Raw genomic sequence first — 57,671 nt, forward strand, 5'->3', positions numbered from 1 at the left:
TATTTAACTATTCCAAGAAATTATGGCTTAGAAAAACCTAATATTAAACCTTGAAAATTTTGCCCTACTGTCAGATCTAGTCTAAACTTTTACACATAATATCAGCAGGGTTTTTGTTTATAAGAGTCTGTATTTAAGTTGGGTTTACCGTTTAGCCTTACCCTCTATCTTTATATTCTTAGTTTCGGCTTGTGATTGTACCGCTTTGAATACTACATTGTCAAAGGAATTTTCTACTTGTTCCGAATCCATTTTTTGCAGTTCCGAATCTATATGAGCCTGGCGTTGCTTGCCTAGTTCCAATATCTCTTTCTCCAGCGCTTTACGCTTGCTTATCTGATCTGCGACATACTTCTCTCTTTCGGCCTGTGACATCTTTTTAAGGTTGTCAGGCAGTTCCTTTTCAGGTATATCAGATAACTTCTTTCCTCCTATTACATCATTAATCAGCTCATTGCTTCCGTAATAGCTCTTGTATCCTGCTGCGGAGAGGTTATATTCAGCCCGACGTGCATTCACTGCCGCATCACCTTTGCTCATCTTGCTGCTTTGTACTTCTTTCACTTCCATCTGAGCTGATGATTCTCCGTAGTATATACGGGTTTTATCAAGCTCGCGCTGACGTTCGTTTATCCTGTCGTCGTACGGGGTACGGACAACAATGTTATTAACGTTCATATCCGTTTTGATGTACTCACCATTCGTCTTAGATGCTATTTCTTTCCATATCTGATCGGCAGTCGGGTCATTACCCATTAATATGGTATTCACTATAATACCTTTCTTTTTCGCTTCGGAGCAGCTCTCAGGATATTTTACATCATCTCTGTAATCCATATGAGGAGGGCAATCGCCGACAAGAAAGAGTGTTTTGTAGGTGTTTTCGCTATCATCCCATCGCATATCGTTCACTCCTTCATAAAGAGCCTGATTCACACTCTCCGGCGCATCTCCTCCACCATCGGCGCGAATTGCCATCAGCTGTTCATACAGGTTATCGAGGTCAGAGCCCAGAGGTATTTTCTTTGTGATGAATTCATCGCCCCTGTCGCGATAGAAAATCATACCTACTTCTATATCCGGTGCTGGATCGGTTTGTGTAAGGCTACTGGTTATCGACCATATTTTATCCTTGGCAGCACTTATCAGTCCCGACATGCTGCCTGTGGCGTCGAGCAGGAAAACCACCTGCATTTTAGGCTTCTGGGTCACAGGCCGGATTGTTTTCTTTTGGAGAATGTTTTGAGGTATCTCCTTTGTGTTATTCGCTGCATTCAGGGAACAGATTGCACCTATGGATATGAGACATAATAGAAAATAATATCGCTTTTTCATAACTTCAGAGGTTTGTGATTGGTTAGTATTTCTGAAGCAAATATAAGCGACTCTATTTTATAAAGTGAGGAAGAACGGGTGAACTGCTTTTTTCAGTTGGTAAAAATTATAGATGACTTTATTTTTCCAGTTTTACTTCAACTTTAAATACTCCTGCCCACGGGTCGCCTGCCATCATATTCTCGTGCACCGATATTTTATAAGTTCCATCCATCGGCAGATCATATTCCATATCTCTGCCCCATGGACCGTCCATTTTACCGTCGGGCATAAATATCTGCGAAAACCTGATATTAGCCAATGAATCGGGAGAAGACAAATGGGCTGATAATTTTTTTGAACCTTTGGATGAGAATTCTATGTAAACGGTCTGGTTTTCATTCTTCTGAATAGTTGCCGATGCTTGCCCGTCGGTTAAATCGATTTTTATCAGATCGTTATTCGAGGGTATCAGGATTTCCGACTTTTGTATATCGAAAACGGTAGAATTAGTGTCGGATTTTTCTTTCCAGTTTTTTGAACAATAAGTGAACAACAAAGCTAGTATAACCGGCAAAAGTACTGTTTTATTCATCTCATTCAATTATATATTATTATATACAATTGAAAGTGGTATTATGTTCAATAATATTTACTTCTTTGCCAGATACATAGAACATGTACCCATCGTATATGTTTTATATGAAGCCTCTTGAAAGCCGTTTTTCAGCAATGTGTTTACCATATCCTTCCCTTGTATAAAAGCTTCGATGGATTTAGGCAGGTAAGAGTAGGCTGTTTTGTCTTTCGATATCAGCCGTCCTATTGTTGGAATATATACTTTGGAGTATAACCAGAACCCCTGCTTTAACGGGAAATGACGGGGAGTGGATAATTCCAGTATCATCAGTTCTCCACCGGGTTTCAATACACGGAGTATTTCTTTCAGGCCTTTATCGAGGTCTTCAAAGTTGCGGACACCAAAAGCGACCATTGCCGCATCGAACGAATCGTCAGGTAACTGTAGGTTCATGCAGTCCTGTTTTTCAAAACTTATTTTATCGCCTAATCCTGCTTTTGCTACTTTTTGTCGTCCCACATCCATCATCCCTTCCGAAATGTCGATACCCAGAATAGATTGCGGCTGCAGTATATCAAAAGCCTGAATAGCAAGGTCTCCGGTTCCGGTGGCGATGTCAAGTATAGTTTGCGGGTTTTGCTTTTTTAGCATCGACAGGCCTTTTTTGCGCCAGCCAATGTCCAGCCGCATCGACATGGTACGGTTCAATGTATCATAATTTTCAGCGATGGAATCAAACATTTTCTCAACCTGCGCGCCTTTGTTTTCTCCACTTGAATATGGAACTATTTTTTCAGCTTCGTATGTCATTTCGAATGCGGATATGGAATTTTTATATCAACAGTATTCAGATCTCTGGCCTTTATTCCCACAACCCTTCCGTTATGTGAGAAATACAGTTCCTCGTTTTCCTGCTGTCTTTTTCTGACCAGTTCGTTATAAGAAACCTGTATCCCTGTGAGCAATTTGTTGCGTATGGCTATTTCTTCCGGTGTCATACGTCTCTCAGATACAGGAACCTGTCTTCGTCATATATATCTATGATCTTTGTTTTATTCCCTTCGGCGATCATCCTGAAAGGATCGGTAGAATTGTCCACCAGTAACCAGTAATCGGAGATAGGGATGAAGATAGAAAACAAATTCCTCATTCCTGCAAAGTAACGCCTTACAACCACGTCATCCGGCACATTATGCCCTCCAAAACGAACCCGCTGTTCTACCCTTTTTATCGCCAGTTCGGGCGATTCGAGCCAGAAGTAGATCAGGGTAACGAAGTAACCCTCCTTCTGTGCTCTTTTTATAAAGTTGGCATAGGAACGGGTGGCCAGGGTTGTCTCTATGGCAAAATCCTCCTGCATGCGCATCATTTCGTTCATACGCATCAGCATAATACGGCCTGCATCGATAGCTACCGATTCCGGTTGGAAAGGGGATAGGCCTTTAGCTATTTCGTCTGCATTGATAAACTCTTTACAGTCGAGCATTTCGGGAAACATAGCATACGATGCGGTTGTTTTTCCCGCACCGTTACACCCTGATATAATATAGAGATTTGGCATCCGGTTGTAAATATTGATTTACTGATATTTTTTTAACACGGAGTAAAAGGAGTTAAAAATAGATTTTATATAGTACTCCTGATACTCTTTTTACTTTGTGTTTATAAATTGTAAGGTTCTCTTAACCTCTTTTACTTAAATACTCGTTTATATTCTTTTCCAGGCGTTCGGCAACACTGCTGATATCGGCCTTTACAAACTTTTCGCCTACAATCTTTTCATATAGTTCGATGTAACGTTCCGATACGCTGTTGCAATACTCCTCGGTCATTTCAGGTACCAACTGCCCTTCTTTTCCTTGGAATCCGTTGTCCATAAGCCATTTACGGACAAACTCCTTTGACAACTGGCGCTGTTCTTCTCCTTTGTCGAACAATTCCTGATAGGTGTCGGCATAGAAATAACGGGAAGAATCGGGTGTATGTATTTCATCGATAAGATAGATTTTACCGTCTTTTTTCCCGAATTCGTATTTTGTATCGACAAGGATCAGTCCTTTTTGAGCCGCCATTTCTGTTCCCCGTTGGAACAGGGCATAGGTATATTTTTCCAATTGCTCGTATTCTTCCTTACTCACAAGCCCTTGTGCTATGATTTCTTCTTTCGATATATTTTCGTCATGTCCTACGTCTTCTTTCGTGGTAGGAGTGATGATCGGTTTCGGAAATTTCTGGTTTTCTTTCATGCCTTCGGGTAATGGTACTCCGCAAAGACTTCTTGCTCCTGCTTTGTATTCGCGCCATGCACTTCCTGTAAGGTATCCGCGGATCACCATTTCCACTTTGTACTGTTCGCAACGTAATCCTACGGTCACCATCGGATCGGGAGTCGCCTGTTTCCAGTTAGGGACGATGTCGGCTGTCGCGTCAAGGAATTTGGCGGCGATCTGGTTTAGTACCTGCCCTTTATATGGTATACCTTGTGGTAATACAACATCAAACGCTGATATTCGATCAGTCGCTACCATCACCAAAAGGTCGTTGTTTATAGAATATACATCTCTTACTTTACCGTGGTATACGTGGGTTTGTCCCGGGAAATTGAAATCTGTTCTGACTAAAGTATTCTTCATTCTGTTTTATTTTCTAATTGTTCTTCCTTATAACAAAATACTTGCTTCAAAGTTACTGAAAGTTGGGCAAAAATCAATAATATATCTGAGCCACTTGTTAAAAGTTGACAATTATCAATCGCCGAAGCGTAGGCGAGGCAAAGTTGACACATATTTACAGTTAACAGTCAACAGTTATCAGTTAACAAAAAAGTTACAAAAGTTACACTTTTGTCTCTTTTTCAACCAATGCCTGACAAACAACGTTCGGCAGAGCAAAGCGGAGCCAATTGAAAATTGCCGAAGCGTAGGCGAGGCAAACCTGACATATTTTATTATTCCCCAATTTGTTCATTTTTCAAATTTTCATTGGCACACCGGCATATTATATAATCAGTACATTGATATACCATAGATAAAGTTCCTGAAATAAAATACAATTCCGATCCCATAAAAAAACCGGAGCTTATTGCTCCGGCTTTTTCCTTTCTTCTTCTTTCAGTTTCTTTACTCTGCGGTCTTCTTTTTCGTAAGCTTCCACAATGCTTTGTACAAGCCTGTGCCGCACGATGTCTTTTTTATCGAACTCAATATGTCCTATTCCTTTTACGTTTTTGAGCACACGCAAGGCATGCTTCAATCCCGACAGTTGCGATGGCGGCAGGTCGATCTGTGTGATGTCGCCTGTAATGATCATTTTGGCGTTCATCCCCAGGCGGGTAAGGAACATTTTTATCTGATGCACAGTCGTATTCTGTGCTTCATCCAATATAATCACCGCATCGTTCAACGTGCGCCCGCGCATAAAGGCGAGGGGGGCGATCTGAATTACTTTGTTCTCAATATAATCTTTCAGTTTTGCCGGGGCGATCATATCTTCCAGTGCGTCATACAACGGTTGCAAATACGGATCGATCTTATCTTTCATATCTCCGGGAAGGAATCCGAGTTTTTCACCGGCTTCCACAGCCGGACGGCTAAGGATGATTTTTTTTACTTCCTTGTTTTTGAGTGCTTTCACTGCTAATGCAATGGCCGTATATGTCTTTCCCGATCCGGCAGGCCCTATGCCGAACACCATATCGTTTTCGTTGAAACTGTCTACCAGCCTTTGCTGATTAGGCGTGCGTGCAAAAATAGGCTTACCGTTGATGCCGTAAATGATCAGGTTTTCCTGCTTTACTACATTCGGTGTATTCCCTTTTACTATGCTTATAATATCTTCTTCGGTAAGTTTGTTGCGATCATGTGAGAAGGTCTCCAGTTCACGCACTTTCTCTTCGAACAGGGGAATATCTTCCGCATTACCCGAAACCTTAATAGCATTGCCCCGTGCCATGATACGTAATTTAGGAAAAAGAGTCTTTAGTAGTTGTATGTTCGAATTATTCACCCCGAAGAACACTACGGGATCAATGTGTTCTAAAATTATTATCTGTTCAATCATTCAATTCAATATCAACAATGTACCATTCTGTTTTAATTTTGGTATGTCGGGTGTGTGTAATGGATTACAAAGATAGATATAAATTTATATTTGTCGATGATTTACGGGTTATCAATTTAATTCCGTTAATTTTTTCTATCTTTGTTCACTTGTAAAATTATAAAGAATACATCTAAATAAACATACAGGACGTGTCGAAGAAAATAGCTGAAACCCCACTGATGAAACAATATTTCGAGATTAAAAGCAAGCATCCCGATGCTATACTTTTGTTTCGTGTGGGCGACTTTTACGAAACTTTTTCACAGGATGCTATCGATGCGGCCGAGATACTGGGGATCACGCTTACCCGTCGGGGAAATGGTGTAGCTTCGTTCGTCGAACTGGCAGGATTCCCGCATCATGCATTGGATACATATTTACCGAAGCTTGTGCGGGCAGGGAAACGGGTGGCTATCTGCGACCAACTGGAAGATCCTAAGCAGACAAAAACACTGGTGAAAAGGGGAATAACCGAACTGGTGACTCCCGGTGTTTCTATCAATGACAATATACTGAACCATAAAGAAAATAATTTCCTGTGTGCCATTCATTTTGCCAAGAACGTTTGTGGCGTATCTTTCCTCGATATTTCCACAGGGGAATTTATGGTAGCCGAAGGAACAAAAGAATATATTGATAAGCTGCTCACAAACTTTTCTCCGAAGGAAGTTCTTATAGAACGTAGCAGGAGGAAACAGTTCGAAGAATATTTCGGTAGCCGTTTCTTTATCTTCGAACTGGAAGACTGGGTGTTTACTGAAGATACAGCGCGTGACCGTCTGTTGAAACATTTTGAAACGAGAAATCTGAAAGGTTTCGGTGTGCAACATCTTACTAACGGTGTTATAGCTGCGGGGACAATCCTGCATTATCTGGATGTCACCCAGCATAATCAGATAGGGCACATTACTTCACTGTCACGTATAGAAGAAGACAAGTATGTACGCTTAGATAAATTCACCGTACGTAGTCTTGAAGTTATCTCTACGATGAACGAAGGGGGGAAAAGCCTTCTCGATATTTTGGATAAGACCGTTTCGCCGATGGGAGCGCGGATGCTCCGCCGATGGCTGGTTTTTCCGTTGAAAGATATCAAGCCGATCAATAGCCGCCTGTCTGTAGTGGAGTATTTTTTCAAAGATATAGAATTAAAGAACCTGCTGGAAGAACAACTCTCATTGATAGGCGATCTCGAACGTATTATCTCAAAAGTGGCTGTTAACCGTATTTCGCCACGCGAGGTAGTACAATTGAAAGTAGCATTGAGAGCTATCGAGCCTATTCGCAATGCCTTTCTTGCATCGGACGAACCGAGTTTGAAAGAAATAGGCGAAAAGCTTAATCCATGTCCTGTTATTCGCGACCGTATCGAAAAAGAGATACAACCCGATCCTCCGGCATTGGTCAACAAGGGGAATATCATCAAAAGAGGCATTAATCAGGATCTGGATGAATTGCGCGATATCGCCTATTCGGGTAAAGATTACCTGCTGAAAATACAACAACGGGAAACTGAAGCAACGGGAATTTCTTCCCTGAAAATAAGCTTTAATAATGTTTTCGGATACTATATAGAAGTCCGTAATACACATAAAGATAAAGTTCCTGCCGAATGGATCAGAAAGCAAACGTTGGTAAATGCCGAACGCTATATCACTCAGGAACTGAAAGAATACGAAGAAAAGATTCTTGGTGCTGAAGAAAAAATTCTTGCGTTGGAATCGAATATTTTCAATGATCTGGTGCATAGCCTTGTCGATTATATCCCGACCATACAGCTAAATGCAAGCCTTATAGCACAGATAGACTGCCTGCTGTCTTTTGCCAAAGCTGCCAAAGAGAATAAATATATCCGTCCCGAAATAAACGATTCGGATGTACTGAATATTAAAAACGGGCGACACCCTGTTATTGAGAAGCAGCTTCCGTTAGGCGAATCCTATGTGGCCAATGATGTCCGCCTGGATAGTAACAAGCAGCAGATTATTATTATTACAGGGCCAAATATGGCGGGTAAGTCCGCATTGCTTCGTCAGACAGCATTAATAACACTGATGGCACAGGCCGGAAGTTTTGTTCCCGCCGAAGCTGCTCAGATAGGGCTGGTAGATAAGATATTCACTAGGGTAGGGGCTTCCGATAATATTTCGCTGGGAGAATCAACCTTTATGGTGGAGATGAATGAAGCATCGGATATCTTGAACAACCTGTCTCCGAAAAGCTTGGTTTTATTCGATGAATTGGGGCGTGGTACTAGTACATATGATGGTATATCCATTGCCTGGGCGATCGTGGAATATATACACGAGCACCCGAAGGCCAAAGCTAAAACACTGTTTGCCACCCATTATCACGAACTGAATGAGATGGAAAAATCATTCAAACGCATAAAGAACTTTAACGTATCGGTGAAAGAAGTAGACAATAAGGTGATTTTCCTGCGTAAGCTTGTTCCCGGTGGCAGTGAACACAGTTTCGGTATCCATGTGGCCAAGATGGCAGGGATGCCGCAAAGTATAGTGAAACGTGCAAACAACATACTGAAGCAATTGGAATCGGACAATCGCAAGCAGGGAATATCCAAACCTATTACCGATATCAAAGAAAATCGTGAAGGTTATCAGTTAAGCTTTTTCCAATTGGACGATCCTGTACTCAGCCAGGTGAGGGATGAAATAAAATCGCTTGATGTCAACAACCTGACGCCTATGGAGGCTCTGAACAAACTGAATGATATTAAGAAAATTGTTTCGGGGAAATAATAGATGAGACTGTAATGAGTATTTGTCTGTAAAACGAACCTTTTTCTTTTTATATAAACATGATAACCGAAGTTAAAGGGGGTACTCTGTATGACGGGTTTTGCACCAAAAAGGATGAAAATTAAGACAATAATCTCTTCTAATTCAACATTTTTTTATTCCTTTGTAACCTGAAGCAGACTTTCTACAATTTATCTGAAAAATAGGATATTAATGAACCGTAAAAAAATCCTTGTCACGGGTGGTGCCGGCTTTATTGGCTCTCATTTATGTGAAAGATTACTCAATGAAGGTAACGAGGTGTTATGCCTTGATAACTATTTCACAGGATCGAAAGAGAACGTAGTCCATTTATTAAATAATTCCTATTTCGAACTAATTAGACATGATGTTGTGCATCCGTTCCATGTAGATGTAGACGAAATCTATAATCTTGCCTGTCCGGCATCTCCTGTACATTATCAGTACAATGCTATCAAGACAATAAAGACCTCGGTGATGGGGGCTATAAATATGCTTGGGCTGGCCAAGAGGGTGAAAGCTACAATATTGCAGGCTTCTACCAGCGAAGTGTATGGAGATCCTCATATGCATCCGCAACCCGAGTCGTATTGGGGAAATGTAAATCCGATAGGTATCCGTTCGTGCTATGATGAAGGAAAACGTTGTGCCGAAACATTATTTATGGATTATCATCGTCAAAATGGTGTAAAAATAAAGATCGTGCGTATTTTCAATACCTATGGTCCACGGATGAATCCTGAAGACGGACGTGTAGTCTCCAATTTTATTGTCCAGGCTCTCAAAGGTGAGGACATAACCATATATGGCGATGGCACACAAACCCGCAGCTTTCAGTATGTAGACGATCTGGTAGAGGCTATGATACGGATGATGGCTACAGATGATTCATTCACCGGACCTGTCAATACAGGAAATCCGGGAGAATTTACTATGATCGAACTGGCTAACCTTGTGCTGGAACTGACAGGATCTAAATCGAAACTTATATTCATGCCATTACCCAGCGATGATCCAAGACAAAGACGTCCCGATATAACGCTTGCCAAAAAAGAATTAGGGTGGGAACCTAAAATTCAGCTTAGGGACGGATTGATGAAAACTATTGAATATTTTGACACGATTCTAAAATAATAGATTCGGATACTACTGGGATTGCAGAAAGACTATAATAAGGCAGAACAGACATTTTAAGTTAGATTGGGGTAAAAATTTAAAACTACAAATATGAAATTATCTATTGTCATTCCCGCATATAATGAAGCTAGAACAATTCATTTAATTTTAGATAAGGTATTAGAAGTAAATCTGATAGGGGGATTCGGAAAAGAGATCCTCATTGTAAACGATTGTTCAAAAGATGATACTATAGAAGTAGTACGGGCTTACATCGCAGCACATCCCGAAGCCGACATGAAGCTCTTCGAGCAACCTGTGAATATGGGTAAAGGAGCTGCTCTCCATCGTGGTATCAAAGAGGCTACAGGTGATTATATTATTATACAGGATGCCGATTTGGAGTACGATCCGGAGGAATATAATATTTTATTGAAGCCTGTTGTTACAGGGTTTGCCGATGTTGTGTATGGTTCCCGCTTTATGGGAGGAAACCCTCATCGTATATTGTTCTTCTGGCATTCTATAGGGAACAGGATACTTACATTTGTTTCTAATATGTTTACTAATCTGAATCTTACAGATATGGAAACTTGTTACAAATTATTTCGTGCCGATATCATCAAAAGTATATCATTAAAAGAAAGACGTTTTGGCTTTGAGCCGGAAGTAACAGCAAAAGTGTCGAGATATCCTAATGTGAGGATATACGAAGTTGGTATTTCATACTATGGTCGCACTTATGAAGAAGGTAAGAAAATCGGTTGGAGGGATGGTGTGCGGGCATTTATATGTATGCTCAAATATGGACTGTTCAGAATGAGATAAAGGATCAGGAAGCAACTATTTCAGATAAGAAGGATTCGGTTGACCGGGTGAAATTAGCCCATGACAACCGGATCTTTTCCTTTTTCAGATTTTGCATGAATAATTCGTGCGAATCCATCGAGAAAAATTCGGTTATCTTACCGGCGATCTCTTGTGCGTCGGGTGTGCTTACAAGCAGGCCGGTACCAGAATTTTCGACTGTGCAGCCCAATGCTCCTACATTGGTTGCTATCATTGGCAATTCCAGTTGGTAGGCCATAGCTACCACTCCACTCTGTGTAGCCGACCGGTATGGCAGTACCAGTACATCGGATGCTGAGAACAGGGTAGATACCATGTCGTCGGGAATGTATTGTTCAAACACTTTAATGTTGTCCCGTAACGGAGATTTATCTATCAGGTTCTGGTATTTTTCGAAACTGCCGTAGCTCTCTCCTGCAATTACCAACTGGTATGAATTGTCCAGATAAGACATCGATTCTATAAGAATGTCCAATCCTTTATAGTCTCTTATCAGCCCGAAGAACAACAGGTTTTTCTTGTCTGGGCTTATTCCTAACTTTTGGCAAGCATTTGTTTTATCCGTACGCTCACCATATTGGTCATATATAGGGTGTGGCTGAAGTAAGATATTGGCATTCTTTTTCAGTAAGAGCAGATCTTTTTGTACGGGTTCACTCATTACAATGAAACCATTGCATCTGTTGAAGAAATATTTCGCCAGCGGTTTTTCCAGTAATGTTCTTTCGTGCGATATCGCATTATGCACGAGTGAAACTATTTTGATGCGTTTATTCAGTAATAAACAGACAGTTCCAAAAGCGGGCGATAGAAAAGACATCCAATAGGGAATAATCAGGATATCGGGAGCATATTTATTTATAAGCTGTGCTGTTTTTATATATGAAAAAGGATTTATGCTGTTTAAAATGCGCTCAGCATCTATTTTAGTCGCAGAATCAGCTTCATCTACATACTGCGTTTTTCCCGGAAACAAAAAATCAGGATATAATGTTGTAAATGTAAATGCTTTCACCTGATTGTCTTCCGACAATTCTGTATACAAGCGGGCATTCAATTGAGCCAGGCCCCCTCTGTAGGGATAAAAAGGTGAAAGTATCGCTATCTTCATGTTTGTTTTTTGTCTAGTACAGCCTCTATTTTAGATACGACCATTTCCTCGGAAATTCTGTAGAGACAGGCATAATCTCCCCTCTGGCAGGGCAATTCTCCATAAACAGCACAAGGCTTGCAATCGAGATCGTTTATTTGTATAGCGTTATCAATATCTTGCCCCAATCCGTAAAAGCCTAAAGACGGATGGGTAGCCCCCCATATTGAAACAACAGGAGTTTGTACCAGTGAGGCCAGATGCATATTTGCCGAATCCATAGAGAGCATAACGTCGAGATGTGAGATCAATAGTAATTCTCTCGTCAGATTTAGTTTTCCGTCTGGGTTTATTACATTCGGGTATTTCGAACTCCACACAGATAAGACTTTGTTTTCCTCTTTTCCGGCCCCAAGCAGGAAGATTGTAGTATCTTTTCTTTGTGACAAAATTTCTATTACTTTCTCCATTTTCTCTAAAGGATATATTTTCCCCTTGTGCTTGGAAAAAGGAGCTATACCTATCCATTTCCCTTTCTTTTCGGTAATTACCGCTTTAAGTTCTGAAAAATTGAGAGGAGCAAAATCGAATATATTGTTGAATGTCATAGGTGCCTGAAAACCAAGCTTGTCAAAAACATCCTGATAACGTTGTATCGTTGACTTCAATGGAGGGGCTAATTTCTTGCTGTTTATCATTTCAGCCTTTTCTTTTCTTCCCTTATCGATGCAGACAACTTTCTTGCCTGTCATCTTCATAGCATACCGGACTCCTTTCGACCTCAGTACGTCGTGTTCGTCCGCCACATGAGAAAATCCTGAGGCAAAAATCCTTCTCATCACTCTGTAAAATCCACGAAGCCCTCTGTGCCTGCCTTTCACGTCGAGGGGGATAACGTTTACATTAAAGCCCAGATTTTCGAAAAGTGGGGCAAAAGCCTTCCTTGTCATTACCGAAAATCTATCCTGCGGATACTTTGCGGCAACAGAAAAAACCACAGGAACCAGCATAGCTACATCTCCGAATGAAGATATCCTTATTACTAATACCTTAGCCATATTAATTGATCAATTTGTAAGTTTGTATAAGCATTTTTACTGTGCTGTTTTCCCATATAAAACCGGGTTAAGTTCCGGGTCATTATACATCTTCATCTGTTTGTATACTTTCATGTATTTATGTCCTTGCTCAATGTCTGCAAGCAATTCTTCGATTGCTGCAGAGAGGTCTTCGCGCTGGGTAAGAAGGACTTTCAATTTCGTTTCAGCTTGTTTGCGATGTTCTGCCGACACATTTTCCCGGGTTGCCTCCAGCTTCATATGATATATCTTAAGAGCCAGTATCGACAGACGGTCTATCGCCCAGGCCGGGCTTTCGGTATTGATGCTGGCATGGATGCCAGGAGTTACATTTTTATATTTTTCAAGAAAATAACTATCTATCAACTCTACGAGGTCTGTCCTGTCCTGATTCGATTTATCGATGCGACGCTTTATTTTCAGGGCATCCACCGGATTGATGTCCGGATCGCGTATTATATCTTCCAGATGCCATTGTACCGTATCTATCCAGTTTTTCAGATATAAATAATATTCGATGGACTTTTCCTCATGAGGATTAATGATCGGAGTATCTACATGGTCTGTTTTATGATAGTCTGATATTACTTTATCGAATATAGAGTTGCTTAAATCTGTGAAATTCATAGATTCTATTGTCTTTTAATTTTAATACTATTTACTTGTCCAGGTTTCCCTATCCAAATTTCGGTAATTAATTGCTTCTGCCAAATGTTTTGGCAATATTTTTTCAGAATTATCTAAATCTGCTATGGTTCGTGACACTTTCAGTATCCGGTCGTATGCCCTGGCCGACAAATTGAACCTGTCCATGGCTGTCTTTAACAGTTCCAGCCCGGCAGTGTCGGGAGAAGCGTATTTGGCCAGTAACTTAGGTGTCATCTGAGCGTTACAGTATATTCCATCTTCATCTTTGAAACGGGTATATTGTATCTCACGGGCTCCTATTACCCGTTGCCTTATATTTTTGCTAGGTTCTCCCTGCGCTTTATCCGATATTTTATCGAAAGGTACAGGTATTATCTCTATATGTATATCTATCCTGTCCAGTAATGGGCCTGATATTTTATTCAGGTATTTCTGTACAGCTCCGCTAGGGCATACACATTTTTTTTCAGGGTGATTGTAATATCCGCAAGGACATGGATTCATCGAAGAAATCAGCATAAAGCTGGCAGGATATTCTACCGAGAATCTTGAACGGGAGATGGCGATTTTTCTGTCTTCCAATGGCTGACGCATTACTTCGAGAACGCTGCGGCTAAATTCAGGAAGTTCGTCCAGAAATAGTACTCCGTTATGTGCCAGGCTGATTTCTCCTGGTTGGGGATAAGCGCCTCCGCCTACAAGGGCTACGTCTGATATAGTATGGTGTGGACTCCGGAACGGGCGCTGAGCCATCAGAGAGGTTTCAGCGCCTATTTTTCCTGCTACACTATGTATTTTTGTCGTTTCCAGAGCTTCGTTCAGGGTAAAAGGAGGCAGTACCGAAGGCATACGTTTTGCCATCATGGATTTACCTGCTCCCGGAGGGCCTATCATGATCAGGTTGTGACCTCCGGCTGCTGCGACCTCAAGCGCACGCTTTACGTTCTCTTGCCCCTTCACATCGGCAAAATCGAATTCGAAAGTTTCCTGAGCATTATAGAATTCATTCCGGGTGTCTATTATGGTTTTTTCCAGTTCCTTATTCCCATTGAAAAATTCGACAACATCGCGTATGTTTTCTATACCATGCACGTCGAGCTTGTTGACCACAGCGGCTTCCCGGGCATTTTTTTTTGGCAGTATTATTCCCTTAAATCCGGCTTCACGTGCCTTTATGGCGATGGGTAGCACTCCTTTTATGGGTAATATACTCCCGTCAAGGGATAATTCTCCCATAATGAGATAGTCTTCAAGCTTGTCTGATTTCAGATTATCAGCTGCAGCCATTATTCCTATAGCAAGGGGTAGGTCATAGGCTGTCCCTTCTTTACGGATGTCGGCCGGAGACATATTGATAACAGTTTGTTGACGGGGGAACTTATATCCGTTGAATTGGAGTGCCGATACAATACGTTCGTGGCTTTCCTTCACAGAAGCATCGGGTAAACCTACAAGCATAAATTTTATACCTTTAGAACAGTTTACCTCAATTGTTATAAGTGTAGCATTTATGCCCTGAACCGCAGCGCCAAAAACTTTTACCAGCATTAAGCTTTTCAAATAGTGTGAAAGACAAAAGTACGAAAAAAGAGGTAAGGTTCAAGGCTTATTTCCCTTTTTTATCCGTTTTGGCGATTTCCTCGTTCAACTTGCCAGGCAAAGCCAGAATGTGAAGATCTCTTTCAAGTATATAACCGGTAGGAGAAATGAGTATATTGTATGGTATCTCACGTACATAATATGAATCAAAAATTCTTGCACTCCACCCACCATTTACCGGCAGAATGTCCCATTTCACCGAGTCAGAGATATTCTTGGAAAGGGGTATTTGTTCGATATCTTTTACTATGGAAACAAATTCTATATTCTTTTTCTCTTTTTTCAGTTCGTTGTAAACTGCTATTGCATCTTTCTTTTCCTGACGGCACACGTCACAGGTTGTGGCAACGAACATAAGCAAGACGTATTTGCCTCTGAAATTGCTCAGTTGAACAGCCTTTTCATCCAGATTTTTAATAGAAAAATGCGGTGCATATGAACCCACAGCTGACAATTTTACCTTGTCTCTGAAGTCTTTCAGGTCTGCAGTCACCGGAAAATCAATCGCTCTGCCCTTCAACAGGTTCAGACATTCATCCAAGCGGGAAATCGATGCCTCATCTTTAAAGAACGTATTGAGCAGCATTACGCTTGCTACTTTTTCGGGATTAGCTTTTATATAACTTTCAGCGATATTGGCTAGTTCAAAGTTTATATTTTTCAATTCTACCACGTAGTCTTTCACCGGAAGGCTATCATTATTGCGAGAAGATTGTTCGGCCTCTCTTAGTATATCGGCACGCGATTTTAATAATTCCTTGTTTTTGTTTTTAAAGTCGGTAAGGCTTTCATTTACCTCGCCACCTTTTACTTCTATCAGATCAGGGTAGAGCATATCTCCTTTCATTTCTACATTCCAGTTTTTATCCACCAGCACGAATGTGTTCTTTGTATTCTGATTGAAGTACAGTGACATTACCGTTAGTGTATCCACTTTTCCTTTGAAAGAAAATTTACCCTTTTGATTTATTGGAATGGTGTCTATTATCACAGAATCACCCACTTCATGGGACATGAAGAAATAATTGCCGGTTACATTTTCCAATGTTCCCGATATCTCGAACTCTCCTGTTTTTTTTCCACATGATGATAATATGATGCCGATAAGCAGAGATGCAAGCCCTGTATATATAATTCTCCTTCCTTTAGTCATTTTCCTTGTGTATTATGTTCTTGTATTCTTATAACGTACAAATATAATTATTATTTTCTGAACGTTTAAAAAAATAAAATTGTTCTAAAAAAGATTAATTTAATATTCACTCTTTCGTTTTAATCGGGTGGTTGACCGAATAAAAATCTCATAATGGCTCAGAACCTATAAATTCATTATCTTTGTTTACTCAATACAAAAAACTTGATATGAAATATTTTGTTTCTGCATTATTAGCCATAAGTATTTTACTCCCTATGAAATCGTTTAGTCAAAATGCACCTCTGACACTGGAAGACCTCATTCCCGGAGGGAAAACGTATAACAAGTATCGTGCCGAAATGCCTCGTCAGATGGCGTGGTCGGGAGATAATCTCACTTATGTGAAAAATGATACAGTGTATATTGCACCCAAAACAGATAAGGAGAAACCGGAAGTATTGTTTACATTAAAAGACATCAATGCAGGACTTAAGGAAGGAAACAGTCCTCTGAAAAGTCTGAACGGAGTGAGGTTTATTTCTCCACAATCGAATGAATTGATGATTTATTCGATAGATAAAATCTATTTATATGACTATATAAATAAAAAAGTAACTGCCAATTTCTCTTATTCGAAAGATATGGCTGATATAAAGTTGGCAGAAAAAAGTCGTTTGTTGGCATATACAAAAAAGAATAACCTGTATCTGCAGGCTGCTGACGGAAAAGAATATGCTGTGACAAATGAAACCGATGAAGGTATCGTTTGCGGGCAATCGGTTCATCGCAACGAATTCGGGATCAACGGGGGAATATTCTGGTCGCCACAGGGGAATCTGCTGGCGTTTTACCGGATGGACGAAACAATGGTAACGGACTATCCGCTGGTGGATGTTTCGGAACGGGTGGCAAAGCTGAAAAATATAAAATATCCGATGGCCGGAATGAAAAGCCATCATGTCACAGTGGGTATATACAATACTGCTACCCAGCAAACCATTTATCTGAAAACGGGGACACCCAAAGAAAAATACCTGACGAATGTAGCGTGGAGCCCCGATGAAAAAAATATCTATATTGCCGAAGTAAACCGGGGACAGGACATCTGTATGCTGAAATGTTATAATGCAGCAACCGGAGAGTTGCAAAATACACTATTTACTGAGACGCATCCAAAATATGTGGAACCACAAACTCCTGTTTTGTTTTTGAAAAACGATCCCGGGAAGTTTATATGGGAAAGCCGTAAGGATGGGTATAATCATTTATACTTGTATGACACAACAGGGAAAGAACTGAAACAATTGACAGTGGGTACATGGGATGTTCTTTCGGTCATAGGTTTCGATGAAAAGGGCGAAAACCTATATTTCCTGTCTGCACAAGCAAGCCCGATTGAGAAGCATATTTATATGCTTAATTTGAAAAATGGCAAAAAGATACAGCTCTCGAAAGAGCCGGGAGTACACTCTGTGTTACTGAGCGGTTCGGGCAAATATATATCCGATGTGTACACTTCCCGGCACAATGCGGGTAAAGCTGCCATAACCGAAATAAAAAGTAATAAGACATATATTTTCCATATGGCAAAAGATCCTTACAGGAATATAACACTGCCTGAAATAACTGTAGGAAGTATAAAAGCGAATGACGGAAAGACCGATCTTTATTACCGTCTGGTGAAACCATCAGATTTTGATGCATCGAAAAAATATCCGGTGATCGTATATGTGTATGGAGGGCCACATTCGCAAATGGTGAACAACTCTTGGATGGGGCAGGCACGCGGATGGGATATTTATATGGCACAGAAAGGCTATGTGGTCTTTACCCTTGATAACAGGGGAACAGGTAACCGTGGACTCGATTTTGAGAACATTACACATCGTCAGTTGGGTATAGTGGAAACTCAAGACCAGATATCAGGGGTTGAATATTTGAAATCACTTTCGTATGTAGATGCTGACCGCATTGGGGTGCACGGCTGGAGCTATGGCGGATTTATGACGCTGAACCTGATGCTCCGTCATCCTGAAACATTTAAGGTGGGAGTTGCCGGAGGGCCTGTAACCGACTGGAAATACTATGAGATAATGTATGGAGAACGCTACATGGACAGTCCGCAGGAAAATCCGGAAGGATATAAGGAAACCAGCATGATAGAGCGTGCCGGAGATCTGAAGGGAAGATTATTACTTATACACGGGGATGAAGACCCTACTGTTGTGATGCAGCATAACCTGGAATTTATTGCTTCGGCTATAAAGAAAGGTACACATCCGGATCTTTTCATCTATCCGGGGCAGGGACACAATATGGTTGGAAGAGACCGTGTGCATCTGCACGAACATATTACCCGCTATTTCGATGATTTTCTGAAATAAAAGCACTAAAAAACAGGTTGCTAATCTGATTAGCAACCTGTTTTTTTATTTTGTCAACCAACGTTATTATCAGTCTTTTTTACATCTTACACTATAAAGGGCAGTTCTTGAAGCATTTACTCGTTGCACAGGAGGAAGGTTGGCAGTGACGGTCCGATCCATTGCATTCCCATAAGAAGAAATATCAGTGGAGGAAGTCCAAAAATAGGAAGCCTGACCGTAGTAAGAGGTAATGTTTTTTTGAGAAATACCAACAGGTAAAACATTAAATCCTCCTTTTACAGTCAAATCACTGAGGCCTCCGGTTGAGGTATTAACTCCTGTAACGTTGCAGGGAGACATCATTGCTGTACCATGACCAACTGTTAAAGTAGACGGGCGCATACTCAAAGATTCATAATCATCCTGGCTTGAAGAGGAAATCACCATTGGCTGAGAACCGCTAACGCGATCGCGCCAAGGAGTAGGAGTAGTCACAGATGAATATTCCTGAGGATTTTTAGCCATTTCTTCTTCGAGCTGACTGAATTCATAGTCGGAAGGTACATGCCATCCGTCAGGACAGAGGCCTTGTATAACAGGTGCATCGGGGTCATTTCCGGGATTAAGAAAGGTTTGGTTGTCACTATTTATCGTAGCGGCATAGGAATAAAGGATACCATATTTAGGATTCCATGGGATAAGGTCAGGGTCAGTTATAGACTCTCCGCTTGTCTGAGGATAAAAATAGGTTCTGTCCCAAGGATTAGAATCTGTTGCCGGAACAATCTGTAAACTACCGTCAGTGGGCAGATACCTCAGGTTTTCGGTCATCCAGTCGCCGGCAGTACCAAAGTTCCGATAATAATATGTTTGCGGGCCATGTATCTGTGGGCGGGTGTCTGTATAAGTTTTCACAGTGGAAGATATTACTTCCCCCAGATACTGCCATTCGGTTCCTGTCCATACATGCATTCCTTTCTGAAGAGGCAATGGCTCTATACAAAGATCCTCACTTACATTATAAACCAGTAATCCTATGTGTTCATCCAGATCCCATTCTTCGCTACTGTCTCCTCCAATCGATTGCGAAAGTCCGGCCTTGGTTGTCGGAGTGAGGTCGGTTATTTTCACACGTGGCATCCCGAGTCCTTTAGTGGCATTTTCCGCTGTGTTATCATTTTGTTTAAGTTGCAGCAGTGCTCCCGATAAAGGGTCTTTATCAACCCCTATTGTTACCTGTGCATTAAGATGTGTAGCCAGTAACAAACTAAGCGATACAAATAGTATTAATCTGATATTCATAAATTTGTAAAATAAATGAGCCCTTATATCTTGTTGGAACAAAATATAAAGTAAAGTTTATAATTTGAAATAAATATTACATAACGAATTAAAGGCCATAGTGTGTTTGTCCTCCTTTACTACGCGGCATCGAATGAATAAAACAATCCGGAATCTTATTTTGTGTTAAATAAGAAAGCTGTCCTCTTGTAAAGATTGTTTTTTTAAGATGCGTGGTAATTTGTCCTTTGCTGTTTTAACATTTTAGTGCCCCTGAATAAATTAACGCTGATCCCGTAAAATTACAGATAGAAAACCAGCCTTTTTATTAAAGTATTTATTGTCTTCATATTGTTTGTCAGGAACAAAGGTAAAAAAATATTTGAAAAAGAGAAAAAAATCATGTTTTATGTAATAAGAGCGATTATCAGTTTGGATAATTATAAACGATTCATCGTTTACAGGAAGGTTCTTCTTTCTTTTTATTTATATTTGTGAAAATGAATAACGGGATATGAAAAATCTGATACTATACTTCTTTCTTATACTCTTGTTTGCTAATTGTGCCACCACAAAAAGGTACTACTTCCACTCTGGAATAGATGCGGTGGATAACGTGCGGAAAGATAGCGCCGGCTGGCTTATTGTGCAAAGAGACAGTATCGATCTCATATACTCGTTTTCAGGAGAAAATATTACCATGGAAATAACGGTGGATAACAAATCTTCCTCTCCGCTATATATTGATTGGGATAAATCGTGGATTAAGGTAAACGATCAGAATGCGAGGTCGTATAATAATCTGACAGGATATACAAATTTCAACGCTGTTTCTGAAATCATGCCAAACAGTTATGACAGTTATAACTTATTGAAATCTGCACATTTCGATTTTAAACAAATCAGCCGGAAACAGCTAACGACCCAAAAAGTATATATGGCCGATAAAAAACTGAAAACAAAAGCGATCCGGTTTGAAAAAGAAAATTCTCCTTTGTCGCTGACGAGTTGTATCGTGGTTAATATCAATGGGGCGGACAGAGAGTTGACCAACAGTTTTTATTTATCTACATTTACTAATGGTGACAAAAAAGCATATAAATCATTCCTGGCAGAAGCTTATAATCGGAATGACGGATTTTGTTCTACCTATGTCGTGGACAAGAAAGAGGGGAGAATTGCTAATGGAGTATTTGGCACATTGTTGAAATTAACGGAATTTCTAATAATGTACAGGCTTGAAGAAGAGGGTTATTATTAAGAAAACTAAAGGCTGCGATCGGAGGACAAAAAATTACTACCTTTGTTCTTTCTTAAATTAAGATCAGATTACACCCATTATGTACAAGATAAGTAAACAATTTGCCTTTTCGGCATCACATATACTGGAAGGCTTGCCTCACGAACATCCCTGCTCGCGATTGCATGGGCACAATTATGTAGTAACCGTACACCTGAAAAGCGAACAGTTGAATGAAGTAGGATTTGTAAAAGACTACAGGGACCTCGATATGGTGAAACAATATATCGATGAAAAACTCGATCACCGCCATCTTAACGATATATTTCCGTTTAACCCTACAGCCGAGAATATGGCGAAATTTCTTTACGATACATTCAAGAAGAATATTGCTGAATTGTATGCTGTAGAAGTGTCGGAAACTCCTAAAACAACTGCGATCTATGAAGCTGACCGTTAACGAAATATTCTACTCTCTCCAGGGAGAGGGAGGACGCAGCGGCGAAGCATCTATATTCATCAGGCTTACAAAATGTAATTTGGCATGTAGTTTCTGCGACACCGATTTTGCCGATGGAAACGATATGACTCTCGAGGAAATACTGGATGTGATAAAGGAATTTTCCTGCAAGTGGATCATCTGGACAGGAGGGGAACCAACTATTCAGCTGAGAGACGAGCATCTGGCATTTTTCCGTGATCACGGATATAAACAGGCGATAGAAACGAATGGAACAAGACCTGTTCCTTCGCTGATCGATTATATTACATGCAGCCCGAAGCAAAAATACGAAAGTATCAAATTACGTATTCCAAAAGTGAATGAGATAAGGATGCCGATAGCCGTAGGGGACGAAATCCCTGATATTTCGGTACTCCCTCCGGCTGACAACTATTTCCTTAGTCCTATATTCGATGCCGATAAGATTAATATTGAAAATGTAAATCATTGTGTGGAGTTGATAAAACAATATCCCGAATGGCGCCTTAGCCTGCAAATACACAAACTGATACATATAGAATAGGAATGGAGAAATTCGAACTCGACATACTAGGCTGTGGTTCTGCCACGCCGACCACATTGCACAATCCCTCATCTCAGGTACTGAATGTGAGGGATAAGCTTTTTATGATCGATTGTGGAGAAAGTACACAATTGCAACTCCGGCGGAGCAGGTTACGATTCGGGCGTCTTAACCGGATATTTATATCTCATCTGCATGGCGATCATTGCTTCGGACTGATAGGACTGATCTCGACCTTGGGACTGCTTGGCCGTACCGGAGATTTGTATATTCATTCTGTGGCAGGGCTTGAGGAGATACTTCGTCCCGAGATAAATTTCTTTTGTAAGGACAGCCCTTTTCAGGTGAAAATAGAAATATTCGATCCGAAGAAGAGCGAGATAATCTATGATGACCGGTCGGTTACAGTAAAGACGATACCGTTGTTTCACCGTGTGCCTTGTGCCGGATTCCTTTTCACGGAAAAACAGAAAGAAGCACACCTGATACCCGACATGATAAAGTTCTATAACATTCCGGTAAAAGAATTGGTTAAAATAAAGCAAGGGGCAGATTTTGTAACGGAAGATGGCAAGGTTATCCCTCATTCGCTGTTGACAAAACCAGCCGAGCCCGCCCGTTCATATGCTTACTGCTCCGATACCGCCTATTCTGAAAAGGTTGTACCAATCATAGAAGGGGTAGATCTGTTGTATCATGAGGCAACATTTGCTGACGAAGATGCTGCACGGGCAGCAAGTACAGGACACTCCACAGCCCGGCAGGCAGCACAGGTCGCCTTGCAGGCTAATGTGAAGAAGCTGATGCTGGGCCATTTTTCGGCTCGTTACACCGATAACAGGATTTTACTGAACGAAGCTAAAGAGGTCTTTTCCAACACGATGCTTGCAAACGAAGGACTTCGTGAAAAATTGTGAAGCCGGGTAATTTTTTTATCTTTTTTATACTTTTATAAGTATTAATCCCTATATTTGTGCTTGTTAGGCTTATTATATATGGTAAAATACAGGACGATATTATTCCTCTTATTGGCGACGGGGGCTTCATTTGCTGCTAGTATTGATGCGGCGGATGCAGATTTTCCTATGTCCAATTCTGTATTTGAACAGCAAAGTGATAATGCTATGACACTTGACATAACCATCAACGGAACCACAAAACTGAAGATGGAAAATATACCTACCGAAGGTTATCTGGAAGTATATAGCATATTGGGAGTAAAGATTACCAGTAAAAATCTGAAAACCTGTGAAGGCGGGCAATGTTACCTCGATCTGTCGAAAGGACTGTATATACTGAAAGCCGGAAAAGTCGCTGTGAAAGTTATAGTAAGATAATCACCCCAAACAAGTCATCTTTTAATGTCTCTCCGATTTATTTCGGATCGGTACTTTTGTAGGATATTCTATCCCAAAGAAAGATTTTTGGCTCTTCGATAAGATATGGCTGTACTTTTTTATACTCTTCGTCTGATAAATAGCCCTTGATCATAAACTGAGCAGATAGATTATAATCACTGGAAGAAAGTGTTATCATCACAGGATCCATATCGATGGCGGCGTATGCATTTATGAAATCCTGACTATTACGGTCTACATCCGGTTTTATAAACCATTCCTTTGTTACTTTCGGGAAAAGATCAGTTCCCGGTATAGGCATCCACTTAGTGGTGTAAAATTGCATCTGGCTGTCGCTAACCTTCTTTTGGCTATCATAAACGGTTTTTACCACGCAGATGATCTTTGAGTCGTTTATCAGTGGCAGAAGCTTTATTTGTGTTGACCCGGCATCCGATGTCTTTATCGCAATAAAGTCGGCCGTCATGGCCAACCTTTTCAGTTCGCCGTATCTGTCCAGAGAAATGGTAATCCCTGTTGTGTCATCCGGATTGGAAATAAGCAGGTCTTTTTGTGCCGCATCCAGATTGGTAATTATTGTATTCGGCATAGTATTGATAACTTCAATTATGTTCTGGGCCGAAGCCATTGATATCGATAATATGCTAAAAGTTATTATGTAGATTAATTTTCTCATTGTTGTTTCTTTATTTAGTCCCCAAATATAGGAAAAACATTGCTACTATTATCAAAGCGAGGTCGATAGCCTTGCCTTTTAAGTTTTTTTCATGGAAGAAAAGCACTCCACCTGCAAATGAAACCAGTACACTGCTGCGGCGAACCATCGACACGATAGATATCATGGCATCGGGATCGGTCAGCGCATAGAAGTATACAAAGTCGGCAATAGTGAGAAATACAGAAACAAGAATAATACTCCACCTCCATTTAAACGGAGTATTCTTTTCCCGCTTCGAATACCAAAGCACGATCAATACTATCAACATTAGCAGACATTGATAAGTATTGAACCAGAATTGCACAGCCGTGGAACTGAATCGCTGCATCAGGTATTTGTCATACAATCCGCTGGCAGCTCCGGCAATGGATGCGAGGATCATAAAGAATATCCATTTATTTTTGCTGAAACTGATACCTTCTTTCTTGCTCGACATCGATAACAAATAGAAAGATACAATAGTGATTATTACCCCGATCCATTGGTACAGGTTAAGTCTTTCCCCGAATATCAATAACGCTCCGACTAAGGTCATAACCGGGCGAGTGGCATTGATAGGGCCTGTAATGGTGAGCGGCAAATGCTTAATGGCGAAATAGCCGAATATCCACGAAGTGAGGACAATAACAGACTTAATAAATATATAACCGTGTGTTTCCCACGAAACGACCGGTACATAACCTATGGTGCCGATTAATGTATCTGGCGATATTCTCGAGACAAGTACCAACGGAAATAATAGTAGAGAGCAAAAAAGCGTATTGAGAAACAATACGGGAATAACGGCATTCTCATGTACCGATTTCTTTTTGCTGATATCGTATAATCCGAGGAAAAATGCTGAAACAAAAGCAAGTGCTAACCACATATGTTTTATACATTAAATGAGAAAGAGGCTTTTTCGGCCTCTTTCTTTCTTATTCTTTTACCCTCTCTTTTGTTTCTTCTTTTTTCAGTACATAGTTCAGCCAGGCATAGCCGATAATCCCCGAAGCAAGCGAAGCAAGTAATATCATAAGTTTCGATTCGTTGATATAGTGCATATTTCCTTTGAATGCCAGCAGGGTGATAAAGATAGACATCGTAAACCCTATACCGCCCAGCATACCTGCGCCCAACAAGGCTTTCCATTTCACACCTCTTGGCAAGGCGCATAATCCTGTTTTCACACTGATGAAGCTGAACAATGTGATGCCAATAGGTTTGCCAACAATAAGACCTAAGATAATACCCAGCGCAAACGGTTCACCTATCGACTGATCCCAATTGCCTTCTATCAGCATGGCCGTATTGGCAAGGGCGAATATCGGTAATATAGCGAATGCAACGGGATAATGCAGAGCACTCTGCATTTTGTTGGAAAGGCATTTCGGATCGCCCTTTTTAAATGGTATGGTTATAGCCAACAATACTCCCGCAATAGTAGCGTGCACACCTGAATGAAGCATGCAGTACCACATGATAACACCGCCTATCAGGTAAGGGATGAGGTTTGTTACATTGAATTTTTTATTTAATAAAAGCAATAGGACAAATATACCTATGGCAGCCAGCAGATATACCCATGCTAGCGAAGTTGTATAGAACAAGGCGATGACGATTATTGCACCCAGGTCGTCTATTACTGCCAGTGCAGTAAGGAATACCTTGAGTGATATTGGCACACGGTTACCCAATAAAGACAACACTCCCAAAGCGAATGCTATATCGGTAGCCATTGGAATACCAAATCCGGCATGTGTATCTGTTCCGAAGTTTAAAGACATATAGATGGCGGCAGGAATAAGCATTCCCCCTAATGCTCCGGAGATTGGTAGCATGGCTCGCTTTACATTCGAGAGTTCACCTTCATATATTTCCTGTATCAACTCCAGCCCTACCAGAAGAAAGAAGATTGCCATAAGTCCGTCGTTGATCCAGTCGGCTATAGTATGACTTCCCGCCTGTGTTTCCCAGAAACCTCTGTAACCTTCCCCAATACCCGAATTGGCGAGAAGTATAGATATGATTGTGCAGACAATAAGTGTCAGCCCTCCCGATTTCTCACTTTCCATAAACCCCCGTAGGGTTCTTCCGCTTAAAATCCGTCCGATTTTCATTCTATTATAAATATGTCGTTATTATATTCTATTTCTTCTAAGAAAAGAGCGTGTCCCGGTACCGATGTTCCGGCAGCACCCCTGTCTTTAGCTTGAATTATCTCTCTCATGCCGTTTTCATCGATTTTTCCCCGGCCGGCTTCCAATAATGTGCCTACAATAGAGCGAACCATATTGCGCAGGAAACGGTCGGCTTTGATCGTAAATATGTAATCGTCTCCCGATTGTTCCCATCCGGCCTGCATAATTTTGCAATTGTTTGTCTTTACATCGGTATGCAGCTTGCTGAAACTGGTAAAATCTTCGTAATCGAATAAAATATTTGTACAGGCATTCATCATCTTTACATCCAATTCACCGTGTATTTTATATTTCAGATGATAGAGGAACGGATCTTTCGCTGTTGTTATATAATAACGGTAAAGCCTTGATGTCGCATCGAAACGGGCATGTGCATCGTTCCTCACCTTTAATATATTATATATCACTATATCTTTGGGCAAGATACGGTTCAGTTTAAACGTAAGTTGATGAACATTTTCTATATCTTCTGTATCGAAGTGGGCAAACATTTGCCGCGCGTGAACTCCCGCATCGGTGCGTCCGGCTCCGACAATAGATGTAGGAATGCGCAAAAGGGTGGACAGCCCTTTTTCTATTGTTTCCTGCACAGAGGGGGCATTCGGTTGTATTTGCCAACCGTTGTAATTCTCTCCGTTGTAAGCTAAATATATAAAATAGCGATTCATCGTCAATTAGCATATTAGCAAATTAGCATATTCGGTAATTTCCGAATTTCCAAATTTGCTAATTTTCGAATTATCTTACTGTTATATGAAAACAAGACTGCTTGCGTTCATGTTTTATATAGCATCTGTCACGTTGGCGAAGGTCGTGCAACACCTGTCCTAATACCGCTTTCAATTGACCATCGTCTCTTGTCCTTTCATCGGTGTGATCTACCTTATCGAAGCGAGTCCATGCGATGTCGAAAGTTGTAGCATAGCGGTGCACTGAGTTTTCACTGGCATTCCTGTTTCGCTGCGATAATCCCTTCACATCGTCGTTTGTACGGGTGACACTGGTCACAATCAGTTTATACAGAGGCATCTTTTTACTGATAAGTGAATCCCTGAAATTAAGCCCTATATCAGACAGAAGCGTGGCGGCCTTAGGTACAAGGAGTGGCATGGAATGTTTCAGTCTGTCTACCCTGTAAATTCCCAGTTCCTGAGGGATTCTTACCAGCCTGTCCTCATACAAGGCAGTATCTGCCCTCGTTTCCAATGGGCCTACTCCGTTTTCGGTTGCAGCCTGTATATGCAGGTCGGGCAGATCGTTGAAAGTTGTGCTGTATTTTCCGTTGAAACGGGAATATTTCTTAGGTTCGGAAGGCTTTTCTCCTTCTTTATTGCCTGAGTTGCAGCTTAAGAGTGAAAGAATACTCAAGGAAAGTATCCAGATCGATTTCATATATGATTTGCTAATATTGTTTGGAATTTCGGCACAAAGGTACAAAAATACCCCGTTTAGCCTATAAATTATAATTACTTTTGCATGTTAAGTATTTTGAAAATGGAAAAGATCAGTAGTTTACAGAATCCCAGGATAAAGAATATCACTAAACTTGCCAAGAATAAGGAGCGGAGGGAACAAGGGCTTTTTATTATTGAAGGAGCCAGGGAATTGAGTCTGGCATTGATGGCGGATTATGAAATTGATTCGGTGTTTATTTGTCCCGGATTGTTTGCGAAAACCGATTATCCCGATGTGCTGGAGACCATTCCGGAGAATAAGATATATGAAGTAACCGAAGTTGTTTTCGATAAAATCGCTTATCGTGAAGGATCGGACGGATTGCTTACGTTGGCAAAGCCAAAAGATCATACATTAAATAATCTGAAATTATCGGACAATCCCTTTATTATTATCCTCGAAGCTGTAGAAAAGCCCGGTAATCTGGGGGCAATACTTCGTACAGCCGATGCTGCCCGGGCCGATGCGGTTATAATATGCGATCCGGCAACTGATTTATATAATCCGAACGCTGTGCGATCGAGTGTAGGGTGCCTTTTCACCGTGCAAACAGCTGTTTGCTCATCGCAGGAAGCCCTTGATTTTCTTCATGGGAAAAACATAAAATCATTCGCCGCCGAATTGCAGGCATCGCAATGGTATCAGGATACGAATTTCACCACTCCGTCGGCTATAGTTATGGGTACCGAAGCAGATGGGCTAACAAATTTCTGGCTCGATAATGCCGATGTACGGATCAAGATACCGATGCGCGGAAAAATAGATTCTCTGAATGTGTCGGTTTCGACGGCCGTTATCACATTTGAAGCGATGAGACAGAGAGGGTTTTCTTAATTAGAAATGAATAATAAAAGTTGTGATATCCGTTTTTATAAATGGATATTTAATTTCTATTAATAACCTGGAATGCGCTTTGAACTTTCAACTCAACAAACCCCTCGTTTTCAAAAACTTTCCTTATCTTTGCTCGATTTTAAGAAGTTAAGAAAAAATATTTATGATGAATCCGATTACAAAGAGTATCGATTTGGGTGATGGAAGGACTATCACCATTGAAACCGGAAAACTAGCAAAACAAGCAGATGGAGCAGTAGAATTACGTATGGGTGACACCGTATTGCTGGCTACTATAACAGCTGCAAAAGACGCTAAACCGGATGTTGATTTTATGCCACTTTCTGTGGATTATAAAGAGAAGTTTGCTGCTTTCGGACGTTTTCCCGGAGGTTTTCAAAGAAGGGAAGGACGCCCTTCTGATTACGAAATTCTGGTTAGCCGTTTAATAGACCGTGCACTTCGTCCGTTATTTCCGGACGATTATCATGCTGAAGTATTTGTAAATGTTATATTGTTCTCTTCCGATGGTAAAGATATGCCTGATGCTTTGGCCGGGCTTGCGGCATCAGCTGCACTGGCTGTTTCAGACGTGCCGTTCAATGGACCGATATCGGAAGTAAGGGTTGCCCGTATTGACGGACAATTCGTTATAAATCCTACATTCGAACAGCTGGAGCAAGCTGATATGGATATCATGGTAGGTGCTACTATGGACAATATTATGATGGTTGAAGGTGAAATGAAAGAGGTTTCGGAAGAGGAAATGCTGGAAGCCATCAAAGTTGCACATGAAGCCATCAAAGTTCAATGTCAGGCTCAGATAGAACTGATGGAAGCTGTAGGCAAAACCGTGAAGCGTGAATACAGCCACGAAACGAATGATGAAGAGCTAAGAAAAGATGTATGGGCCAAATGTTATGACAAAGCTTATGCTGTGGCTACATCTTGTAATACAAACAAACACGAGCGTGGCGACAACTTCGCTGCTATTGTAGAAGAATATAAAGCAGGCCTGACCGAAGAAGAACTGGCAGAAAAAGGTATGCTGATTTCCCGCTATTATCATGATGTGGAAAAAGAAGCAATGCGCCGTTCTATACTCGATGAAGGCAAGCGCCTCGACGGACGTAAGACTACCGAGATCCGCCCTATCTGGAGTGAGGTCGATTATCTTCCGGGAGCCCACGGTTCGGCAGTATTTACACGTGGCGAGACACAATCGTTGACTACTGTTACCTTAGGTACAAAACTGGATGAGAAGATTATCGACGATGTGCTTAACAACGGAAAAGACAGATTCCTTTTGCACTATAACTTTCCTCCGTTTTCAACTGGGGACGCAAGACCATCGAGAGGTGTAGGACGTCGTGAAATAGGACATGGTAACCTTGCGCATCGTGCATTGAAACCAATGATCCCGGCAAATTATCCGTATGTTATCCGTGTAGTATCAGATATCCTCGAATCAAACGGTTCGTCTTCTATGGCTACTGTTTGTGCGGGCACACTGGCATTGATGGATGCAGGGGTACAAATCAAAAAACCGGTTACAGGTATTGCTATGGGACTTATCTCTGAAAAGAAAGGAACCAATTTTGCAGTGCTTTCTGATATACTTGGAGACGAAGACCACTTAGGTGATATGGACTTCAAAGTGACAGGAACAGTAGACGGTATCACTGCCACACAGATGGATATAAAGGTTGACGGACTTTCTTACGAAATACTTGAAAAAGCATTGAATCAGGCAAAAGAAGGACGTTTACACATTATGGGTAAAATCCTTGAAACATTACCTGAACCACGTGCCGACTTTAAAGAAAACGCTCCTCGTATCGAAGTTATTATTATTAACAAAGAATTCATTGGTGCTGTTATCGGCCCTGGCGGTAAGATTATACAAGGTATACAGGAAGAAACAGGTGCTACTGTTACTATCGAAGAGATAGACGGTTACGGACGTGTTGAAGTATCTGCTACCAGCCGTACTTCTATAGAAGCAGCGATGGCTAAGATAAAAGGTATTGTTGCCGTTCCTGAGGTAGGTGAGATATACGAAGCTAAAGTTCGCTCGGTAATGCCTTACGGTGCATTCTGTGAATTCCTTCCGGGTAAAGACGGATTATTACATATCTCTGAAATCTCATGGGATCGTATAGAGGATATGGAAAAAGCCGGACTGAAAGAAGGTGACATGATAGAGGTGAAGTTGATTGACATTGATCCTAAGACAGGTAAGTTCAAATTGTCACGCAAAGTACTTCTTCCTCGTCCTCCTCGTCCTGAAAAACCGGTACAAAAGAGAAACGAAAACGAAGGAGAAAATAACTGATTATATCCGAAATTAGAATAAAAGAAGAAAGAGCTGTATGAAAATACAGCTCTTTTTTGTTTGGTCTGAAATCTATGAAATGGAGTCCTATTTGAGCCAATATGTAATAATAAATGTGATGAATTGGTAAAATGCCAGGATAAATTATCATAAACTTTTTGGCTAAAATGTATAAATGTTAACAAATATATTATTAGAATAAATATCTTTGCATATGAGGAGAGGAAATCACACTACAAAAAACTAATACATAAACTACTATGATTAATCGGACAAGATTATTTTTTCTGTTTCTGTCCCTGTTTATAATAATGGCTGGTTCGGCGACGAATGAGGATCGACCAGAGAATTATATATCAGGAGGTGGACAATCTAGAGTCTATCAGGCTCATGCTGTAATTTCGTATCATAAAGTAAATAAGGGAGAAACCCTGAAGTCGATAGCTCGCAGCAATGATGTATCTGTTGAAAATATTCAAAAATGGAACGATCTGGAATCGGATTATATACAACTTGGTACGGAGTTGAAAATTCAGAAAATAGAGTTTATCCTTATCGAAGAACCGCAGTTAAAAGCCCCTTTACTGGCAGAGATATCAATTGACAAAGGTGCGGCAACAAAAATAATGGAGGATTATATGAATAACATGGTGCCTGAAACCTCTTCTTCCGGAATGATAGATTCGTATGAACGGATACTGGCGTTGACTGAAAAGAATTTTGAGGATTATGAAATAACTCTTAAAAAGGAAAAGAATGTCTGGGGTCGGATATCCGGGGTAGCTAATATTGCATTCAACTCAGTAAAAGGGTGGGGCAAGGATGTCTTTGCCAAACCGAAGGAAAAGAAGGGAACGGATGTATTGCTGGCAGATAATAATAAAATACAAATAGAAGAAAGGAGTGAAAAAGAAAATATAAGCCTGGAGGAGATAAAGATAGAACCCGAAAAGGTATTTCCAAAAGGGGATAATTGGAAAAAGATATATCATAAGGTACGTTTCGGTGAAACAATGACTCAGATCGCCTTTCGCTATCAGGTTTCTAAAAATGATATAGTACAGTGGAATAATCTGCCTTGCGATATAGCAAATGTAAAACAACGCTTGTTAATATTCGTACCGAAAGACTTTACATTAGCCCAGTATCAGAAAAATACTGATAACAGAGGTATTGAATTATAAACTTTCTTCTTATTTTTACTTATAGATAAAGCTTTTTAATAATAAGAGGCATGAATCTTTATTTTGTAAAAATAGCGCTATGAAAACTATCTTTTTATTCATGTTATTACTCGTCACTTTGAATTGTTGTTCTCAGAATAAGAAGGATAACACTGAAAGATTGCTTTTTGGTAGGGAGCATGCGGAAAAAGAATTAAGAGAGTCCCTATCCGATAGCCTTATTCATAATGTCATAGGAAAAGATAAAATCCTGATAAAAGAAGAAGCCGATGCGGTGAAAATTGCAGAGGTGGTTTTATTCTCTATCTATTCCGAGGAAAATATTATACGGCAACACCCGTATGAAGTTCATTTTATTGATAATTACTGGATTATTTCAGGTACGTTTCCTTTAGAACCCAGAATGGTTGGAGGTACATTTCTTATTATTATAGATGCGCGTGACAGCAGGATACTGCGTATAACCCACGGAAAATAAGAAATATCACAATTGAGGCTATTTATTTAACGACCATTCGTCGTGCCATCTTATAATAAATCTGTCTCCCTCAAATTCGATGGGTAGCCAGACATAACGTCCGTCTATAGCATTCTTAGGAGTCCATCTGTCTCCCATGTATATGAATTGATTGTCTTTACCCTGCACCGGTAGGATGTAGGTGCTTTGCGAAAAAAATGTTTTCTTGTCAATGTGATCTATACAAGGATCTCCCAACTCTGTCCATGGTCCCCAGATAGATTCGGCTACAGCCGAGCGGGCTTCGTTCGGACTCCATCCGGTACAACCCGACATCATCAGGTAATATTTATTATCTTTTTTGAACATCGCCGGAGCTTCCATAAACCTGCCGGGGAAAAAACGCCCGTATTTGCCACTGTGAGACAGATAATCGTCACTAAGTTCGGCAATATGTAAAGTACTGTTCTCTTCCGATGAGTATATGTGGTATCCTTTTCCGTCGTCATCTACAAAAAGAGTCATATCCCGGGCCATTTGTCCACCCTGCATATCCCGTCCCAATATATTAAGTGAATCGACATCGCCGGGTAAACTCCCTCCCGAAAATTCAAGACCTTCGCTTCTGATCTCTCCTTTGTGTATATCCAATACATTTACAGGCCAGTGCCCGGCATTGGGGCGAACGGCTTTAATATATTTATAGGGTCCTGTTGCATTATCACTTATAGCTATACCACTCAAAGCGCCAAAATATCCTTTCCCTTTTGGTTCCAGATGAAACCACATGATGTATTTACCCGTTTTCTCGTTTTTTATGACTTTTGGCCTTTCCAGAATACACCCTTTTTCAATATCGCTACCTGAATTTATACTGTCTACTCCAAGGGCTATTCCTTCATCTTTCCAGTTATATAAATCTGAGGATGAATAACAATGTACACCTACATTTGCGTAGTTTCCATTTTTCCCCTCAGTCTTATGTTCGCCATACCAATAGTAAACCCCGTTGTCATATAATATCCCTCCACCATGGGCATTTATGTGCACACCATTGTTGTCGGTCCAGAGTTCGCCCGGCTTGAATGATTGGGTTTTTTCCTGGTTTTTACATGAAATTAAAGTAGCTAAAATTAGTCCGAAAAGTAAAATCCTTTTAGTCATTGGTATTCGATATTGATTGTACTTGAAATCCTTTGGATAAAGATAATTATAAAGTTAAAAATTTGAGGGAATAACTCTGTCTTTTGTATTAAAGATTTTAACTTTGCTTTTTGTCAAGGAAAATTATAAAAAACTAATTATGAAAAGAATCATACTAGCTGTTCTCATATCAATAGCTGCTTTGCCATTGGTATTCGCTCAGGAAGCGCGTTTGCTTCGTTTTCCGGCTACTAATGGCCAGGAGATCGTTTTTTCTTATGCAGGCGATCTGTATAAAGTTTCTATCAATGGAGGCGAAGCTCAACGATTGACCTCACATATCGGTTACGAGATGTTTCCGAAATTTTCCCCTGATGGGAAAACTATCGCATTCACCGGACAATATGACGGAAATACAGAGGTCTATACGATTCCTTCAACAGGCGGCGAGCCTTTGAGGGTAACTTACACACCAACCAATCAGCGTGACGATCTGGGTGATCGCATGGGGCCTAATAATATTATTATGGGCTGGACTCCCGATGGAAAGGATATTCTGTATCGTAACCGCATTAGTGATGGATTTAGTGGGCGTTTATTTTTGGTTGAAAAAGAAGGTGGATTATCAAGAGGGCTTCCATTGCCGGAAGGTGGATTCAGTAGTTACTCTCCTGATGGGAAAAAACTGGCTTACAATCGTGTGATGCGTGAGTTTCGCACATGGAAATACTATAAGGGAGGGATGGCCGACGATATCTGGATTTATGATCCGTCAGCTCAATCGGTGACCAATATTACCAATAACGACGCACAGGATATTATGCCGATGTGGGTAGGAGATGACATTTATTTCATTTCCGACCGTGATCGTACGATGAATCTGTTTGTTTATAATACAGTATCGAAACAAACAAGTAAAGTAACTAATTTTACAGAATACGATATTAAATTCCCCTCTTATCATGGGAATATTATTGTTTTCGAGAACGGAGGATATATCTACAAACTGGATGTGGCAAATAAACAGCCAGTTAAAGTAAATATTGCGTTGAAATCGGATAATATCTATGCCCGTAGTGAAATAAAAGATGGAGAAAAATACCTGAAATCTGCCGGACTTTCACCTGACGGGGAACGTGTGGTTATAACTGCCCGTGGCGAAGTTTTCAATGTTCCTGCTGATAAAGGGGTAACTAAAAATATGACACGTTCGCCCGGAGCACACGATCGTGATGCCGAGTGGTCGCCCGATGGAAAATATATTGCATATATATCTGATGCAACGGGTGAAACAGAGCTTTATATGCAAGATGCGACAGGCTCGGAGCCAATACAGCTCACGAAGAACAATGATACATATATCCGCTCATTCACATGGAGCCCCGATTCTAAATCAATTGTCTATACCGACCGTAAAAACAGGATAAACCTGTTGACTATAGCATCGAAAGGCAAAACTACTTTACTACAAGACCCGGTGGGTGAACCGAGAGGGATAAGCTTTTCACCAGACAGTAAATGGTTGACATATACCCGTATGGAATCTAATGATTTCAATGTGATCTATGTATTTGACATTGCCGCCAAGAAAGAATATGCGGTTACTGATAAATGGTATGAATCTTCCAGTCCTGCATTCAGCAAAGACGGAAAATACCTGATCTTCTCTTCCGACCGTGATTTCAATCCGATCTACGGGCGTAAAGAGTGGAACCATGTTTATACTACATCAGGAAGTGTATATCTCGCCCTTTTATCGAAAGAGACTCCTTCTCCTTTCCTGCAAAAAGATGCCGAAGTAAAGGTTGAAGTAGAAAAGGATGCAAAAACAGCGGATGATAAAAAAGCAGATGCAGAGAAGAAAGATTCAGGTGTTTCTGTGAAAATAGATTTTGACGGGATAACCGGACGCATTATAAAACTCCCTGTTTCCACCGGATATTACTGGGGTTTCTATGCTAATGGAGACAAAGTTTATTACAATAAACAAGGAGCATCAATGGTCTATGATCTGAAAGCTCAGAAAGAAGAAACTGTAGCTGATGGCGGGGCGAATATTTATATTTCAAATACCGATAAAAAGGCTCTTTTCTTTAAAGGAGGACAACTGTATGTAACTAATATTCCTTCAGGAAAAGCAGATCTGAAAGATGCGGTTAACCTGAAAAATATAAAGATTACTATCGATTATCCACTTGAATGGGCACAAATATTTGATGAGGCGTGGCGTGTATACCGTGATGGTTTCTATGTGGAAAACATGCATGGTGTAGACTGGAAAGCAATCAAGAAAAAGTATGAGGTCTTACTTCCATATGTAAAAACACGCCTCGATCTGAATTACATTATAGGAGAAATGATCGGCGAACTAAATTGCGGGCATGCTTATGTCAATCCGGGAGAAACACCTCGTCCTGAAAAAATAAATACGGGCTTGTTAGGGGCTGAAATATCCCGAGATAAGAGTGGATTCTTTAAAATAGAAAAGATACTTCAAGGTGCATCCTGGGATAAAAAACTGCGATCACCACTTACCGAAACAGGAATAGAAGCAAAAAAAGGCGATTTCATCGTGGCAATAGATGGTATACCAACCAATAGCGTAAAGGATATGTATTCGCTGCTGGTAGGCAAGGCGGGAGTCCCTACCGAAATATCCTTGAATACCAGCGCTCAGCTTGCAGGAGCCAAAAAGATTGTCATCAGTCCGCTTTCTGAAGAATACTCGCTTTATCATTACGAGTGGGTACAGAATAACTTGAAGAAAGTGGAAGAAGCTTCCGGCGGAAAGATCGGTTATATCTATATCCCTGATATGGGACCTGAAGGTCTGAACGAATTCGCACGCTATTTCTATCCGCAGCTCGATAAAGAGGGACTGATAATCGATGATCGTGCAAACGGCGGTGGAAATGTATCTCCTATGATACTCGAGCGTCTTGCCCGCGAACCTTACCGTCTGACAATGCGCCGTGGTTCTACCCGTATTGGTACTGTACCCGATGCTGTACAGGTTGGCCCTAAGGTTTGCCTTATCAATAAATATTCGGCTTCTGACGGTGACTTGTTCCCTTGGGGATTCCGTGCGTTGGGATTGGGCAAACTGATAGGAACACGCACATGGGGAGGTATTGTCGGTATCTCTGGTTCGCTGCCTTTCATCGATGGAACAGATATCCGTGTTCCTTTCTTCACTAGCTACGATGCTAAAACGGGACAATGGATTATTGAAAATCATGGAGTAGATCCTGATATTGTTGTCGATAATGATCCTGTAAAAGAATGGAATGGAGAAGACCAGCAATTGAACCGTGCCATAGAAGAAGTGATGAAAGATCTGAAAAACAGGCAACCATTGAAACCTGTGCCAGCTCCGAGAGTATGGAATAAATAGAAAACAATATAAATATAAGGCCGGTAGGAAAAGTTATCCTACCGGCTTTTTTATTTAATAAATCGTATATTCGCAGTATTAATAACTAGGTCTAACAAATCCGTAAAAAGCGATGAAAAAGATTATATTAGCTTTACTTGTGGTTTTTTTTTCTCAGGCTGGTTTTTCCCAAAATACAGATAAAAATTTTGTTGATACTATTAATGCCTATTTCGAAGAGGTGAGAGTAGCAACAAAAGATAACTATTCATTATGGAATATGGACTTATATGCTCCTTTGATGCTTATCGATCCTGATACCAGAAAAATATATACGAATGAACAAGATAGTGCTGCTACCCTAACCCCAATAGATTTGGTATACACGGGTATACTACCACCAAATGTAAATTTTGCAAATACAGCTATAAACTGGAACGGGAAAAAATGGGCCATGGTTATGCTTCCCCTGTCACCGGACAAATCTGAAAGAATAAATCTGTTATCACACGAATTATTTCATGTTGCCCAACCCAGACTAGGTTTTAATATGCTTAATACGGATAACAATCATTTAGATCAGAAAAATGGCAGGATATATTTGCGCCTGGAACTGGAGGCATTAAAGAACAGTATTTTGTCGGAGAATAAGGAGGATCAGAAAAAACACCTTATAAATGCTTTTATTTTTAGGAAGTATAGAAATAAATTGTATCCACAATCCGTAATATCGGAGAATAAACTGGAACTAAACGAAGGAATAGCCGAATACACCGGGCAGGTAATAAGTGGTAGAAACCAAAAACAAGCAACAGATTATTTGAGTAGAAGTTTCGATTTATTCATGTCTAACCCTACCTATGTGAGGTCATTTGCATATCAGACTATTCCCGGTTATGGGTTTCTTCTGAGGGCGAAGAACAGAAGCTGGAATAAAGAGGTGTCCGCAGAAATCAATCTGATAGACTATTTTATCAAGGAATTAAATATAACTCTTCCTGAAAACCTGGATCTGGCGGTAAATAATATGCAGGAATTGTATAATGGCTCCCGCATAATTGAAGAAGAAATGAAAAGAGAAGAAATAAAATTACAACAGATTGCAAGATATAAACAGATTTTTATTGAAGAACCGCACCTGATTGTTCCTCTAGAGAAGATGAGTATCTCGTTTAACCCCTCAAATATAATTCCTTTGGGTGATGACGGAAATGTTTATCCAACAGCCACTATTTCCGATAATTGGGGCGTTCTGACGGTAAATAGAGGAATGCTTTTATCACCTAACTGGAAAACTGTTTATTTATCTGTTCCTTTGGAGGAAACACAAAATCATATAGCAGGGGAGGGATGGAGTATTGATTTAAAGAATGGCTACAAGGTTTTAAAAGATGCAAAAAACTATATTCTTTCCAAGGAATAATTAAAGATATGTAAATATATGATCAAAAGAATTCTGGCCTTATCACTTGTTATTCTGATACTCAGCATTTCTGTTTCAGCCAATGATGGCTCGTATTATGTAAGTGGCAATCAATTGATCCCGATTATAGAAACCGACATTTCCGTAAGAAAGGAAATACTGAAAATTACCCGTAAAACTAAAAGACAGGTAGAAGTTTCTGTCTATTATGAGTTTTTTAATCCGGGTAACCCTAAATCTGTAATTGTGGGTTTTGAAGCCTTTTCTCCGGGAGGGGATGTCGATCCAAGGCCTAGGGACGGGCAACATCCTAATATTTACCATTTCACCGTGAATATGAATGATAAACCATTGTCTTATAAGGTAGCCATTGTAGAAGACAGCGCTTATTATGAGAACGGAAAATTCAAAACACTCACCCGTACCCAAATGGAAGAGTCGATGGGCAATAATGGGTGGCAAAGTGCCGATTTCTTCTATGTATACCATTTTACCGCCGATTTTAAGACAGGGTTGAATATAATCAAGCATACTTATATATGTGATTTGTCGGGTAGTGTAGACTTCTTATACTCATTCGATTATGTATTGACGGCAGCTACTCGTTGGGCGAATAAGCAGATCGATGATTTCACCCTGATAGTGGATATGGGTGAGTTTCAGGATTTTCATATAGATGATCCGGCCTTCGGAGAATCTCCTGGATGGACGATAAAAGGGAAAGGTGTGAAAAACAGGGAGCAATCGCATATCGATTATTCCGGTCACGATGAAAGAGAGCTTACCCGTACCCGTTTTGCCATGATGAAAGGACAGGTTGAATACCATGCAAAGAACTTCCATCCGAAGGAAGAATTACATATACGTTCTTTCCAGCCTTTGGCCTATATGCCGATCCCTTTCGATTGTAAAGAATGGTTGCAACTGGCCTACAATCTCACTTATGTTGAAGATTATACGATAGAAACAGCCAATGATCTCTCAAGAAGGATATTGCGTAACTATCCTTTTGCCCGCCGGGGATATATTTTCTCTTCTCCCGAATTAAAGAAATATTATTCAAACCAAACCTGGTATAAACCTGATCCGAATTATAAAGCAGTGGTCTCGGAATTACCAAAAGAAGAACAGGAGTGGATATTCCGCTATCCTGAATAAAAAAAGGATTGCTCAAAGAGCAATCCTTCCGTCCCCAAATTTTACTTTATCAAGCTAAAATATCTTTATACTCGGGATGCCGCTCGATATATGCTATTGTATAGGGACAGATCGGACGGACTTTATATCCCTTTTCCCGTACATAATCCAATAGGGCCTTATTTATAGCGGCTGCGATTCCCTGTCCGCTGAGCTCTTTTGGTACACCTGTATGCGTCACCAGAAAAACGCCATCGCGATTGCGGTAATCCACTACTGACAAAAGACCGTCTATTTCTACTTCGAAACGGTTTTCCGCTTCATTATGTACGACATTGTATTCCATGAGATAAGTTGTTTTCTATTGTAAACAACTATATATGCTATTTAGTTCCTCCAAAGCTGAAACTTACCGGAATATATACAGGGGAAGCTACAGTAGTCCCGCCGATATTGAAAGAAGGTTTTAGCTGGAGACTCACTTCTGATTTTTCAGAACCTATCCCTAAAAAGTTTTTGGCAATGTCAACCACTGCATCCTTCGAATTATTTTTCATCAGTGATGCCAGATCTACTCCGATCGAAAGCGGCAAGGTTTGTGTTTGTCCTGCGCCGATGTTAAGTGACTGGTTGATAGATCCGGTGGTGAACTCTATTCCGTCGATACTAAGTATATACTGTAGTCCGTGCAGCATAGCCGCCGATTCGTTCGGATTCTTCACATCCAGGTTAAGGTTAAAGTTTAAAGGAATGGACGTTGCGCTTCCTGATAGTATAGATGTGATTTTAGGAATAGCTGTCAGCGACAGGCCGCTGGAAAGATCGATACCCGAAACAGTAAGTCCCGAAATGGATTTATAATTGTACTCGCAATTAATCATATTGTAAGTACTTTTCAAACTTTGTTGTACGGAATCGCAGCTAACCAATGTGGCTACAACAGCCAGTAATACTAAAATTCTTTTTTTCATTGTCGATTTAATTTATTGTGTTAAAGTTATTTTATAGTTACCATCGTGGCGCCGTATCCATATTCCCGGAATGAAGCGTCCTGATAGTAATATGATTTATATTTGGTTTTCAGTTCTTTCAATATCTCATTTTTCAGGATTCCATCGCCTTTACCATGGATGAAGACTATTTTTTGTCCTTTGTTCTTTTTATTCTCTTCCAATACTTCCCTGAATTTGTTCAGTTGATATTCGAGCATGTCGCCTGATGACATGCCATTTGTACTGTCAATAAGTTCATCAATATGCAGGTCTATTTCCAGTATATCTTTTTTATCCTTTTTGGCGATAGGCTGTATTCGAGGGCGTTGTTCCTTTTGTTTCATAGCGATTTCTATTTCTTCCGCTGAAACAACCAGCTCTTTCTCCGACACATCACGCCTCACTATAGGATATACAATAGCTTCATCTTCGAAATAGTCGTTTTCTCTAAAACTATGCAGTTTGTAAAACTTCACAGTGTCTATCCGGGCTTCTACTGAATAGACGTTTTTTATGGCAAAAGGTTTATTCTGCTTGTATGCAAAAAATTGCAGGCAGACACGTTCCATATCATTCAGTCCTGTTTTATCGAATTCGTCGATAAAAAGCTTGGTATTCGGTTCAATAACTCCTGTTTTGCGCCTTGTCCATCCTTCATCTGTCCTGCTCATATAGTTGTATGACAGGTAATAATTGCTGTCATTGACAAGATAACATTCGAAATTGGTAGTGCTTATATTTTTAATATCTACAGGCAGATAGGCCAGTACAACAGTGAGCAACTCTCCCTCTTTTGTTTCTTCGGGGATATATTCTTTTTCCTTTTGTTCAGGTTTGTTTACAGATGCGGCTTGTTGAACCTCATTGGTCGGTTTCAGGTTTTGTCTTACCTGTGCTTCGTTTGCCGGTTCTATGACTACAGTTTCTCTGATCAGCACAGGTATATCAAATCCTTCCTCGTCTTCTACCAATACAATGTCTTTTCCCTGAAATCCTTTTACGATACCGCCTCCTGTAGTGTTGAGGAAGCGTACTTTATCTCCTATTTTCATAATTATAATATTTAAAAGCCCCCTCTTTCTCCCCCTTGGAGGTCAGAGTTATTAAGCTCTGTCTATCTCTTTCTTTGTCATGTTGAACAATAGTGAAACATCTCTTAATAATAGAAAAGAGATCCTTCCCTATGGTCAGGATGACAGAATGGTATATTGGCTGTTTGTACAGTCTATTTCAGAGTCTGACAACCATCCCTTTAGGGAGGTTGGTAGAGCCACTTTTTTATTCCCGCAAAGTTGCTTATTTTTGTCGAATAAAAAAAGCAAAAGTGGAAATATCGAATCCCAGGGAAATACGTATAGAGGACTATAACTACAATCTGCCTGACGACAGGATCGCAAAGTATCCGTTAACTAAACGTGATAGTTCGAAGCTTCTTGTATATAAGGACGGAGAAATATCAGATTTTGTTTTTTCAGACCTGCCTGAATATCTGTCAGGGGATAGTTTGTTGGTTTTTAATAATACAAAGGTTATTCAGGCACGTTTGCATTTTTGGAAAGCAACGGGTGCACAGATTGAAATATTTTGCCTCGAGCCACATTCTCCTCACGATTACCAACTTAATTTTCAGCAGACAGAGCGTTGCTCGTGGATATGTCTGATAGGTAATCTGAAAAAATGGAAGGAAGGTAACCTGACCAGGGAAATTTCAATTGATGGCAAATTAATACTGGTCACTGCTAAAAGACTGCAATCTCATGGCGATGCGCATATTATAGAGTTTGAATGGAATAATGCTGATGTTACTTTTTCAGAATTACTCGAAGTCATGGGAGAATTGCCAATTCCTCCTTACCTGAACAGAGATACAGAAGAACAGGATAAACAAACCTATCAGACTGTCTATTCGAAGATCGACGGATCGGTAGCTGCACCCACTGCCGGATTGCATTTCACACCCCAAGTTTTCAATTCTTTAGAAGAAAAAGGAATAAAAACAGCTGAGATTACCTTACATGTCGGAGCCGGAACATTCCGTCCTGTAAAATCGGAACAGATAAAAGATCATCTGATGCATTCTGAATTTATTTCGGTGAAAAGGGAGTTCTTCGAACAATTACTGAATCATAAAGGACGAGTTATTACAGTAGGTACTACATCTGTACGTACACTTGAAAGCCTTTATTACTTAGGAGAATTGCTAGAAAAGGAAGAGAATCCTGTGATGCAGGTTTCACAATGGCAACCTTACGAGGAAGCAAGCAATCAGATAACAAAAGAAAAAGCGTTGACTAATCTGATTGACTATCTTGATGTTCATAAACTAAATACACTTATAGCGGACACGCAAATTATAATAGCTCCTGGATATAAATTTAAGATTGTCGATGGAATAGTTACAAACTTTCATCAACCGCAGAGTACCTTGTTACTCTTGGTATCGGCATTTCTTGGAGAGAATAAATGGGAAGATGTTTATAAGCATGCTTTGGAAAATGATTACCGTTTTTTGAGTTATGGCGATAGCTCATTGTTATTAAATGAATAGAAGTTTATCTATAGGATAAACAATGAGCTAATGTGGTAATATGCCGATGTGCCAATATTTAAATGAAGAATGAAGAGAGTAAATTCTGTTACTTTTTAGTAAAAAACTAATGGTTTGTAGGGGTAGTGGCTTGTCTCTGCCCGTTTATTATATTTCGGGCAACCACAAGGGGGCGCCCCTACAGATAAACACTGCAAAAGCGTTACTTTCGTTACTTTTTTGTTAACTGATAACTGTTGACTGTTGACTGTTAACTGAATATTTTGTTACCTTTGTTATCATACTATGCAAAAAAATAGAATTCGATTGAATATCAATCAATAAGGAGGGTGAAAAAGAAGAATAGGTAACGATTTAGAAACCACCAGACCACCTTATTCTACTTTACTTTTCATCGATTCAAATAACTCTTTTTACAAAATTAAATACATTTCTTGAAATACAAATACTTTTCATTCAAAAATGTTCGCATCCTCAATTCTGATATAAATAAAGTATTAATCTTATATTGAAGTCAACTTATATGGCTATTCAACAAATAAGCTACGAGCATGAAGCAATAGCTTTATTTTCAAGTTCGCTACTTAAAACTATATACTTAAGTACAAGGCTTTAGCTTCTAAAAATGTTTTAAATTTTATCTTTGTAAGATTTATGGAAAATAACTGATTTGTGTGGAATAAGAAAAAATATAAGTGCGTACCCGAAGAATTACCTGAAGTCTACAGCTTTCATCACTCTGAATTTATCCTCATTTTCACTTCTTATGCTTAATGTGACAGACTCCCATTGGGGCACCCAACCTCCACATATATCGGCAAGTCTAATCATTCTGAATTTATGATAACCCTTGGCCAATGCTATTGATTTATCGTTATTCGAATTCCTTTTAACAAAACCTTCGTTACTAATCAAGAGTTTATCATTAATCCAAAACTGATCGCAATTGGTACTGAAATAATACACAGCGTCAATAGGAATGGTAATATAGCCTTCTACAATAACACTTCGGGCATTTCCCTCCGTCAGTAAGCTGTTGTTTTTTATTCTGTCTTTCAATAGTTGAGGTTCCTCTATAATTTCCTCTAAGACAGGAATTTTTGCAAAAAGATTATCTACCTTATTTTCAAAACCTGTATAGTATTTCACTTTTAATCCTCTATAGTCAGGAGTTTTTTCTATAGAAGGGATAAAATCCTGTTTTTCGATATGAATAGTCCTAACTTCCCCCAATTTACCTAAAAGTAATAGCGAACGAACCTTTAAGGTTTTTGTTTCATCAAATATCAGAGGAGTTTTGTACACTGCCGATTTATCATTGGGCTCCGTTCCATCTGTTGTATAGAGTATTGTAACCGGTTCTGTTGTACAAAGGTCCAAAATAATATTAGTATTAAATGCAACAAAATTAGCAGATGGTACATTTTTTTGCTCAGGAAGAGGAATATAGTAATTCACCTTGTGCATATCTAATCTCACTCTCTGATTATCCAGCCTTCTTAAAAATTCTTTATAGTTTTTATTATCGGGCTTGCTCCATGCCACTTCGGCCAAAGCTATTAAACGTGGATAAGTGTACCATTCAAATAAATCCTCAGTTGGAATGTATTCAGCCCAAGTAGCAGCTTGTGTCCCTAGTATTTGATTATGTTTTGATACATCAAGACTTTCCGGAACCGGATCCAAAGAATAAGTCTTTTCGAGTGGTACATAACGAGGAGGGGCTGGTGGTAGTAATTTGGCATCTCCCTGCGGCTGATCTAAATATACATAAGGTCTGGGTGACATTATCACATTATTTCCTAAATTAGCCGCTTCAATACCTTTTTCCAATCCTCTCCAACTCATAACCGTAGCAGAAGGGGATAAGTTACCATCCACCATTTCCTCCCAACCAATTATCTTTTTTCCTGATCGTGCAAGATAACTTTCTATTCGCCCCATAAAATAGCTTTGCAATTTATTTTCGGCCGACGCTTTTTTATCAGATACAAGTTTCAATTCTTTCATTTTCAGCTGGCATTTAGGGCATCTTTCCCATTGATACTTATCGGCTTCGTCGCCACCTAAATGAATAAAATTACTCTCGAAGAGTGGAAGTATTTCGTCTAGTATGTCTTCAATAAAGGTATATGTTTGTTCATTCCCCGCACAAAAAATATCAGAAGATATTCCCCATACATTCCTCACGCTATGTGGCCCTCCTGTACAGGAGTATTCGGGATATGCCGCAACTGCCGCGACAGCATGTCCCGGCATATCAATCTCGGGAATAACCTCTATAAAGCGTTTTTTTGCATAGGCTACGATTTCTTTTATATCCTCTTGCGTATAATAATATGGGCCATATATAGTTCCGTCATGTTCTTTTCGTTGCGAACCGATTTTTGTAAGATCCGGGTATTTCTTTATTTCTACTCTCCAACCCTGATCGTCAGTCAAATGCCAGTGAAGTCTATTTATCTTTAGCATTGCCATTATATCCAATTGCTTTTTTATAAAATCGACACTCCAGAAATGCCTGCCCGAATCAACTAGGAAACCACGATATGCAAATCGGGGTTCATCGCGTATTTCTACCGAAGGTATTTTCCATTGTATGTTTTTTTGCAAATCGGGGCTTTCTATCTCAGCCGGTAATAACTGTATCATTGTTTGCATTGCATAAAATATGCCGGCCATATCACTTGCTTTTATATTAACGACTTTGTTATCCGATTTCAGCAAATATCCTTCCTGTTTTAAATTAAGATTTTCATCTATAGTTATTCTTATTTGATTTTGCTTTTCAATACTTACGATAGGGATATCCAGACCTGTTGGATTCTTAATCTTCATTGCGAACAATCCGGCAATTCTTTGCAATTCGTCAGATTGTGTATTAATGTATATTGTCGTTTTTTCATTCAAACTGAAGAATCCTTCACTAACTGTAAGTTCGGACGGAACAGGCGTGATATTGATGCCTGTGTTATATCTCTTTTCCGACTCTTGTCCTGTAACACCGACTGTTAATAATAAACCAAACAATATTGAGAGACTATATCTAAGCATTTATTCTATGTTTTTTTAATTTAAGACTTCTTTTTCTTCCATACCAGAAGGATTAAAGAGAAGGAGATAATGGATGCTGTAATCCAAAATATGGAGGCATAATCGAAATTATATACAGTAGTTCCGTTCTCTACACTCTTTCCCGAATCGATGAACCATCCACTTACAATATCCTGTATCCCGGCTCCCACATAACTGGCTATTCCAACAATACCTAAAGCTGCTCCGCTCGCATTGCGGGGAACAATATCTACGGCCATCAGCCCTCCCAGAAAACATATAAGTACACCAATGGCTATTCCGAAAAGTACCATACTGAGTATATTTATGTAGATATTATTACCGGAATATAGGAAGAGGCATAAAGAAAAAGTATTCAATATGCCAAACAGAAGCGCAGGCAAATTACGATTCCCTTTGAAGAGCTTATCCGATATCCAACCCGAAAAAATAGTTCCGAATATTCCAAGCAAGGCATTTATAGATATTATCTGTGTTGCTGTTCCCAGCGAAAAGCCTTTCGATTCCTGAAGAAATAGTACTCCCCATCCATTGATCGCATATCTGCTAATGTACATAAATGCACTAAATAGGGCTAATATCCATACCCAGGGGTTTCTTAATACTGCTTTTTGCACATCCTTGGTACCTCCTTTATTATCAGTGGGGGCGATCTTTTCGTTGGTTAATACTTCTACGGTTGGCAGACCTTTACTCTGTGGAGTGTCGTGCAAGAAGAGTATAATAATCAGAACTCCTAGTATTCCTGCAACAGAAGAGCCTATAAATCCCCATTGCCAACCGCACAAGCCAACAATAGTTCCCACAAAAATAAAGGAAAGAAACTCTCCCAGATTATGGCTGGCACTAAAGAAGCCATAGTAGGTTCCTCGTTCTTTGATTGGGTACCATCGCGAAAGAGATATAATGGCAGGAGCAGCACCCATTGATTGGCTCCACCCGTTAATACCCCACATAATGGCAAATGCAATAAAAAAAATAAAACTGGAAAACCCTATGGTCGAAGATTCGGCCAACCCCAGTATTCCTACTATCAAATTAGCTAAAGTAGAAATAATGAGACCGGTAGCCATAAAACGTTTTATGTTGCTATGATCGGCAAGAAAGCCATTAATAAATTTTCCGATGGCGTAAGAGAATAATAAGACAGAACCAATAATACCCAATTGACTGGCGTTTAATGTCCCATTTTCGAGAATAGGTTGTTTGACTACATTGAGGCTTGTGCGACAAACATAATAGAGGCTATATCCTACCGTAGCTGCAAAAAAACTAGAAAACCGCAGTCTTTTATATTTCCGTTGCTGTTCATCTTCGGTAATTGACTCAAGCTTTACCGGACTGCTTATTTTATAGAATGAAATGATTTTTTTGAACATAATGATGTATTCGAATCTGAATCAATGATGTAGATTGCGTTTTTGCAGATAGTTAATCAGATATTGAGGACGATCCGTTTGTATGATTCTGGCACCTAACGAATCAATCAGATAGCCATAACCTTGATCAGGACTAACTAAAGACATATCATCGTCATGCCCTCCAGCCATTGTATCCCATAGGGTATTGTACCAGATGAGCGATTTGCCACTTAAGGTTTTCATCACTTCTTTAGGTAGGGGATTAGTATCTTTTTTGTATAACAACTCAAAGGCTACAGGAGGCATTTTCTTTATAAAATCATTTATTATAGTTTCGCTATTTTCGTTATCGAGGCTGACTATCGGCATGTATATAATTTCATTTAAATATTTGCTAAATTGAGCTTGCACCGTTTCATATGGCTTACTCCCTTTCATTATTATCTGCCGTTCCGTTCCAGTCTTTTTCAATAGCTCGTACACTTCGTCAAAATAGCGGTCGGCTTTGTCCAGATTGAGAAAGATCCTCCCTTTAGCAAATAAAAGAGCTTCTTCCAGTGTTGGTACCATTTCTTTGGTTCTTGCAGCACAACCATTTCTTAATTTTAATGTTTTGATGGAATCCAGTGTCCACTCTTCTACTTTACCTTTTCCGGTAGTTGTACGATCTAATGTAGCATCATGCATCAGTATAAGGTGCCCGTCTTTGGTCCGCTGTATATCAAGCTCTACTACGTCAACTCCCATTTTGATACAATTTTCTATTGCAGGCAATGAGTTCTCCATTGCATAGCGCCAGTCGCCACGATGTGCTACAACGATTACTTTGTTCAGATTGGGATTCATCAGTTCGGCTCTTATTGCTTCTGTGTCTCTTATTATTGAGGATGTAGACGATGTTGTAGAAGGTGCGCAGGCTGCAAATATATACAGAAAACAAGCGATGGAAATTGCGTTGAAATTTAGTATTTTTTTCATAATAGTGATATAATTTGCTCCTAGCCGATAATTGATATTCATTGACCAGGAGCAAACTGAATATTTTGTTACAAAATGTTTAATATAAGAATAGCTGAATCTAATTCACATATTCGTTAACTAACTCAGCATAATCTGTTTGGATGATTTTAATTTTCTTGTTTACCAGATTATCCAGTTTAGAATAATCGCCATTCAGCATATCCAGGTCATCCTGTTCAAGATGGTTGCTAAACGAAGGTACTCCTTTTACCAAAGCAGCATTAATGAGACTAGACTCAGTATCGGGAGCTAATTGTACCAGTTTTGCAACAGACCAGTTGGATAAATCACCTGTTGAACTGATCCATGGAAATAGTAAAGAGTTTTTGTTAGCACTGATAAAGTCATTCCCGACAGCCTGATTACGTGCGATATAGAAAACTACACGATCCATCATATAAGTATCTTCTATCATTTTTACCAGCCGTTTGGTATCTTCCGCTGTCCATCCGTCCGATAGCATTGCCCCCAAGTCTATGTTGTAATATATTTTTCCACGTCCGGATTCCAGTGCTTCTTTCAGGGTAGGGACTTTATGTTCTGTTACGTTGCCTGCATTGTCTTTCAGCGAAAGGCTTTTTATCTGTAGCAGTGACAATGCCGATACATTCCCTGTTCCGTTGGTAGTTCTGTTGACACTCTTATCGTGCATTATTACAAACTCTTTGTCGAAGGTAATCCTAATATCAATTTCTATCATTTGCACCTTTTGTTTAATTGCAGTCTCAATCGCTTTTAACGAGTTTTCGGGAGCCATGTTCGCTCCATTTGTGAGCCCCTTGTGAGTATTTGCCCGGTGGGCGCATATCCAGAATTTATTACTTTGTACAAGCTTTGTAAGTTCTACAGGGAGTTTCTCTCCCATCACCTGAATATTGATCGAACTTTCAATTATCGCTCCTCTATCATTCGTAATTTTTACTTTTACAGGATGAGTTCCATTTTGGTCATAAGTCAGTTTAATCTCTTTTTTGTCGCTTATGATCTCTCCATCTACTGTCCATACAGCAGTGCTTTCTCCTTGTACCGAATAAGAGAGAGTAATCTCCTCATTAATACAGGGAAAAGGGTTGCTCGCTTTTATAATCGACTCCTCTGGATTAGGATCGACATTCGAATTACCCCCCCAATCGTCATATTCTGTTTTACTGCAACTCAGAAGAGCTATCAGTGCCAATAAGTAAATGTGTATGTATTTCATCTTCGTTTATTTTTAGAAAAAATTAATTAGGCTGTCTATTAGTGCGTTGAGCATTTTGTCCTCTCATTGGCCATACCGAGTTGGCTGGGCCTGTGACAGATTTATGCTTAAGAGAGAGTAAAACACTTTCTCTCTTGTCGTTTTCCATGTTTGTCACGCCTATATAGATTGTTCCATCGGAGTCAATAACCGGAGAATTCCAGCATTTGGTTTGTCCTACAGCCCATTTAGCAGCTATCTCAGGATATTTTCTTATTATCAATTCTGCCAGATCTGATAAGAATATTTCCGTTGTGCCATCTGAGGATAAGATGTAGTATTGCCCGCCATCTGTAGCAAAATGGATATTACCGGCCTGATCTATAGCCGGAGTGCCCGATACATCTTGAGGTATACCATAACGCCAGCGAATGCTGCCGTCCGGGTTTACAGCAACTATTCCTCCTCCTTCTGTCCCAACAGCACGTTTCAGCCCACTATATATAGTACCATCTGCCCCGATGGCTACTCCTCCCTGATCGACTGAGCCTACCGATTCCAGTGCGCAATACCATTTTGCCTTTGGCCATTCTTCGGTAGCGTTGCCGTCTAATGCGAAAATAACTTTACCAACAGTTTTAAAGTTTGCCAGCCCATATATTGTTCCATCACTGCCGATAGCCATTGCTGAATTGATACTTTCTTCTCCTGCATATGTATAAAATCGCCAGTCCCAATTTACTCTGGCATCTATTTCCATTTTACTGGCAGAAGCCCTGAAAAGCCCATAGATTCCGCCTTGCCAAAACAGGCGGTTCTTATTGTCAAGCAATACCCCCGACGACACTCCTCCTCCCGGACCACCGTTACTATTATTAGCTACATAAGCTTTTCTATATCCTGTAGTTTTATCGATAGCCAGTACCGATCCGGTAGTTCCTCCGTTGCCGATGTATATAGAGTTATCTCCAATAGCGGCATTCAAGTGGTTAATCTTAGGGTTTGGAGTTCCTGAAGCAGCCCAAAAGCCATTATCTCCATACGGAACCATCCATTTTTTTGTTCCGTCACTGTTTATTGCATAAAAACGGCCATTTGTTCCATTGCCCGTACCCATATAAATTGTACCATCGGTATCTATAGATGGCACCGCAAGGGTTGCTCCTGTAGGTAATGTGCCGTCGGCAGGATTCCACAAATTAAATTCCCACATTTGGCTGCCATCCACTTTCGAAAACTTACGAAGTATATTATCAGCAGAGGCTATGACAACATTTCCCTGAAGGTCTACGGCCGGAGATGTAGCCTGTATGTAACCAAAGGTTTTTCCTGACAGCCAATTAATATCTATCTCGCCTACACTTCTGGCTGGTTGGTCGATGTTAATCAGTCGTTTATGTTCTGATGTTCCTCCCTCCCCGGAGACTGTTAGTTTGATTGTATAGCCTCCCGGTTCGGTATATACTACTATCGGACTTGCTTCGGTCGACGTTTGTCCGTCGCCAAAGTGCCAGGTATAAGATACCCCCTCCCCGTTACTCTTATTGTTCATTTTAATCTCGTCGCCTGCAAAGTAAGACGAACGAGCTGTGTCGAATAGGGCATAAGGAGGCTCATCGGATGAGCTACAAGCAGCCAGCAATACAATGGTTGTGCAATAGATTATATATTTTATTTTCATGTCTTTTTAGTTTTAATAATGAGTTTATTTTGCCCCGGCATAACCCGGATTTTGTGGATATGCTGTTGTACCTGCCAAATCAATCTCATTTTGAGGTATCGGATAGTACATCAGATAATTCCGCCCGTTAAGGGTCTTAAGCAGATCGAGCCTTCCTGTTCGTTTTATATCGAACCACCAGTATCCTTCTCCATAAAATTCACGATGCCGCTCATCTAAAATCAAATCCTGAAAGTCTGATTCGGATAAGGCTTGAATAGCAGCGTTTGTAGGGACGTTATCGTAGCGTTTTTGTAAAAAAGCAAGCAATATATCCGCTCCGTCAACCGGACCCAGAAGTTCGGCTTTTATCAAATACATTTCGGCAATACGGCTAATCACAATAGGGGTATTAGCTTGATCGGGCGTTGGAACCAGTTGCTGCCCACTAATTCCGTTGGGGAACTTGATGACACGTTTATCATCACTACTGAATGTTGCTTTTGCCCTTCTATCCCCTTTCCTGTTTAATATGTTATCGTCGGCAAATAGAGATTGGAAAACATCTGTTGCGGGGGAATAATCCCATGTGGGGTCAACATCATTCAGTTTTTGAGAAAAAACCAATTGCCCTGTAGAACGTTTATTGGCAAGTCCGAAGATTGTTTCTTTACTTTTTGCATCTGTAACATATATACTTGCAAATTCTTCGGAAGTATTGGCTAAAATGAAGTTGTTGTTTAACAAAACTGCATTCACATTCTCTAAAACTTTAGTTTTGTTTCCCCTGGCTAAATAGATACGTGCAGCCAGTGCCTGTGCAGCTTCTAACGAGACATAATAACTATTGGTGAAGCCTTGAAGTATGGATAGCGCTTTTTCTATGTTACCTTCAGTAAACGCCCATACATTTTCTTCCTGCGAGATAGGAACGAGGTTCTCGTTTTGTTTGTCCAATATTGGAACATTGCCCCACCTGATAGCCATATCATAATAGATAAGAGCTCTGAAGAAATAGCCTGTTCCGCCTATTTGTTTTTCCTTAGCTGTAGGTGCACCCGAAAGAGCCTCGTATGATTCTATTAATGCATTTACCTGATTGAGAACTACAAACGATGTTTGCCAGCGGTTTTTTATGTCGCCATCACCAGGTGTCATCATCACCGGATCTGTAAGTACCCAACCGGGGCCTTCCTTATAGTTCTCGGCCTTATAATCGAAATCGAACCATCCGTTAAACTGTTGTCTTTCTATTTCGGCATAGACACCTGTCATCAATTTTTCGATATCGTCTGCCGTCATCTCGTCAAGAGGGATAGCATTTCTTGGCAACATCTTGTCCAATTGCGATTCACAACCTGTTATTGCCAGTAGTAGAGTTAGGAATATAATTATCTTTTTCATATTATCATTTGAGATTTAGAAGTTAACATTTAAACCGAATATAATATTCTTCAACGTAGGCAGTTCTCCATAGTCTACGCCATAATTAGCACTGCTGGGTTGCGATGCGTAGGAGAACTCGGGGTCGTAACCTGAATAGGAGGTAATTGTAAAAAAGTTATCGAGCGAAGCATATATTTTTGCTCTGCTAAGTCCGATTTTCTTCATTAGCGAAGTTGGAAGATTGTATGCTAATGTTATTGTCTTAAACTTGAAATAGCTTGCATTTTCGAGATAACGGGTAGATGTTTGTGTATTATAATCTCCAGCATATCCTGTATGAACGCCTCTCATTACCGGACGAGGTACTGAATTGGTCGTTCCCGGACCTCTCCAGTAATCTGTAGCCATCTCTTTGGATACATTGTAAAACTGATTGCCCGAAACGGCAACACCTAGGTGATCAGTCCCTTCGGTTCCACCACCTCCACGCCATGCCGGCATAATTTTTCCTCCTGCGCTAAACTGAGTAAATACAGCCAGTTCGAAATTTTTCCAACTCATAGTAGAGGTTATTCCTCCAAAAAAATCGGGATTGGCTTTTCCTACATATACCCTGTCATTATCATCTATGTCGCCATCTTTATTATGATCGATATATCTGACATCTCCAGCTCTTACTCCTTTTGCATACAATGCAGCCGGTACATCCGAATCGTATTGATAAATTCCGCCCATTTCGAGCATATAATACGAACCTATGGCTTTACCATTTATCAGTGCACTTTTTTGCCCTCCAAAGTTGACACCGCTACTACCCAATATAATCATGTCTTGTCCATCGAGTAATTTTCTCAAACGGTTGCCTATGAAGGATATATTACCGCTCAGATTCCATTTAAAGTCGCCGGTCAGAATGTCTCCGCCTATAGCCAGTTCCAATCCTCTGTTGTCGAGTTCCCCTATATTTCCTGTCAGCGAAGTATAGCCGGTAGTAGCCAAGGTAGGGCGTCCATACAAGAGGTCGGTAGTACGGTTGTAGAATAAGTCCACTGTAAAGTTAATCCTGCTATTTAGAAATTCTGCATCAACACCTACATTAAACTGCGTAGCCTTTTCCCATTCCAGATGTTGTGCCATTTGAGATATTTTAAAGCCCGGGTCGTTATTGTAAGAATTTCCTCCGGCTGTTACCAGCGAGTGTGGTATATAGTTGCCGATACCTGACTGGCTTCCTGTACGCCCCCAACTAAGGCGCATCTTCAACTCGTTCATTACTTTAGTCTTCGGGATAAAATTTTCTTCTGATACTCTCCATGCAAAAGATGCTGAAGGGAATGTACCATATCTGGCATTTTTGGAGAATCGTGAAGAGCCGTCTCTTCTGATTGCGCCTGTTAGTATATATTTATTCTTATAATTGAGTGTGAGCCGGGACAGATAAGAGTCTAAAGTATACTGATTAAATCCTATTGAACCTTTATAAATGTTATTGGATGCAGCCAGAGAGTTAAATCCGTCGGAAGGGAAGCCGTCTCCATAATTATCACTTTTTGCCCCAAATGTCTCATATTTATATTGTTCGAAAGAGTGACCGACCAGAGCGGTATACCTCAAATCTTTCCATTCGCCATCATACGAAAACATGTTGTCGACAACATATCTTACACTAAAGTCTTTTTGTTGTGTTAATGCCGCCCAATCTGCATGGTTTTTTCGGGCGTCATGTTTTTCTGATATTTTCTTTTTGACCTGATCCAGTATTCCGTATACATTACCAGTTACTGCATATTTAAATCCGGCAAAGGGTGTAAAGTCAATGCCAAGATTGGCCACAACCTGAGTTTTATCTACAGTCCAGTCTTCTTCGTTTACAAGCATTACCGGGTTGTGACGTATAATTTGGTCTTCTCCGTTTACTTTGTAACTTCCGTCTTCGTTGTACGGGCTATACCACGGTTGTTCTTCTCTGGCCGTACGGATGATTTTCAAGCTGGAATCACTATCTTCTACCTGAGAGAACCGGCTATGTGTCCCAGACATATTAAGCCGGACATTGAACATCCTGTTTATCTTGTGAGAAAATTTTGCTCTTAGACTATATTGGTCGTAATCACTTTTCCGCACTGCACCTTCCTGCATAGTATATCCTAATGATGTGTAGAAAGACGTGGCTTCATTACCTCCCGATAGAGATACATTGTGAGCTGTTTGGTATGCGGGACGACGATATATTTCTTTCAGCCAGTCTGTTTCTTCAATCACATCGGGAACAAAGAATTCGTTGTTTGTCCTCATTTGTACATTGTAATTGTCCACAGCAGTTTGCATTACCCGCTTATACTCATCTACATTGGCCATTTTGATATCATGAGCAATATATCCTACTCCAAAACGTCCGTTATAGTCTACTTTTGTTTTGCCCGATTTACCACTTTTAGTCGTAATTATGACAACTCCGCTATTTGCTCTGGAACCATAAATGGCAGCAGATGAGGCGTCTTTCAAAATATCCATTTGTTCTATGTCGTTTGGGTTTATTACGGGCATAGACTCGCTCGGTATCCCATCTACTACATACAAAGGACCATTGCTGCCTGAAATGGAACTCGTTCCCCGGATAAGGATATTAGGCATACTTCCCGGTTTACCCGATGCGGAAGATACATTGACCCCTGCAACACGTCCTTGCAGCATTTTTACTGCATTATAGTCTGCACCCTGATCCACATCGTCTACTTTCATGTGACCGATAGATGTAGTAACTAGTTTCTTAGACTGTGAACCGTAGCCTACAACAATGACTTCATCCAGTACTGTTTGATTTTCTTCCAGTATTATTTTTATTTCTGTTTGATTATATATCTTCGTTTCCTTAGGATTATATCCAACATAGGTAATTGATAACGTAGATTGCTTATCAACAGATAAGAGGGAGAATCGCCCATCGACATCAGTAAATGTACCATATGTAGTTCCTTTGACAGAAACACTGGCTCCTATAATGGGCTGCCCATGCACATCCAAAACGACTCCTCCTATGTTTACTTTTTCTTTAGGAGTCGGATCAGATGTTTTTTTCTTATCGAAAATAACTATTGATGTTTCAGATACAATATTAAAGTTGAGATTGCGACTAGCAAAAGCAGATGACAATACGAATGATACGTCTACTTTTTTCAATGAAATATTAATATCTCTTTTGTCGTCTAATACTACATTCCGGTACGCAAACCTGTATGTAGTTTGTTTTTCGATAGTAGAGAACAATTCTTTTAAGGTTGCATTTTTGAGTTCTACTGTTACTTTTTGTTCTTGGGCATATGCATTTGCATTACTTATGACCAACAATAATAAAACAAGTAGAATATGCCTTGTTTTAGCTAATTTCATAATTAATCATAGAAATTTAAAGGTTAATAATTTATTCACTTATATCAACGTCGATTGTATATAAAGACAGTGGTTACGGAATGAAGTACCGAAACAAAAGTGTGTTGTAAAACATGTTTTTCGTAATGCTACATGAAAGAAACTCTAATAAAATGAGGCATGATACTGTAAATATACCATGCCCTTATTTTGATTATGGACATTTTATTTGTCAGTGAAACTTATTTCCCGGCCTTTGATTGTGTAATTCAGATGATATGATAGACTTATAATTTCTAATGCTTCGAGGAGGTTGTCTCCTACTATTACGCCCGAAAATAAATCGTTATTCATTTTAGTTCTTAGATTTAAGGAAATGCTGACTCCGTAATTTTCTTCAATAGTTTGGAGTACATCCTGCAAGCGGGCATTCTCGAATAAAAGTTTTTTCGATTTCCAGATTGATGCATTTTGTGGGTTCTCCTCTGTCGTTATATTAATTTCTCCAGTCAAGCGATTGAATATTCCTTTTTGCTTAGGGTGTAGTTCTTTTTCTTCTTTGAAAGATGATAGCAATACATGTCCTTCCTCTAATACCAGTTCTACGGTTTTACTTTTTTCCCGGGCATATAAATTAAATTTAGTTCCGAGTACCTTTATTTTCATATCGTCTACTGCTATTATGAAAGGCTGATCTTGCTTTTTTGTAACATCGAAATACGCTTCTCCCTCAAATGATATCTTTCTTTCTTTCTTACCATAAGCCTGAGGTGCATACCGTAGCTGTGACTCTGAATTTAGTGCGACTTTTGTCCCATCTGGCAAAACTATATTTGCCCTTTCTCCCTTTGTTGTAGATACGATCATTTCTTGTTCTGCAAGACTCTTGTTTTCATAATAAAGATAGCCTGTAGCCAGCAACAATACAGGTATCAGGATGGATGCAGCAACCTGCATTATTCTACGGAATGGTAGTACTCTTTTTTGAGTAGGATAAATATTTCTATTTACTTTGTGTTTTATTTCTCTAAGTTGTTCTTCGGATACAACATCTTCATCGATAGAATCATGAAGCCAACTTTCATACATAATATCTTCTAATTTCGAATCGGGTAGATTATTTACAATATTCCTCAGTTCTTCCAGTTCTTCCGAGTTTATATTGTTTTGTTTATATTTTGTTTCCAGTTTTTTCATAACAAGATGTATAATAATGTATGACAGCTTTTCTATAAATCTGTACCGATGGACAGTATATTTTTAACAATTAATAAGAC

At 40.0% G+C, this 57,671-nt stretch carries 48 protein-coding genes (1 of these 48 running past the window's edge); 17 read left to right on the top strand and 31 right to left on the bottom strand.

The features are described 5' to 3' along the window. Positions 1-144 precede the first annotated feature (144 nt). The 7 genes from GGR21_RS10430 to GGR21_RS10460 all read right to left on the bottom strand — a co-directional run bounded on the left by GGR21_RS10430 (position 145) and on the right by GGR21_RS10460 (position 5,953). On the bottom strand, positions 145-1,335 hold the full coding sequence (locus tag GGR21_RS10430) for a vWA domain-containing protein (protein WP_183307167.1): 1,191 nt from the start codon (positions 1,333-1,335) through the stop codon (positions 145-147). Between the two features lie 118 nt (positions 1,336-1,453). Beyond that, on the bottom strand, positions 1,454-1,909 hold the full coding sequence (locus GGR21_RS10435; RefSeq protein ID WP_183307168.1) for a hypothetical protein: 456 nt from the start codon (positions 1,907-1,909) through the stop codon (positions 1,454-1,456). Positions 1,910-1,966: 57 nt separating this feature from the next. Continuing rightward, positions 1,967-2,704: a bifunctional demethylmenaquinone methyltransferase/2-methoxy-6-polyprenyl-1,4-benzoquinol methylase UbiE gene (gene ubiE, locus GGR21_RS10440; RefSeq protein ID WP_183307169.1), complete on the bottom strand. Its 738-nt coding sequence runs from the start codon at positions 2,702-2,704 to the stop codon at positions 1,967-1,969. Then, the gene (locus GGR21_RS10445) at positions 2,701-2,892 is read right to left on the bottom strand and encodes a hypothetical protein (protein ID WP_183307170.1); all 192 of its coding nucleotides are present in this window, start codon (positions 2,890-2,892) and stop codon (positions 2,701-2,703) included. The genes ubiE and GGR21_RS10445 overlap by 4 nt, the downstream gene beginning before the upstream one ends. Beyond that, the gene (locus GGR21_RS10450; protein ID WP_183307171.1) at positions 2,889-3,455 is read right to left on the bottom strand and encodes a zeta toxin family protein; all 567 of its coding nucleotides are present in this window, start codon (positions 3,453-3,455) and stop codon (positions 2,889-2,891) included. Before GGR21_RS10450 ends, GGR21_RS10445 begins: the two co-directional genes overlap by 4 nt. 121 nt (positions 3,456-3,576) lie before the next feature. Next, positions 3,577-4,527, bottom strand: a complete 951-nt coding sequence (locus GGR21_RS10455) for a phosphoribosylaminoimidazolesuccinocarboxamide synthase (protein WP_183307172.1) — start codon at positions 4,525-4,527, stop codon at positions 3,577-3,579. Between the two features lie 445 nt (positions 4,528-4,972). Continuing rightward, the gene (locus GGR21_RS10460) at positions 4,973-5,953 is read right to left on the bottom strand and encodes a PhoH family protein (protein ID WP_183307173.1); all 981 of its coding nucleotides are present in this window, start codon (positions 5,951-5,953) and stop codon (positions 4,973-4,975) included. Between the two features lie 221 nt (positions 5,954-6,174). Between GGR21_RS10460 and mutS the strand changes: the two genes are divergently transcribed. The 3 genes from mutS to GGR21_RS10475 all read left to right on the top strand — a co-directional run bounded on the left by mutS (position 6,175) and on the right by GGR21_RS10475 (position 10,722). Further along, positions 6,175-8,757 (top strand): DNA mismatch repair protein MutS, encoded by a 2,583-nt coding sequence (gene mutS / locus GGR21_RS10465; protein WP_183307392.1) that lies wholly within the window; start codon positions 6,175-6,177, stop codon positions 8,755-8,757. Positions 8,758-8,970: 213 nt separating this feature from the next. After that, positions 8,971-9,912, top strand: coding sequence for a UDP-glucuronic acid decarboxylase family protein (locus tag GGR21_RS10470; RefSeq protein ID WP_183307174.1), 942 nt, complete (start codon positions 8,971-8,973; stop codon positions 9,910-9,912). A gap of 93 nt (positions 9,913-10,005) precedes the next feature. Continuing rightward, positions 10,006-10,722 carry a glycosyltransferase family 2 protein gene (locus tag GGR21_RS10475; RefSeq protein WP_183307175.1) on the top strand — a complete coding sequence of 239 codons (717 nt, stop codon included), beginning with the start codon at positions 10,006-10,008 and terminating at the stop codon, positions 10,720-10,722. 4 nt (positions 10,723-10,726) lie between these two features. Here GGR21_RS10475 and GGR21_RS10480 read toward each other — a convergent pair whose 3' ends face one another. Genes GGR21_RS10480 through GGR21_RS10500 form a run of 5 tightly spaced genes read right to left on the bottom strand, consistent with a single transcriptional unit; the run spans position 10,727 to position 16,312 of the window. Then, complete coding sequence (locus tag GGR21_RS10480) at positions 10,727-11,854, bottom strand: glycosyltransferase (protein WP_183307176.1); 1,128 nt, start codon at positions 11,852-11,854, stop codon at positions 10,727-10,729. Further along, the gene (locus GGR21_RS10485; RefSeq protein ID WP_183307177.1) at positions 11,851-12,891 is read right to left on the bottom strand and encodes a glycosyltransferase family 9 protein; all 1,041 of its coding nucleotides are present in this window, start codon (positions 12,889-12,891) and stop codon (positions 11,851-11,853) included. The genes GGR21_RS10480 and GGR21_RS10485 overlap by 4 nt, the downstream gene beginning before the upstream one ends. A 36-nt stretch (positions 12,892-12,927) precedes the next feature. Then, the gene (locus GGR21_RS10490) at positions 12,928-13,539 is read right to left on the bottom strand and encodes a DUF4254 domain-containing protein (protein ID WP_183307178.1); all 612 of its coding nucleotides are present in this window, start codon (positions 13,537-13,539) and stop codon (positions 12,928-12,930) included. Between the two features lie 27 nt (positions 13,540-13,566). Further along, the gene (locus tag GGR21_RS10495) at positions 13,567-15,108 is read right to left on the bottom strand and encodes a YifB family Mg chelatase-like AAA ATPase (protein WP_183307179.1); all 1,542 of its coding nucleotides are present in this window, start codon (positions 15,106-15,108) and stop codon (positions 13,567-13,569) included. A gap of 58 nt (positions 15,109-15,166) precedes the next feature. Then, positions 15,167-16,312, bottom strand: coding sequence for a TlpA disulfide reductase family protein (locus tag GGR21_RS10500; RefSeq protein WP_183307180.1), 1,146 nt, complete (start codon positions 16,310-16,312; stop codon positions 15,167-15,169). 209 nt (positions 16,313-16,521) lie between these two features. Here GGR21_RS10500 and GGR21_RS10505 point away from each other — a divergent pair, with 209 nt between their 5' ends. After that, positions 16,522-18,678, top strand: coding sequence for a S9 family peptidase (locus GGR21_RS10505; protein ID WP_183307181.1), 2,157 nt, complete (start codon positions 16,522-16,524; stop codon positions 18,676-18,678). 69 nt (positions 18,679-18,747) lie between these two features. Here GGR21_RS10505 and GGR21_RS10510 read toward each other — a convergent pair whose 3' ends face one another. Then, positions 18,748-19,962, bottom strand: a complete 1,215-nt coding sequence (locus GGR21_RS10510; protein ID WP_183307182.1) for an FISUMP domain-containing protein — start codon at positions 19,960-19,962, stop codon at positions 18,748-18,750. A 493-nt stretch (positions 19,963-20,455) separates the two neighbouring features. Between GGR21_RS10510 and GGR21_RS10515 the strand changes: the two genes are divergently transcribed. From GGR21_RS10515 to GGR21_RS10535, 5 genes are all read left to right on the top strand, one after another. After that, positions 20,456-21,202 (top strand): hypothetical protein, encoded by a 747-nt coding sequence (locus tag GGR21_RS10515; protein ID WP_183307183.1) that lies wholly within the window; start codon positions 20,456-20,458, stop codon positions 21,200-21,202. A gap of 79 nt (positions 21,203-21,281) precedes the next feature. Continuing rightward, positions 21,282-21,641 (top strand): 6-carboxytetrahydropterin synthase QueD, encoded by a 360-nt coding sequence (gene queD / locus GGR21_RS10520; protein ID WP_183307184.1) that lies wholly within the window; start codon positions 21,282-21,284, stop codon positions 21,639-21,641. Beyond that, a complete protein-coding gene (locus GGR21_RS10525; RefSeq protein WP_183307185.1) occupies positions 21,625-22,206 on the top strand; it encodes a 7-carboxy-7-deazaguanine synthase QueE in 582 nt (193 codons plus the stop codon). Before queD ends, GGR21_RS10525 begins: the two co-directional genes overlap by 17 nt. Positions 22,207-22,208: 2 nt before the next feature. Next, complete coding sequence (locus GGR21_RS10530; RefSeq protein WP_183307186.1) at positions 22,209-23,123, top strand: ribonuclease Z; 915 nt, start codon at positions 22,209-22,211, stop codon at positions 23,121-23,123. Positions 23,124-23,201: 78 nt separating this feature from the next. Beyond that, entirely contained in the window at positions 23,202-23,543 is a 342-nt protein-coding gene (locus GGR21_RS10535) for a T9SS C-terminal target domain-containing protein (RefSeq protein ID WP_183307187.1), read from the top strand. Between the two features lie 37 nt (positions 23,544-23,580). Here GGR21_RS10535 and GGR21_RS10540 read toward each other — a convergent pair whose 3' ends face one another. The 5 genes from GGR21_RS10540 to GGR21_RS10560 form a co-directional block, all read right to left on the bottom strand. Then, positions 23,581-24,240: a DUF3256 family protein gene (locus GGR21_RS10540; RefSeq protein ID WP_183307188.1), complete on the bottom strand. Its 660-nt coding sequence runs from the start codon at positions 24,238-24,240 to the stop codon at positions 23,581-23,583. A 10-nt stretch (positions 24,241-24,250) separates the two neighbouring features. Next, a complete protein-coding gene (locus GGR21_RS10545; RefSeq protein ID WP_183307189.1) occupies positions 24,251-25,150 on the bottom strand; it encodes a DMT family transporter in 900 nt (299 codons plus the stop codon). Positions 25,151-25,199: 49 nt separating this feature from the next. Beyond that, positions 25,200-26,381: a Na+/H+ antiporter NhaA gene (nhaA, locus tag GGR21_RS10550; protein WP_183307190.1), complete on the bottom strand. Its 1,182-nt coding sequence runs from the start codon at positions 26,379-26,381 to the stop codon at positions 25,200-25,202. Then, positions 26,378-27,130 (bottom strand): tRNA pseudouridine(38-40) synthase TruA, encoded by a 753-nt coding sequence (gene truA, locus GGR21_RS10555; RefSeq protein ID WP_183307191.1) that lies wholly within the window; start codon positions 27,128-27,130, stop codon positions 26,378-26,380. Before truA ends, nhaA begins: the two co-directional genes overlap by 4 nt. A gap of 70 nt (positions 27,131-27,200) precedes the next feature. Then, entirely contained in the window at positions 27,201-27,854 is a 654-nt protein-coding gene (locus tag GGR21_RS10560; RefSeq protein ID WP_183307192.1) for a DUF5715 family protein, read from the bottom strand. A 102-nt stretch (positions 27,855-27,956) separates the two neighbouring features. On the opposite strand from GGR21_RS10560, the gene GGR21_RS10565 reads away from it, so the two are divergent. The 4 genes from GGR21_RS10565 to GGR21_RS10580 all read left to right on the top strand — a co-directional run bounded on the left by GGR21_RS10565 (position 27,957) and on the right by GGR21_RS10580 (position 32,748). Continuing rightward, positions 27,957-28,751: a TrmH family RNA methyltransferase gene (locus tag GGR21_RS10565; protein ID WP_183307193.1), complete on the top strand. Its 795-nt coding sequence runs from the start codon at positions 27,957-27,959 to the stop codon at positions 28,749-28,751. 163 nt (positions 28,752-28,914) lie between these two features. Further along, positions 28,915-31,086, top strand: a complete 2,172-nt coding sequence (gene pnp / locus GGR21_RS10570) for a polyribonucleotide nucleotidyltransferase (protein ID WP_183307194.1) — start codon at positions 28,915-28,917, stop codon at positions 31,084-31,086. Positions 31,087-31,346: 260 nt separating this feature from the next. Then, positions 31,347-32,270 carry a muramidase family protein gene (locus GGR21_RS10575; RefSeq protein ID WP_183307195.1) on the top strand — a complete coding sequence of 308 codons (924 nt, stop codon included), beginning with the start codon at positions 31,347-31,349 and terminating at the stop codon, positions 32,268-32,270. Positions 32,271-32,349: 79 nt separating this feature from the next. Then, positions 32,350-32,748, top strand: a complete 399-nt coding sequence (locus GGR21_RS10580; protein ID WP_183307196.1) for an NTF2 fold immunity protein — start codon at positions 32,350-32,352, stop codon at positions 32,746-32,748. Positions 32,749-32,766: 18 nt separating this feature from the next. Here GGR21_RS10580 and GGR21_RS10585 read toward each other — a convergent pair whose 3' ends face one another. Then, on the bottom strand, positions 32,767-33,891 hold the full coding sequence (locus GGR21_RS10585) for a glycoside hydrolase family 43 protein (RefSeq protein ID WP_183307197.1): 1,125 nt from the start codon (positions 33,889-33,891) through the stop codon (positions 32,767-32,769). Positions 33,892-34,030: 139 nt separating this feature from the next. Here GGR21_RS10585 and GGR21_RS10590 point away from each other — a divergent pair, with 139 nt between their 5' ends. From GGR21_RS10590 to GGR21_RS10600, 3 genes are all read left to right on the top strand, one after another. Continuing rightward, on the top strand, positions 34,031-37,264 hold the full coding sequence (locus tag GGR21_RS10590) for a S41 family peptidase (RefSeq protein WP_221232986.1): 3,234 nt from the start codon (positions 34,031-34,033) through the stop codon (positions 37,262-37,264). 112 nt (positions 37,265-37,376) lie between these two features. Further along, positions 37,377-38,666, top strand: coding sequence for a hypothetical protein (locus GGR21_RS10595; protein WP_183307198.1), 1,290 nt, complete (start codon positions 37,377-37,379; stop codon positions 38,664-38,666). An 18-nt stretch (positions 38,667-38,684) separates the two neighbouring features. Continuing rightward, entirely contained in the window at positions 38,685-39,824 is a 1,140-nt protein-coding gene (locus GGR21_RS10600) for a YARHG domain-containing protein (RefSeq protein ID WP_183307199.1), read from the top strand. 49 nt (positions 39,825-39,873) lie between these two features. Here GGR21_RS10600 and GGR21_RS10605 read toward each other — a convergent pair whose 3' ends face one another. The 3 genes from GGR21_RS10605 to GGR21_RS10615 are packed head-to-tail and all read right to left on the bottom strand — an operon-like array spanning position 39,874 to position 41,847. After that, entirely contained in the window at positions 39,874-40,149 is a 276-nt protein-coding gene (locus tag GGR21_RS10605) for a GNAT family N-acetyltransferase (protein ID WP_183307200.1), read from the bottom strand. Positions 40,150-40,186: 37 nt separating this feature from the next. Next, positions 40,187-40,774, bottom strand: a complete 588-nt coding sequence (locus GGR21_RS10610; RefSeq protein ID WP_183307201.1) for an LEA type 2 family protein — start codon at positions 40,772-40,774, stop codon at positions 40,187-40,189. 26 nt (positions 40,775-40,800) lie between these two features. Beyond that, a complete protein-coding gene (locus tag GGR21_RS10615) occupies positions 40,801-41,847 on the bottom strand; it encodes a DUF2027 domain-containing protein (protein ID WP_183307202.1) in 1,047 nt (348 codons plus the stop codon). 272 nt (positions 41,848-42,119) lie between these two features. Here GGR21_RS10615 and GGR21_RS10620 point away from each other — a divergent pair, with 272 nt between their 5' ends. Continuing rightward, positions 42,120-43,343, top strand: coding sequence for an S-adenosylmethionine:tRNA ribosyltransferase-isomerase (locus GGR21_RS10620; protein WP_317169878.1), 1,224 nt, complete (start codon positions 42,120-42,122; stop codon positions 43,341-43,343). A gap of 711 nt (positions 43,344-44,054) precedes the next feature. On the opposite strand, the gene GGR21_RS10625 is transcribed toward GGR21_RS10620, so the two are convergent. The 9 genes from GGR21_RS10625 to GGR21_RS10665 all read right to left on the bottom strand — a co-directional run. Further along, the gene (locus GGR21_RS10625) at positions 44,055-46,397 is read right to left on the bottom strand and encodes a family 20 glycosylhydrolase (protein ID WP_183307203.1); all 2,343 of its coding nucleotides are present in this window, start codon (positions 46,395-46,397) and stop codon (positions 44,055-44,057) included. A 20-nt stretch (positions 46,398-46,417) separates the two neighbouring features. After that, positions 46,418-47,797 (bottom strand): MFS transporter, encoded by a 1,380-nt coding sequence (locus GGR21_RS10630; RefSeq protein ID WP_183307204.1) that lies wholly within the window; start codon positions 47,795-47,797, stop codon positions 46,418-46,420. A 21-nt stretch (positions 47,798-47,818) separates the two neighbouring features. Next, positions 47,819-48,757: a glycerophosphodiester phosphodiesterase family protein gene (locus GGR21_RS10635; RefSeq protein ID WP_183307205.1), complete on the bottom strand. Its 939-nt coding sequence runs from the start codon at positions 48,755-48,757 to the stop codon at positions 47,819-47,821. Between the two features lie 100 nt (positions 48,758-48,857). Further along, positions 48,858-50,000: a glycerophosphodiester phosphodiesterase family protein gene (locus tag GGR21_RS10640; protein WP_183307206.1), complete on the bottom strand. Its 1,143-nt coding sequence runs from the start codon at positions 49,998-50,000 to the stop codon at positions 48,858-48,860. 22 nt (positions 50,001-50,022) lie between these two features. After that, on the bottom strand, positions 50,023-51,660 hold the full coding sequence (locus GGR21_RS10645) for a PKD domain-containing protein (protein WP_183307207.1): 1,638 nt from the start codon (positions 51,658-51,660) through the stop codon (positions 50,023-50,025). 24 nt (positions 51,661-51,684) lie between these two features. Next, complete coding sequence (locus tag GGR21_RS10650) at positions 51,685-53,043, bottom strand: RagB/SusD family nutrient uptake outer membrane protein (RefSeq protein ID WP_183307208.1); 1,359 nt, start codon at positions 53,041-53,043, stop codon at positions 51,685-51,687. A gap of 15 nt (positions 53,044-53,058) precedes the next feature. Further along, complete coding sequence (locus GGR21_RS10655; protein WP_183307209.1) at positions 53,059-56,415, bottom strand: SusC/RagA family TonB-linked outer membrane protein; 3,357 nt, start codon at positions 56,413-56,415, stop codon at positions 53,059-53,061. A 204-nt stretch (positions 56,416-56,619) separates the two neighbouring features. Beyond that, positions 56,620-57,591 carry a FecR family protein gene (locus GGR21_RS10660; RefSeq protein WP_183307210.1) on the bottom strand — a complete coding sequence of 324 codons (972 nt, stop codon included), beginning with the start codon at positions 57,589-57,591 and terminating at the stop codon, positions 56,620-56,622. A 32-nt stretch (positions 57,592-57,623) separates the two neighbouring features. Further along, on the bottom strand, positions 57,624-57,671 hold the 3' end of the coding sequence (locus tag GGR21_RS10665) for an RNA polymerase sigma factor (protein ID WP_183307211.1). The gene runs 552 nt beyond the window's last position; the window shows 48 of its 600 coding nt (coding positions 553-600); the start codon falls outside the window, past its right edge — the gene reads right to left on this strand; it ends in the stop codon at positions 57,624-57,626.

Source organism: Dysgonomonas hofstadii (assembly GCF_014196915.1).
Taxonomy (GTDB): domain Bacteria; phylum Bacteroidota; class Bacteroidia; order Bacteroidales; family Dysgonomonadaceae; genus Dysgonomonas; species Dysgonomonas hofstadii.

Coding starts and splice junctions, on each gene's coding strand:
- GGR21_RS10660 (WP_183307210.1), bottom strand. CDS start 57,591: ATGAAAAAACTGGAAACAAAATATAAACAAAACAATATAAACTCGGAA.
- GGR21_RS10630 (WP_183307204.1), bottom strand. CDS start 47,797: ATGTTCAAAAAAATCATTTCATTCTATAAAATAAGCAGTCCGGTAAAG.
- GGR21_RS10625 (WP_183307203.1), bottom strand. CDS start 46,397: ATGCTTAGATATAGTCTCTCAATATTGTTTGGTTTATTATTAACAGTC.
- GGR21_RS10460 (WP_183307173.1), bottom strand. CDS start 5,953: ATGATTGAACAGATAATAATTTTAGAACACATTGATCCCGTAGTGTTC.
- GGR21_RS10445 (WP_183307170.1), bottom strand. CDS start 2,892: ATGACACCGGAAGAAATAGCCATACGCAACAAATTGCTCACAGGGATA.
- GGR21_RS10470 (WP_183307174.1), top strand. CDS start 8,971: ATGAACCGTAAAAAAATCCTTGTCACGGGTGGTGCCGGCTTTATTGGC.
- GGR21_RS10500 (WP_183307180.1), bottom strand. CDS start 16,312: ATGACTAAAGGAAGGAGAATTATATATACAGGGCTTGCATCTCTGCTT.
- GGR21_RS10510 (WP_183307182.1), bottom strand. CDS start 19,962: ATGAATATCAGATTAATACTATTTGTATCGCTTAGTTTGTTACTGGCT.
- GGR21_RS10600 (WP_183307199.1), top strand. CDS start 38,685: ATGATCAAAAGAATTCTGGCCTTATCACTTGTTATTCTGATACTCAGC.
- GGR21_RS10650 (WP_183307208.1), bottom strand. CDS start 53,043: ATGAAAAAGATAATTATATTCCTAACTCTACTACTGGCAATAACAGGT.
- GGR21_RS10615 (WP_183307202.1), bottom strand. CDS start 41,847: ATGAAAATAGGAGATAAAGTACGCTTCCTCAACACTACAGGAGGCGGT.
- GGR21_RS10495 (WP_183307179.1), bottom strand. CDS start 15,108: ATGCTGGTAAAAGTTTTTGGCGCTGCGGTTCAGGGCATAAATGCTACA.
- GGR21_RS10560 (WP_183307192.1), bottom strand. CDS start 27,854: ATGAAATCGATCTGGATACTTTCCTTGAGTATTCTTTCACTCTTAAGC.
- mutS (WP_183307392.1), top strand. CDS start 6,175: ATGAAACAATATTTCGAGATTAAAAGCAAGCATCCCGATGCTATACTT.
- GGR21_RS10590 (WP_221232986.1), top strand. CDS start 34,031: ATGAAAAGAATCATACTAGCTGTTCTCATATCAATAGCTGCTTTGCCA.
- GGR21_RS10535 (WP_183307187.1), top strand. CDS start 23,202: ATGGTAAAATACAGGACGATATTATTCCTCTTATTGGCGACGGGGGCT.
- GGR21_RS10430 (WP_183307167.1), bottom strand. CDS start 1,335: ATGAAAAAGCGATATTATTTTCTATTATGTCTCATATCCATAGGTGCA.
- GGR21_RS10605 (WP_183307200.1), bottom strand. CDS start 40,149: ATGGAATACAATGTCGTACATAATGAAGCGGAAAACCGTTTCGAAGTA.
- nhaA (WP_183307190.1), bottom strand. CDS start 26,381: ATGAAAATCGGACGGATTTTAAGCGGAAGAACCCTACGGGGGTTTATG.
- GGR21_RS10455 (WP_183307172.1), bottom strand. CDS start 4,527: ATGAAGAATACTTTAGTCAGAACAGATTTCAATTTCCCGGGACAAACC.
- GGR21_RS10480 (WP_183307176.1), bottom strand. CDS start 11,854: ATGAAGATAGCGATACTTTCACCTTTTTATCCCTACAGAGGGGGCCTG.
- GGR21_RS10450 (WP_183307171.1), bottom strand. CDS start 3,455: ATGCCAAATCTCTATATTATATCAGGGTGTAACGGTGCGGGAAAAACA.
- GGR21_RS10575 (WP_183307195.1), top strand. CDS start 31,347: ATGATTAATCGGACAAGATTATTTTTTCTGTTTCTGTCCCTGTTTATA.
- GGR21_RS10595 (WP_183307198.1), top strand. CDS start 37,377: ATGAAAAAGATTATATTAGCTTTACTTGTGGTTTTTTTTTCTCAGGCT.
- GGR21_RS10565 (WP_183307193.1), top strand. CDS start 27,957: ATGGAAAAGATCAGTAGTTTACAGAATCCCAGGATAAAGAATATCACT.
- GGR21_RS10635 (WP_183307205.1), bottom strand. CDS start 48,757: ATGAAAAAAATACTAAATTTCAACGCAATTTCCATCGCTTGTTTTCTG.
- GGR21_RS10655 (WP_183307209.1), bottom strand. CDS start 56,415: ATGAAATTAGCTAAAACAAGGCATATTCTACTTGTTTTATTATTGTTG.
- GGR21_RS10525 (WP_183307185.1), top strand. CDS start 21,625: ATGAAGCTGACCGTTAACGAAATATTCTACTCTCTCCAGGGAGAGGGA.
- truA (WP_183307191.1), bottom strand. CDS start 27,130: ATGAATCGCTATTTTATATATTTAGCTTACAACGGAGAGAATTACAAC.
- GGR21_RS10530 (WP_183307186.1), top strand. CDS start 22,209: ATGGAGAAATTCGAACTCGACATACTAGGCTGTGGTTCTGCCACGCCG.
- GGR21_RS10640 (WP_183307206.1), bottom strand. CDS start 50,000: ATGAAATACATACACATTTACTTATTGGCACTGATAGCTCTTCTGAGT.
- GGR21_RS10645 (WP_183307207.1), bottom strand. CDS start 51,660: ATGAAAATAAAATATATAATCTATTGCACAACCATTGTATTGCTGGCT.
- GGR21_RS10505 (WP_183307181.1), top strand. CDS start 16,522: ATGAAATATTTTGTTTCTGCATTATTAGCCATAAGTATTTTACTCCCT.
- GGR21_RS10435 (WP_183307168.1), bottom strand. CDS start 1,909: ATGAATAAAACAGTACTTTTGCCGGTTATACTAGCTTTGTTGTTCACT.
- queD (WP_183307184.1), top strand. CDS start 21,282: ATGTACAAGATAAGTAAACAATTTGCCTTTTCGGCATCACATATACTG.
- GGR21_RS10585 (WP_183307197.1), bottom strand. CDS start 33,891: ATGACTAAAAGGATTTTACTTTTCGGACTAATTTTAGCTACTTTAATT.
- GGR21_RS10485 (WP_183307177.1), bottom strand. CDS start 12,891: ATGGCTAAGGTATTAGTAATAAGGATATCTTCATTCGGAGATGTAGCT.
- GGR21_RS10580 (WP_183307196.1), top strand. CDS start 32,350: ATGAAAACTATCTTTTTATTCATGTTATTACTCGTCACTTTGAATTGT.
- GGR21_RS10540 (WP_183307188.1), bottom strand. CDS start 24,240: ATGAGAAAATTAATCTACATAATAACTTTTAGCATATTATCGATATCA.
- pnp (WP_183307194.1), top strand. CDS start 28,915: ATGATGAATCCGATTACAAAGAGTATCGATTTGGGTGATGGAAGGACT.
- GGR21_RS10475 (WP_183307175.1), top strand. CDS start 10,006: ATGAAATTATCTATTGTCATTCCCGCATATAATGAAGCTAGAACAATT.
- GGR21_RS10610 (WP_183307201.1), bottom strand. CDS start 40,774: ATGAAAAAAAGAATTTTAGTATTACTGGCTGTTGTAGCCACATTGGTT.
- GGR21_RS10515 (WP_183307183.1), top strand. CDS start 20,456: ATGAAAAATCTGATACTATACTTCTTTCTTATACTCTTGTTTGCTAAT.
- GGR21_RS10490 (WP_183307178.1), bottom strand. CDS start 13,539: ATGAATTTCACAGATTTAAGCAACTCTATATTCGATAAAGTAATATCA.
- ubiE (WP_183307169.1), bottom strand. CDS start 2,704: ATGACATACGAAGCTGAAAAAATAGTTCCATATTCAAGTGGAGAAAAC.
- GGR21_RS10545 (WP_183307189.1), bottom strand. CDS start 25,150: ATGTGGTTAGCACTTGCTTTTGTTTCAGCATTTTTCCTCGGATTATAC.